General features: G+C 59.1%; 46 protein-coding genes, 4 tRNA genes and 1 pseudogene (2 of these 51 only partly in view). 33 read left to right on the top strand and 18 right to left on the bottom strand.

All coding sequences use genetic code 11. From position 1 onward, the window contains the following. The 5 genes from J2Y86_RS10050 to J2Y86_RS10030 form a co-directional block, all read left to right on the top strand. Positions 1-549: the 3' portion of an electron transfer flavoprotein subunit alpha/FixB family protein gene (locus J2Y86_RS10050; RefSeq protein ID WP_253430411.1), read on the top strand. The gene continues 381 nt to the left of window position 1, outside the view; only the last 549 of its 930 coding nucleotides appear in the window; its start codon lies beyond the left edge, outside the window; its stop codon occupies positions 547-549. An 80-nt stretch (positions 550-629) separates the two neighbouring features. After that, a complete protein-coding gene (locus tag J2Y86_RS10045; protein ID WP_253430408.1) occupies positions 630-1463 on the top strand; it encodes a substrate-binding periplasmic protein in 834 nt (277 codons plus the stop codon). Positions 1464-1472: 9 nt separating this feature from the next. Then, complete coding sequence (locus J2Y86_RS10040) at positions 1473-1829, top strand: DUF4398 domain-containing protein (protein ID WP_253430405.1); 357 nt, start codon at positions 1473-1475, stop codon at positions 1827-1829. Beyond that, positions 1826-2638 carry an OmpA family protein gene (locus J2Y86_RS10035; protein WP_253430400.1) on the top strand — a complete coding sequence of 271 codons (813 nt, stop codon included), beginning with the start codon at positions 1826-1828 and terminating at the stop codon, positions 2636-2638. The genes J2Y86_RS10040 and J2Y86_RS10035 overlap by 4 nt, the downstream gene beginning before the upstream one ends. Before the next feature lie 211 nt (positions 2639-2849). Then, positions 2850-4289, top strand: a complete 1440-nt coding sequence (locus J2Y86_RS10030; RefSeq protein ID WP_253430397.1) for a PLP-dependent aminotransferase family protein — start codon at positions 2850-2852, stop codon at positions 4287-4289. Positions 4290-4321: 32 nt separating this feature from the next. On the opposite strand, the gene J2Y86_RS30180 is transcribed toward J2Y86_RS10030, so the two are convergent. Then, positions 4322-4456, bottom strand: a complete 135-nt coding sequence (locus J2Y86_RS30180; RefSeq protein WP_301309042.1) for a hypothetical protein — start codon at positions 4454-4456, stop codon at positions 4322-4324. On the opposite strand from J2Y86_RS30180, the gene J2Y86_RS10025 reads away from it, so the two are divergent. From J2Y86_RS10025 to J2Y86_RS10010, 4 genes are all read left to right on the top strand, one after another. Continuing rightward, entirely contained in the window at positions 4431-4859 is a 429-nt protein-coding gene (locus tag J2Y86_RS10025) for a translation initiation factor 2 (protein ID WP_253440201.1), read from the top strand. The two genes, J2Y86_RS30180 and J2Y86_RS10025, sit on opposite strands and share 26 nt — an antisense overlap. 165 nt (positions 4860-5024) lie before the next feature. Beyond that, positions 5025-5279, top strand: a complete 255-nt coding sequence (locus J2Y86_RS10020; RefSeq protein WP_253430394.1) for a YkgJ family cysteine cluster protein — start codon at positions 5025-5027, stop codon at positions 5277-5279. 41 nt (positions 5280-5320) lie between these two features. Further along, complete coding sequence (locus tag J2Y86_RS10015; protein ID WP_253430391.1) at positions 5321-5926, top strand: START domain-containing protein; 606 nt, start codon at positions 5321-5323, stop codon at positions 5924-5926. A gap of 1042 nt (positions 5927-6968) precedes the next feature. Continuing rightward, complete coding sequence (locus J2Y86_RS10010) at positions 6969-9062, top strand: LTA synthase family protein (protein ID WP_253430389.1); 2094 nt, start codon at positions 6969-6971, stop codon at positions 9060-9062. Positions 9063-9122: 60 nt separating this feature from the next. Here J2Y86_RS10010 and J2Y86_RS10005 read toward each other — a convergent pair whose 3' ends face one another. Then, positions 9123-9281, bottom strand: coding sequence for a DUF3309 family protein (locus J2Y86_RS10005; protein ID WP_174602692.1), 159 nt, complete (start codon positions 9279-9281; stop codon positions 9123-9125). A 278-nt stretch (positions 9282-9559) separates the two neighbouring features. Between J2Y86_RS10005 and J2Y86_RS10000 the strand changes: the two genes are divergently transcribed. From J2Y86_RS10000 to csrA, 3 genes are all read left to right on the top strand, one after another. Further along, positions 9560-10375: an SDR family oxidoreductase gene (locus J2Y86_RS10000; protein WP_253430386.1), complete on the top strand. Its 816-nt coding sequence runs from the start codon at positions 9560-9562 to the stop codon at positions 10373-10375. Positions 10376-10440: 65 nt separating this feature from the next. Continuing rightward, complete coding sequence (locus J2Y86_RS09995) at positions 10441-10773, top strand: YnfA family protein (protein ID WP_253430383.1); 333 nt, start codon at positions 10441-10443, stop codon at positions 10771-10773. A gap of 144 nt (positions 10774-10917) precedes the next feature. After that, entirely contained in the window at positions 10918-11103 is a 186-nt protein-coding gene (gene csrA, locus J2Y86_RS09990; protein ID WP_253430381.1) for a carbon storage regulator CsrA, read from the top strand. Positions 11104-11108: 5 nt separating this feature from the next. On the opposite strand, the gene J2Y86_RS09985 is transcribed toward csrA, so the two are convergent. The 4 genes and pseudogenes from J2Y86_RS09985 to J2Y86_RS09970 form a co-directional block, all read right to left on the bottom strand. Then, complete coding sequence (locus tag J2Y86_RS09985; RefSeq protein ID WP_003199186.1) at positions 11109-11336, bottom strand: YheU family protein; 228 nt, start codon at positions 11334-11336, stop codon at positions 11109-11111. A 195-nt stretch (positions 11337-11531) separates the two neighbouring features. After that, positions 11532-12729: pseudogene (locus tag J2Y86_RS09980) on the bottom strand (osmoprotectant NAGGN system M42 family peptidase); the annotation flags it as partial. Positions 12730-12857: 128 nt separating this feature from the next. Beyond that, entirely contained in the window at positions 12858-14606 is a 1749-nt protein-coding gene (gene ngg / locus J2Y86_RS09975; RefSeq protein ID WP_253430375.1) for an N-acetylglutaminylglutamine synthetase, read from the bottom strand. 3 nt (positions 14607-14609) lie between these two features. Continuing rightward, positions 14610-16382, bottom strand: coding sequence for an N-acetylglutaminylglutamine amidotransferase (locus J2Y86_RS09970; protein WP_253430372.1), 1773 nt, complete (start codon positions 16380-16382; stop codon positions 14610-14612). Positions 16383-16677: 295 nt separating this feature from the next. On the opposite strand from J2Y86_RS09970, the gene J2Y86_RS09965 reads away from it, so the two are divergent. Then, positions 16678-21504: an NEL-type E3 ubiquitin ligase domain-containing protein gene (locus tag J2Y86_RS09965; RefSeq protein WP_253430369.1), complete on the top strand. Its 4827-nt coding sequence runs from the start codon at positions 16678-16680 to the stop codon at positions 21502-21504. A gap of 5 nt (positions 21505-21509) precedes the next feature. On the opposite strand, the gene mnmC is transcribed toward J2Y86_RS09965, so the two are convergent. Continuing rightward, complete coding sequence (gene mnmC / locus J2Y86_RS09960; protein ID WP_253430366.1) at positions 21510-23492, bottom strand: bifunctional tRNA (5-methylaminomethyl-2-thiouridine)(34)-methyltransferase MnmD/FAD-dependent 5-carboxymethylaminomethyl-2-thiouridine(34) oxidoreductase MnmC; 1983 nt, start codon at positions 23490-23492, stop codon at positions 21510-21512. A gap of 369 nt (positions 23493-23861) precedes the next feature. Between mnmC and pap the strand changes: the two genes are divergently transcribed. Both pap and J2Y86_RS09950 read left to right on the top strand, forming a co-directional pair. Continuing rightward, on the top strand, positions 23862-25385 hold the full coding sequence (gene pap / locus J2Y86_RS09955; RefSeq protein WP_253430363.1) for a polyphosphate:AMP phosphotransferase: 1524 nt from the start codon (positions 23862-23864) through the stop codon (positions 25383-25385). A gap of 102 nt (positions 25386-25487) precedes the next feature. Beyond that, complete coding sequence (locus J2Y86_RS09950; RefSeq protein WP_253430360.1) at positions 25488-26672, top strand: thiolase family protein; 1185 nt, start codon at positions 25488-25490, stop codon at positions 26670-26672. Positions 26673-26801: 129 nt separating this feature from the next. On the opposite strand, the gene J2Y86_RS09945 is transcribed toward J2Y86_RS09950, so the two are convergent. Further along, positions 26802-26996, bottom strand: coding sequence for a DUF6316 family protein (locus J2Y86_RS09945; RefSeq protein WP_145314937.1), 195 nt, complete (start codon positions 26994-26996; stop codon positions 26802-26804). Positions 26997-27197: 201 nt separating this feature from the next. Here J2Y86_RS09945 and J2Y86_RS09940 point away from each other — a divergent pair, with 201 nt between their 5' ends. Further along, positions 27198-28157 carry a DMT family transporter gene (locus J2Y86_RS09940; RefSeq protein ID WP_253430357.1) on the top strand — a complete coding sequence of 320 codons (960 nt, stop codon included), beginning with the start codon at positions 27198-27200 and terminating at the stop codon, positions 28155-28157. A 130-nt stretch (positions 28158-28287) separates the two neighbouring features. Here J2Y86_RS09940 and J2Y86_RS09935 read toward each other — a convergent pair whose 3' ends face one another. Next, positions 28288-29682 carry a class II fumarate hydratase gene (locus J2Y86_RS09935; protein ID WP_253440198.1) on the bottom strand — a complete coding sequence of 465 codons (1395 nt, stop codon included), beginning with the start codon at positions 29680-29682 and terminating at the stop codon, positions 28288-28290. Positions 29683-29874: 192 nt separating this feature from the next. On the opposite strand from J2Y86_RS09935, the gene J2Y86_RS09930 reads away from it, so the two are divergent. The 5 genes from J2Y86_RS09930 (at position 29875) to J2Y86_RS09910 (ending at position 34309) form a co-directional block, all read left to right on the top strand. Beyond that, complete coding sequence (locus J2Y86_RS09930) at positions 29875-30405, top strand: DUF2059 domain-containing protein (protein WP_219095362.1); 531 nt, start codon at positions 29875-29877, stop codon at positions 30403-30405. Positions 30406-30417: 12 nt separating this feature from the next. Continuing rightward, positions 30418-30717: a BolA family protein gene (locus J2Y86_RS09925; RefSeq protein ID WP_017340055.1), complete on the top strand. Its 300-nt coding sequence runs from the start codon at positions 30418-30420 to the stop codon at positions 30715-30717. Positions 30718-30915: 198 nt separating this feature from the next. Further along, positions 30916-31857: an oxygen-dependent tRNA uridine(34) hydroxylase TrhO gene (gene trhO / locus J2Y86_RS09920; RefSeq protein WP_214377599.1), complete on the top strand. Its 942-nt coding sequence runs from the start codon at positions 30916-30918 to the stop codon at positions 31855-31857. A gap of 39 nt (positions 31858-31896) precedes the next feature. Continuing rightward, complete coding sequence (locus tag J2Y86_RS09915) at positions 31897-32499, top strand: DsbA family protein (RefSeq protein ID WP_253440196.1); 603 nt, start codon at positions 31897-31899, stop codon at positions 32497-32499. Continuing rightward, the gene (locus J2Y86_RS09910; protein WP_253430354.1) at positions 32492-34309 is read left to right on the top strand and encodes an ABC transporter ATP-binding protein; all 1818 of its coding nucleotides are present in this window, start codon (positions 32492-32494) and stop codon (positions 34307-34309) included. The genes J2Y86_RS09915 and J2Y86_RS09910 overlap by 8 nt, the downstream gene beginning before the upstream one ends. Before the next feature lie 14 nt (positions 34310-34323). Here J2Y86_RS09910 and J2Y86_RS09905 read toward each other — a convergent pair whose 3' ends face one another. Continuing rightward, positions 34324-38955 carry a deaminase domain-containing protein gene (locus J2Y86_RS09905; RefSeq protein ID WP_253430351.1) on the bottom strand — a complete coding sequence of 1544 codons (4632 nt, stop codon included), beginning with the start codon at positions 38953-38955 and terminating at the stop codon, positions 34324-34326. Between the two features lie 293 nt (positions 38956-39248). Between J2Y86_RS09905 and J2Y86_RS09900 the strand changes: the two genes are divergently transcribed. Together J2Y86_RS09900 and J2Y86_RS09895 are read left to right on the top strand one after the other, a co-directional pair. Next, complete coding sequence (locus tag J2Y86_RS09900; protein ID WP_253430348.1) at positions 39249-41708, top strand: EAL domain-containing protein; 2460 nt, start codon at positions 39249-39251, stop codon at positions 41706-41708. A 45-nt stretch (positions 41709-41753) separates the two neighbouring features. Next, positions 41754-42551, top strand: a complete 798-nt coding sequence (locus J2Y86_RS09895; RefSeq protein WP_253430344.1) for a TenA family transcriptional regulator — start codon at positions 41754-41756, stop codon at positions 42549-42551. 79 nt (positions 42552-42630) lie between these two features. Here J2Y86_RS09895 and sugE read toward each other — a convergent pair whose 3' ends face one another. The 3 genes from sugE to rdgC form a co-directional block, all read right to left on the bottom strand. Further along, the gene (sugE, locus tag J2Y86_RS09890; protein ID WP_010456757.1) at positions 42631-42945 is read right to left on the bottom strand and encodes a quaternary ammonium compound efflux SMR transporter SugE; all 315 of its coding nucleotides are present in this window, start codon (positions 42943-42945) and stop codon (positions 42631-42633) included. Positions 42946-43064: 119 nt separating this feature from the next. Next, complete coding sequence (locus tag J2Y86_RS09885) at positions 43065-44030, bottom strand: bile acid:sodium symporter family protein (protein WP_253430341.1); 966 nt, start codon at positions 44028-44030, stop codon at positions 43065-43067. A 155-nt stretch (positions 44031-44185) separates the two neighbouring features. Then, on the bottom strand, positions 44186-45106 hold the full coding sequence (rdgC, locus tag J2Y86_RS09880) for a recombination-associated protein RdgC (RefSeq protein WP_253430338.1): 921 nt from the start codon (positions 45104-45106) through the stop codon (positions 44186-44188). A gap of 160 nt (positions 45107-45266) precedes the next feature. Here rdgC and J2Y86_RS09875 point away from each other — a divergent pair. The 4 genes from J2Y86_RS09875 (at position 45267) to J2Y86_RS09860 (ending at position 45798) form a co-directional block, all read left to right on the top strand. Beyond that, positions 45267-45342: transfer RNA gene (locus tag J2Y86_RS09875), tRNA-Val, on the top strand. Positions 45343-45361: 19 nt separating this feature from the next. Then, a tRNA-Asp gene (locus J2Y86_RS09870) sits at positions 45362-45438 on the top strand. Positions 45439-45626: 188 nt separating this feature from the next. Then, positions 45627-45702: transfer RNA gene (locus J2Y86_RS09865), tRNA-Val, on the top strand. A gap of 19 nt (positions 45703-45721) precedes the next feature. Continuing rightward, positions 45722-45798, top strand: a tRNA-Asp gene (locus J2Y86_RS09860). 136 nt (positions 45799-45934) lie between these two features. Here J2Y86_RS09860 and J2Y86_RS09855 read toward each other — a convergent pair. Together J2Y86_RS09855 and J2Y86_RS09850 are read right to left on the bottom strand one after the other, a co-directional pair. Further along, positions 45935-47071 (bottom strand): catalase family protein, encoded by a 1137-nt coding sequence (locus tag J2Y86_RS09855; RefSeq protein ID WP_253440193.1) that lies wholly within the window; start codon positions 47069-47071, stop codon positions 45935-45937. A 29-nt stretch (positions 47072-47100) separates the two neighbouring features. Next, a complete protein-coding gene (locus J2Y86_RS09850; protein ID WP_253430335.1) occupies positions 47101-48909 on the bottom strand; it encodes a di-heme-cytochrome C peroxidase in 1809 nt (602 codons plus the stop codon). A gap of 269 nt (positions 48910-49178) precedes the next feature. Between J2Y86_RS09850 and J2Y86_RS09845 the strand changes: the two genes are divergently transcribed. The 5 genes from J2Y86_RS09845 (at position 49179) to J2Y86_RS09825 (ending at position 51872) form a co-directional block, all read left to right on the top strand. After that, on the top strand, positions 49179-49895 hold the full coding sequence (locus tag J2Y86_RS09845; RefSeq protein WP_214377591.1) for an FKBP-type peptidyl-prolyl cis-trans isomerase: 717 nt from the start codon (positions 49179-49181) through the stop codon (positions 49893-49895). A 293-nt stretch (positions 49896-50188) separates the two neighbouring features. Continuing rightward, complete coding sequence (locus tag J2Y86_RS09840; protein WP_253430333.1) at positions 50189-50644, top strand: YkvA family protein; 456 nt, start codon at positions 50189-50191, stop codon at positions 50642-50644. A 113-nt stretch (positions 50645-50757) separates the two neighbouring features. After that, a complete protein-coding gene (locus J2Y86_RS09835; RefSeq protein ID WP_253430330.1) occupies positions 50758-51099 on the top strand; it encodes a helix-turn-helix domain-containing protein in 342 nt (113 codons plus the stop codon). Continuing rightward, positions 51096-51467: a hypothetical protein gene (locus tag J2Y86_RS09830; protein ID WP_003223109.1), complete on the top strand. Its 372-nt coding sequence runs from the start codon at positions 51096-51098 to the stop codon at positions 51465-51467. Before J2Y86_RS09835 ends, J2Y86_RS09830 begins: the two co-directional genes overlap by 4 nt. Further along, positions 51468-51872 (top strand): sel1 repeat family protein, encoded by a 405-nt coding sequence (locus tag J2Y86_RS09825; protein ID WP_253430327.1) that lies wholly within the window; start codon positions 51468-51470, stop codon positions 51870-51872. A 120-nt stretch (positions 51873-51992) separates the two neighbouring features. Here J2Y86_RS09825 and J2Y86_RS09820 read toward each other — a convergent pair whose 3' ends face one another. Continuing rightward, positions 51993-53783 carry a bifunctional diguanylate cyclase/phosphodiesterase gene (locus J2Y86_RS09820; RefSeq protein WP_253430325.1) on the bottom strand — a complete coding sequence of 597 codons (1791 nt, stop codon included), beginning with the start codon at positions 53781-53783 and terminating at the stop codon, positions 51993-51995. Between the two features lie 134 nt (positions 53784-53917). Beyond that, complete coding sequence (locus tag J2Y86_RS09815; RefSeq protein WP_253440190.1) at positions 53918-55999, bottom strand: carboxy terminal-processing peptidase; 2082 nt, start codon at positions 55997-55999, stop codon at positions 53918-53920. Between the two features lie 183 nt (positions 56000-56182). Between J2Y86_RS09815 and J2Y86_RS09810 the strand changes: the two genes are divergently transcribed. After that, the gene (locus J2Y86_RS09810) at positions 56183-57157 is read left to right on the top strand and encodes a zinc-binding dehydrogenase (protein WP_253430321.1); all 975 of its coding nucleotides are present in this window, start codon (positions 56183-56185) and stop codon (positions 57155-57157) included. A 109-nt stretch (positions 57158-57266) separates the two neighbouring features. On the opposite strand, the gene J2Y86_RS09805 is transcribed toward J2Y86_RS09810, so the two are convergent. Continuing rightward, on the bottom strand, positions 57267-57671 hold the 3' portion of the coding sequence (locus tag J2Y86_RS09805; protein WP_253430319.1) for an HAD family hydrolase. Its footprint extends 249 nt past the window's final position; 405 of the gene's 654 nt are visible here — the last part of the coding sequence; its start codon lies beyond the right edge, outside the window — the gene reads right to left on this strand; the stop codon is at positions 57267-57269.

Here is a 57671-nt window from a genome sequence, read left to right as displayed (position 1 = left end):
TACGCCGGTAACGCCATCGCTACCGTTCAATCGAACGCTGCGATCAAGGTGATCACCGTGCGTGCCACCGGTTTCGACCCGGTGGCTGCTGAAGGTGGTTCGGCTGCCGTTGAAGCGGTTGCTGCTGCGCACAACGCTGGCACCTCGAGCTTCGTTGGCGAAGAACTGGCCAAGTCCGATCGTCCGGAACTGACCGCTGCCAAGATCGTCGTTTCCGGCGGTCGCGGCATGCAGAACGGCGACAACTTCAAACACCTGTACGCCCTGGCCGACAAGTTGGGCGCTGCCGTCGGTGCTTCCCGCGCCGCGGTCGACGCAGGTTTCGTACCCAACGACATGCAGGTCGGTCAGACCGGCAAGATCGTTGCTCCACAGCTGTACATCGCCGTCGGTATCTCCGGCGCGATCCAGCACCTGGCCGGCATGAAAGACTCCAAAGTGATCGTTGCGATCAACAAGGACGAAGAAGCGCCGATCTTCCAGGTGGCCGATTACGGCCTGGTGGCGGACCTGTTCGAAGCCATCCCTGAGTTCGAGAAGCTGGTCTAAACCAGCGGCTTGACCTATAAAGAGCCCGACCTTTTGGTCGGGCTTTTTTTTGTTCTGGATTTGAGTGGGGGAGTGTCGCCATGGATTTGCGCCGAGTGTTCGGTTGGTCATTGCTGCTGGGCCTGACGGTGTTGCCAACACTGTCCGTTGCCGCGGGCAAGTGCGAACGCCTGGTGGTCACCGGCAGCCCCGATGCGCCGCCGTACCTGTGGCAAGACCCGCAAAACCCCAAGCACCTGATCGGCGCCAGTGCCGATTTGTTGCAGCACGTGGCGGGGGAGTTGGGCATCAAGGTCGAGTTGCTGTACGCCGGCAAGCGCTCCCAGGCCCTCGATGAAGTGCGCAGCGGGCGCATGGACATGCTGGCGGATGCGCCGTTGACGGTCAGCGAACTGGAAACCCTGGATTACATTCATCCGCCGTTGCTGGAAAACGATTACCTCGTCTGGACCCGAAAAGATTCGTCTCTGGTCTACAACGACGCCCAGGACCTCCACGGTCATCCCGGCGCAGTGTCGGAAAAGTCTCGGATGACCACGGCATTTGGTACGTTCGCCGAGCAGCAATTGACCCTCACCCGTACGCCAAACCTCACCCAGGCCTTTCAGAAATTGCTGTTGGGCGAGGTGGAATTTGTTCTCGCGGGACGCTATTCCGGCATGGCGGCCGCGCAGGCACTGAGCATGGCCAACGATCTGGTGGCGCGTCCACAACCGGTCGACAAACCCGGCCTGTTCCTCGCGGTTTCCCATAACTCCGCGTGCAACGATCCGTGGTTGCGCGGACAGCTGGCCAAAAAGATGACAGAATTGCCCGCGTCCGGACTGACGGAAGCTGTGCTGCAACGCAACATCGAGCGTTGGAAAGCGCAGCAACAGCAACAGCAGCAACCCGCCAGTACCCCAAAACAGTAGGGATTTTTAGTGAGTATTCGACCTCTTTTCGCTGCCCTGGCCGTTCTGGCTCTGGCGGGTTGTGCAGCCGATCCGGCGCCGAATGAACAAATACGCTTGACCGAACAGGCATTGATACAAGCCAAAGCCGTGGGCGCCACTGCCGACGAAGTGCCGGAACTGAAACTGGCCGAAGACAAGTTCAGTCGTGCCCAGGGCGACATGGCCGATCAGTCCTACAAGCATGCGCGGATGCGCGCTGAACAGGCCGAGCTCGATGCGCGCCTGGCCGAAGCCAAGGTCCTGACCCTTAAAAGCGAGGAGCAGCTGAACGTGCTCAATACCCGCATCACCCGTCTGCGCAAGCAAGTGGGAGATGCCAAATGAGCCTCAAGTCCAGCTCCATCGGCGGATTGATCCTGGCGGGTTGCGCCAGCCTGTATGGCTGCGCCGGCCAGCACAGCGAAACCGCGTTGCAAAACGCCGGTGCCGACTTCCAGAAGGTCAAGGAAGATTCCAACGTGCTGCGTATCGCGCCCAAAGACGTGATTCGCGCCGGTGAGTCCCTGGCCCGTGCCGATCGCCTTTCCAGCTACTGGGGCAGCGGTTCGGACGTGGTGCATTACGCCTACCTGAGCCAGCGCTACAGCGAAATTGCCCGGGAGCACACCAATCAGGTGCTCAACGAAGAGCGCGCGGCGAAGCTCGAACTCGAGCGTCAGCGCCTGCAACTGGCCTTGCGCGAATCCAAGTTGCTCAGCGTGCAGCAGCAGGGCAAGTGGCTCGAAGAACAGATTGTCGCGCTCGCAACCACCCAGACCGACCGTGGCCTGGTGATGACCCTGGGCGACGTGTTGTTTGATACCGGCGAAGCGGAATTGAAAAACTCGGCGAACCGCGTGGTGTTGAAGATCGTGCAGTTCCTGCAGCTCAACCCCAAGCGCGTCGTACGCATCGAAGGCTACGCCGACAGTACCGGTGGCAAGCAGGAAAACCTCAAGTTGTCCCGTGACCGTGCGCAATCGGTGGCCGATGTGCTGATGGACCTGGGCATCGACGATAAACGCATCCAGGTCGAAGGGTATGGCGACGAATACCCGGTGGACGCGAACGCTTCCGAACGGGGGCGTGCGCAGAATCGGCGGGTGGAAATTGTGTTCTCCGACGAAAAAGGCCAGCTGGGTGCTGCCCGCTAAGGGCTGCGTCACTGGAAAACCCGGCCTGCCCGTCAGCGCCGGGTTTTTTTTGCCTGCCGATTGCCGCACGCTTTCAGTAAAAAACAGTACAGTTTTTGCTGACACTGCACTGTACGGTCGACTATTGTGTCAACTGTCCCCGTACACTTCTAAACTGTTCCGGTATTGTTTCACACAAGAATAAAATGCCCGTGAAATCGAGTGCTGCGTCATGACCAATCTCCTGCTCTACCAACGTATTGCTCAACAACTGGCCGAAGACATCCGTCGTGGTGTCTATCAACCGGGGGAGCGCGTGCCTTCGGTGCGCAAGATGAGCTCGCAGCTCAACGTCAGTCATGCCACGGTGTTGCAGGCTTACGCCAACCTCGAGGATCAGGGGCTGATCCGTGCCCGTCCGCAGTCGGGTTATTACGTGCACCAGACGCCTGCGCTGACGGCACCGACGCCGGACATCGCCCGGGTCGAGCGCCCTGGTCTGGTCACCCGCAGCAGCATCATTCAGCAAGTATTAGTCGAGTCCCGCCGCGAGGGCGTGTTCCCCTTGGGCGCGGCGGTGCCGAGCGTCGATTACCTGCCGGTACGTGCGCTGCATCAGCAATTGGCCAAGGTCACCCGATTCCATAGCCCGCGCGCCTTCAGCTACATGTTCAGCCCCGGTTTCGAGCCGCTGCGCCGCCAGGTGGCCATTCGTATGCGCGACGCCGGCGTAGTGGTCGATCCGTCCGAAGTGGTGATCACTCACGGCTGTGTCGATGCCTTGCAGATGTCCCTGCGCGTGCTGACCCGGCCGGGCGATCTGATCGCCGCCGAGTCGCCGACCTATTACGGTTTGTTGCAACTGGCCGACCTGCTGGGCCTCAAAGTCATCGAGATCCCCAGCGATCCGGCCACCGGCATGAGCCTTGAAGCCCTGCAACTGGCGGCCAACCAATGGTCGATCAAGGCTCTGGTGCTGACCACGCGCCTGAGCAATCCGCTGGGGGGCACCATGCCCGAAGAGCGGCAGAAACAACTGCTGCGCCTGGCCTCGGATTTCGATATTCAAGTGGTCGAGGACGATATCTACGGCGAACTGATGTTCGAGCAGGGCCGCACCAAATCGCTCAAGGCCTACGACCGGCTGGATCGGGTGATCTATTGCTCAAGCTTCTCCAAGACCCTGTCACCGGGCGTGCGGATCGGCTGGATGATCGCGGGCAAATACCAGCAGGAAATCCAGCGCCTGCAGACCTTCAGCACGCATTCCGCCTGCAGTGTCACGCAGATGGGCATTGCGGCGTATCTGGAAAATGGCGGTTACGACCGGCATCTGCGCTACATCCGTCAGGAGTACCGCAAGAACCTCAGCGCTTTCCAGCTCGCGGTTCAGCAGTATTTCCCGGAAGGCACGCAAATGACGCGGCCGACCGGCGGTTTCATTCTGTGGGTGAGCCTGCCTGGCCGGGTCAACACGCAAGAACTGCACGTACGGGCGTTGCAGCAAGGCATCAGCATTGCGCCGGGGCTGATTTTCAGTAACACCGAGCAGTTCAATCACTGCATCCGGCTCAACTGCGGTACGCCCTGGAACCGCGAAGCCGAGCGTGCGCTGATGACCCTGGGAATGCTCGCCACGCAACTTTGCCAGGAGATGGCCGGCGGCTTTTGAGGGGGCGGGCGGGTAATTCCTGCCCGAGCTTGTCATGTCGCGTCCAACAAGCGAGCATATGCCACCGCCGATAGTGCCGTTAGCTCCGTTGGGTCCATGAAACCGATTTTTTCCGCCTTCTGGCTGTCGATCTGCCTGTTGATGACCTTCCCAGCGGAAAGCGTCATGGCGGCTTCCGTTCCGGAAAAACCCGCGACGAGCACGGCTTCGAAAAAAGCCGCACCGGTCAAGAAAGCCGCACCGGCCAAAAAGAACGTGGCCAAGGCGAAAAAGCGTCCGCCCATTGCCTCCAAGTCAAAACCTGCCAGCGAGGTCGTGAAAACCCAACTGCCTCCGGTGGACCTGGATTTGAGTCTGCCCGAGGAGATGGCCGAAGAGTTAAAGCCGGTCGGCACAGTTCCCTTGCCCCGGCACGATGCCGTGTTGCCGCAAATGTTCGGCGAAAAGGCCGGCAGCTCTCCCTTTCAGCTCAACGGGCGACTGATCAGCAACGAAATGAAGTTGCAATTGCGCAACGAAGAGCGCCGTGACGTTGAAGGCGCCGCGCTGGAATTTGAGTTCAAGCGATAATTTCTTCCCCTCTGTGACCCGTTCGCCAGACGCTTTGTCGGAGACTGGTCAGTCACGTTCGTTTGAGCGTAAAAACCCGGTCTTCGGTAATTTAAAACAACTGTTTTAGCGGTTACTCTGTGCCCCGTCCTTTAACACATCGCCCTTCGCGAGGAGCTCGTCGTCATGAAATGCCGTGAAGGCTGTGGCGCCTGTTGCATTGCCCCTTCCATCAGTTCACCGATTCCCGGCATGCCCAATGGCAAAGCCGCCGGAGAACGTTGCGTACAACTCTCTGTCGAAAACCTGTGCAATATTTTCGGCCAACCGGAACGTCCTGCCGTGTGTTCGGCGTTCGAAGCTGACGTCGAAGTCTGCGGAAGCAGCAGTGACGAAGCGATCAGGCTGCTGGGCTGGTGGGAGCAAATGACGGCTGCGTGATGTGTTCTACGAACGGAACTTCAACAACAAGGAATAAGACTATGGGTTCGCTGCATCGTATGGCTGTGTTGTGTGGTTTGACGGTGGTGTTGGCGACTTCCGCCGCACAGGCCGAAGACTGGAAGGTGGCCAAGAATGAAGACGGCATCAAGGTGTCCTTGAGTGAGGTGGCCGGTTCTGACTACAAGGCTTATCAGGGCGTTACCCTGATGAAAACCACCATGGCCAAACTGCGCGCACTCCAGGAAGACGTGGCGGGCGCCTGCACCTGGATTCATGAGTGCAAAATGCAGAAGCTGCTCAAGCATGAAGGCGACCAGAGCTGGACTTACACTCAGTTCAATACGCCATGGCCGGTGACTGCGCGTGATTCGGTGCTGCATATCACCACCACTGAAGGTGCCGATGGCAGTCTGACCCGTAAGCTCGAAGGTGTGCCGAAGTACATTCCCGAAGAGAAAGGGTTCGTGCGGGTTACCAAGGTTGAGGGGTTCTGGAAGTTGGTGCCCAAGGGTGACCAGATTGAAGTGACTTATCAGGTTCACACTGAGCCGGGTGGGAGCATTCCTTCGATGGTGGCCAACAAGTTTGTGGTTGATGCGCCGTTTAATACTTTGAAGGCGTTGAAGGAGCGGGCTGAGAAGTAATTGTTTCGTTGGGGTTGGTGGGCATATCCGTTTTTTTGGTGATGGCTGATGTTGGTTCCGCTCTTACAGCGGGTCACTTGGAAAAGCGCCAAGTAACCAAGCGCCCAGCGCCCCTGACGTACGGTGGCTCGCCTGGGCTCGCCATTCCCTCGCTCCGGTCCTGCTCCGTGGGCCCGCCGCCATCGGCCATCCATGGCCGGGGGCGGCTAACCCGGCATCCATGCCGGGTTGCCCACTGCGCAGAACCTGCGCTCGGCCTTCCGACGGGGCAGATCAAGATCAAAAACCAAGGCGAGGCGGCCTGATAGCCGGCCTGAAGTTCGTCAGGATCATCGGCGGTGAACACCCATGTCATGACCACCACAATCCCTGTGGGAGCTGGCTTGCCAGCGATGAACGCCCAGACACCGCGTTCATTCAGACTGCACGCGTCATCGTTAACGTCCATCGCTGGCAAGCCAGCTCCCACAGGGGAATGCGTACCATCAAAGAGCCAGGCCGGCCGGTAGGCCGCCTCGGTTGCATTGGCGGTAGTCGCCCCCTCGAGAGGCCGAGTGGAGGTTCTGCGCAGTGGGCAACCCGGCATGGATGCCGGGTTAGCCGCCCCCGGCCATGGATGGCCGATGGCGGCGGGCCCACGGAGCAGGACCGGAAGGAGGGCATGCCGAGCCTTAGCGAGGCACCGAACGAAAGGGGCAAAAGCGCTTGGTTACTTGGCGCTTTTCCAAGTAACCCGCCGTAAGGGCGGAACCAATATCAGCCATCACTAAAAAACGGATATGCCCACGATAGAAAACATCTCCAAATACAGCTACTCGCTGATCTTTTTTATGTTTCCGAATATGCGTTGCACGAAATTTTCACAAAGCCTCCAAGACAATTCGCCCGCGCCAGCCGTGCAGGTCAGTAATCAATGGCAATGCCGCGATTGATCGTGCAACATTTGCGCACCGCGCAAACCCCGGGGCCGAGAACTGGCCAACAGAGGGCAGGGCGCAGCTGTATTTTTGAAACTTCAACTTCCAATGGGTCCTAAAACGACATGGCAATCCCGGACGCCCTGAGTCAGCAGCGATCTTCCAGTCGCCTGCTGCAACCGACCGTCAAATCGCATCTGGCCTACACGCTACTGTGTGCCCTGGTCATGATGGTCATGTTCAGCCTGCTGCGCGTGGCGCTGCTGGTCTACAACCGCGAGATGATCCTCGACACCCCGGCGTCGACCTTTTTCGAAGCGTTCGCCAACGGTCTGCGTTTCGACCTGCGCCTGGTGGTCTACCTCAGCATTCCGCTGTTGTTGGCCCTATTCAGCGCCCGTGCCATGGCTGCTCGCGGGTTCTTCCGTTTCTGGCTGACCATCGCTTCGAGCATCGCGTTGTTCCTCGGCCTGATGGAGATGGACTTCTACCGCGAATTCCACCAACGCCTCAACGGCCTGGTCTTCCAGTATGTGAAAGAAGACCCGAAAACCGTGATGAGCATGCTCTGGTACGGTTTCCCGGTGGTTCGCTACCTGCTGGCCTGGGCCGTGGGCACCTTGATCCTGACCCTGGCGTTCAAGGGCGCCGATCGTGCAACCCGTCCTCGCGGTCCGTTCAGCGGCGGCAGCATCGGCACTCGCCAGATCGCCCCGTGGTACGCGCGCATCGCCGTGTTCGTGGTGTGTTTGCTGGTCTGCGTAGTCGCGGCTCGCGGCACCCTGCGCCAAGGTCCGCCACTGCGTTGGGGTGATGTCTACACCACCGACTCGAACTTCGCCAACCAGTTGGGCCTCAACGGTACCCTGTCGCTGATCGCGGCAGCCAAGAGCCGGATGTCCGAAGAACGCGACAACATCTGGAAAGCCACACTGGAACAGCCCCTGGCCCAGCAGACCGTGCGTGACATGTTGCTGACACCCAGCGACAAACTGGTCGACCCTGAAACGGCCGCCGTTCGCCGCAACTACACCCCGAATGCCGACAAAACCCTGCCGATCAAGAACGTCGTCGTGATCCTGATGGAAAGCTTCGCCGGTCACTCGGTGGGCGCGCTGGGGCGTCCGGGCAACGTCACGCCATACTTCGACAAGCTGTCGAAAGAAGGCCTGTTGTTCGACCGCTTCTTCTCCAACGGCACGCATACCCATCAGGGCATGTTCGCCACCATGGCTTGCTTCCCGAACCTGCCGGGTTTCGAATACCTGATGCAAACGCCGGAAGGCAGCCACAAGCTGTCTGGCCTGCCGCAATTGCTCAGCGCCCGTGACTACGACGATGTGTATGTCTACAACGGCGACTTCGCCTGGGACAACCAGTCGGGCTTCTTCAGTAACCAGGGCATGACCAATTTCATCGGGCGTAACGACTTCGTTAACCCGGTGTTCTCCGACCCGACCTGGGGCGTGTCCGACCAGGACATGTTCAACCGTGGCCTGGAAGAGTTGAAGGCCCGCGACGGCAAGGACAAAAAACCGTTCTATGCCTTGCTGCAAACCCTGTCCAACCACACGCCATACGCTTTGCCGACACCGTTGCCGGTCGAGCGCGTGACCGACCGTGGCAGCCTCAACGAACATTTGACCGCCATGCGTTACTCCGACTGGGCACTGGGTCAGTTCTTCGAGAAGGCGCGCAAGGAGCCTTACTTCAAGGAAACCCTGTTCGTGGTCGTCGGTGACCACGGTTTCGGCAATGAACAGCAGATCACGGAAATGGACCTAGGCCGTTTCAACGTACCGATGTTGCTGATCGGGCCGGGCGTGCAGGACAAGTTCGGCCAGGTCGACCACACCGTGGGCACCCAGATCGACATCGTGCCGACCATCATGGGCCGTATCGGTGGCGACGTGATCCACCAGTGCTGGGGCCGTGACTTGCTGAACCTGCCGGAAGGCGACAAGGGTTTCGGCGTGATCAAACCGTCGGGTAGTGATCAGACCGTAGCGTTGCTGACCGCAGACCGCGTGTTGGTACTGCCCAAAGAGATGCCGCCGAAGCTGTATCAATACGAACTGGGCGCTACCCCGAAAGGTGAAGTGATCCCGGCATCGGCTGACGAAGCGGCGCTCAAGCAGAAACTCGAGTCGTTCATCCAGACGGCGACCAAAAGCCTGATCGACAACACCGCCGGTGTGGTTGACGGCAAGCCGGACTAAGTTTTCGGCGCAATAAAAAAGAGGCCCTTGAAGGGCCTCTTTTTTTTGCCTGTTAACTCTTTATATCTTGCCGAGTAACAGCAGGATCAACAGCACCACCAACACCACGCCGATGATACCCGACGGGCCATAACCCCAACTTCTGGAGTGTGGAAAGACCGGCAGGCCGCCTACCAGCAGGAGGATCAGGATAATGATTAAAATTGTGCCCATGTCTATTTCCTTGTTGGAAGTGTTCTGGAATTACCTGGCGTTTAACGTTCAGCTGGACTGCAAAAAACCAAGCTGCTTACAAAGTCCGACTCTCGCGATTGAAAGAAAATTCCAAGTTTTTTTAATGTTTTTCGAAGACAGGCTTATTTCTTTTTAGAGGGTTTAGTTGATCCGCCCGCTGGCGCGGTTTGCTCAGGCCATTCAGCAATCTGATGGAGCGTGGGTTGGGCGGTGTCCTTCGCTACACTCGACGCATCTTCCCCGGAACAACAAGGCTGTTTGCTATGCAAAATCGCATGATGATCACTGGCGCGGGCTCGGGCCTGGGTCGCGAAATCGCGCTGCGCTGGGCGCGTGAAGGCTGGCAACTGGCCTTGTCGGATGTCAGCGAGCCTGGTCTGCAGGAAACCCTGAAGCTGGTTCGCGAGGCCGGCGGCGACGGTTTTATCCAGCGCTGCGACGTGCGTGATTACAGTCAGCTCACCGCTTTCGCCCAGGCCTGTGAAGTGAAACTCGGTGGCATCGATGTCATCGTCAACAACGCCGGCGTCGCCTCGGGCGGGTTCTTCAGCGAACTGTCCCTGGAAGACTGGGACTGGCAGATCGCGATTAACCTGATGGGCGTGGTCAAAGGCTGCAAGGCGTTCCTGCCGCTGCTGGAAAAAAGCAAAGGCAAGATCATCAACATCGCGTCGATGGCCGCGTTGATGCAAGGCCCGGCCATGAGCAACTACAACGTGGCCAAGGCCGGCGTGGTGGCATTGTCGGAAAGCCTGCTGATCGAACTCGCGCAGCAGGAAATCGGCGTGCACGTGGTGTGCCCTTCGTTCTTCCAGACCAACCTGCTGGACTCCTTCCGCGGCCCGACGCCGGCCATGAAAGCCCAGGTCGGCAAACTGTTGGAAAGCTCGCCGATCACCGCGACCGACATTGCCGACTACATCTATCAGCACGTGGTCGCCGGTGAATTCATGATCCTGCCCCACGAACAGGGCCGCATGGCGTGGGCGCTCAAGCAGAAGAATCCGCAACTGCTCTACGATGAAATGACGGTCATGGCCGATAAAATGCGCGCCAAGGCCAAACAGACCGCAGGCTGAACTTGCCCGCTGGCAACGTGATCGCTAGGGTGGCCGCCATCGGTCATCCTCGCGAGACACTTTGCATGCTCAATTACCTGTGGTTTTTTCTCGCCGCCCTGTTTGAAATCGCCGGCTGCTTCGCCTTCTGGATGTGGTTGCGCCAGGGAAAAAGCGTCTGGTGGGTCGTGCCGGCGTTGCTCAGCCTGACCTTGTTCGCACTGCTGTTGACCCGTGTCGAGGCGAACTACGCCGGGCGCGCCTATGCCGCCTACGGTGGCATCTACATCATTGCGTCGATTGGGTGGCTGGCGGTGGTCGAACGAATTCGTCCGCTGGGTTCGGACTGGATTGGCGTGGCGCTGTGCGTGATCGGTGCGAGCGTCATCCTGTTCGGTCCGCGTTTTTCGGCTTCCTGACGCGTGTTTCCACGGTTTGTCGGACGTTTCCTAAAGAGGTGTTCGCATAGGGTTGTAGGGCAGGACTGTTTTGCTCGCGCTGCATTGAAGGCCCGCCGTGCACCGGGCATCTTCAGGGTTCGATAACCCTGAAGGACGAATGCCATGCTTGTACTCAGCCGCGTTGTGGGTGAAATGATTTCCATCGGTGACACCATTTCCGTGCGCATTGTTGCCGTCAACGGGAATAGCGTGCGCTTCGGTGTCGAGGCACCGCAGAACGTCAACGTGCACCGGGCCGAGGTCTACGAACGCATCCAGGTCAAACTGGCAAAAACCAAGGCACGTTGAAGGCGTCAGTCAAACAGGTGCTTGGGCACGTCGTGTTTGAGCATCAACTGGCACTGCTCGCTTTCCGGATCGAAGACAATCAGCGCCTGGCCCTTGGTCAACGCCTGGCGAACCCGTAATACGCGGGTTTCCAGCGGCGTGTCATCGCCGTTGTCGGTGCCGTCACGGGTCACGAAATCCTCGATCAGGCGGGTCAGGGTGTCGACTTCAAGTTGGTCGTGGGGAATCAGCATAGGCACCTCGGCTAAACAATGGGCGCGATGCTACGGCGAATGGGAGGTTGCGGCTAGCTTCAGGCTAATGTGTTGTCCGGTCCGGCGCCTTCGCGAGCAAGCCCGCTCCCACATTCGATCGCATTTCTGATGGAAGAACCCGGTCAAATGTGGGAGCGGGCTTGCCCGCGAAGGCGCCAGGTCAGACGACGACAATCCAGGATCAGCTCTCGGACCGCTGTCCAACGAGGCTGTCCACCGACGGCACCCGCGTATCGCTTTCCATCTGCGTCTCATGTTCGATCTGATGACTGAACCGGTCCAGCGAACCCTTCGCAGGCTGTGCATCGCTGGCGAACACCGGCGGGCTGAGAATGTAGGCGCCGAGCAGACGACTGAGGGCGGCGAGGCTGTCGATGTGCGTGCGTTCGTAGCCGTGAGTGGCGTCGCAGCCAAAGGCGAGCAGGGCGGTGCGGATGTCATGGCCGGCGGTGACCGCCGAATGCGCATCGCTGAAGTAATAGCGGAACAGGTCGCGGCGCGCCGGCAGCTCGTTGTCGCTGGCCAGCCGCAACAGGTGCCGGGACAAGTGATAGTCATACGGCCCACCGGAATCCTGCATCGCCACGCTGACGGCGTGTTCGCTGGAATGCTGGCCGGGCGCAACCGGCGCAATGTCGATGCCGACGAATTCGCTGACGTCCCAAGGGAGCGCCGCCGCCGCACCGCTGCCGGTTTCCTCGGTGATGGTGAACAGCGGATGGCAGTCGATCAGCAGTTCTTCGCCGCTGTCGACGATGGCTTTCAACGCCGCCAGCAAGGCGGCAACGCCGGCCTTGTCGTCGAGGTGACGGGCACTGATGTGGCCGCTTTCGGTGAACTCCGGCAACGGGTCGAACGCCACGAAATCGCCAACGCTGATCCCCAGGGAATCGCAATCGGCGCGGGTGGCGCAATAGGCGTCGAGGCGCAGTTCGATGTGATCCCAACTGATCGGCATTTCATCCACCGCGGTGTTGAACGCGTGCCCGGAGGCCATCAGCGGCAACACACTGCCGCGGATGACGCCGTTGTCGGTGAACAGGCTGACGCGGCTGCCTTCGGCGAAACGGCTTGACCAGCAGCCGACCGGCGCCAGGGTCAGGCGGCCATTGTCTTTGACGGCGCGAACGGCGGCGCCAATGGTGTCGAGGTGAGCGGAAACGGCGCGGTCCGGGCTGTTTTTCTTGCCCTTGAGCGTGGCGCGGATCGTGCCGCGGCGGGTCATCTCGAAGGGAATGCCCAATTCTTCAAGGCGTTCGGCGACATAACGCACGATGGTATCGGTGAATCCGGTGGGGCTGGGAATGGCGAGCATTTCCAGCAGGACTTTTTGCAGGTAGTTGAGATCCGGTTCGGGGATTTTGCTGGTCATGGAAACTCCTGAATGAGTTTGTGGTGCCCGGTCTGACGTCATCGCGGGCAAGCCCGCTCCCACAGGGATCGCGCATAACCTGTGGGAGCGGGCTTGCCCGCGAAAGCGTCAGCCCAGACAACACATGATTAGGGAATGGCCGGCTGACTGTGCGCAAACAACAAATCCACAAACCGCTCGGCCGTCGGCTGCGGTTCATGGTTGGCCAACCCGGCGCGCTCATTGGCTTCGATAAACACGTACTCCGGTTGATCCGCCGCCGGCACCATCAGGTCGAGTCCGACCATCGGAATGTCCAGCGCCCGCGCCGCGCGCACCGCGGCATCCATCAGCGTCGGATGCAGGATCGCCGTGACATCCTCAAGAATGCCGCCGGTATGAAGATTCGCCGTTCGCCGTACGAACAGATGCTCGCCCGCCGGCAGAATACTGCTGTAGTCGTACCCGGCCGCCTTCAACGTTCGCTCGGTTTCAGCGTCCAGCGGGATCTTGCTTTCACCGCTGGTGGCCGCCTGCCGTCGCCGACTCTGGGCTTCGATCAACGCGCCGATGGAATGCTGCCCATCGCCCACCACTTCCGCCGGCCGGCGAATCGCCGCAGCGACCACTTCAAAACCGATTACCAGAATCCGCAGGTCAAGGCCTTCGTGGAAACTTTCCAGCAACACGCGGCTGTCGAACTGGCGGGCGGATTCGATGGCTTGCTGCACCTCTTCGATCGTCCGCAAATCCACCGCCACCCCTTCGCCCTGTTCGCCATCCAAGGGCTTGACCACCACCCGTTGGTGCTCGTCGAGAAAGGCCAGATTGTCGTCGGCATTGCCCGCCAGTTGTTGCGCCGGCAGGTTCAGGCCGGCATTTTTCAGGACCTTGTGGGTCAGGCTCTTGTCCTGGCACAACGTCATGCTGATGGCACTGGTCAGGTCGCTCAGCGACTCACGGCAACGGACCCTCCGACTGCCATGGATCAGGGTGAACAAGCCCGCTTCGGCGTCATCGACCTGTACTTCGATGCCGCGCCGATGGGCCTCATCGACGATGATCCGCGCATACGGATTGAATTCGGCTTCGGGACCTGGGCCAAGAAACAACGGCTGATTGATCCCGTTCTTGCGCTTGATCGCAAAGGTCGACAGGTTGCGAAAGCCGAGCTTGGCGTAAAGACTTTTCGCCTGGCGGTTGTCATGCAGCACTGACAGATCGAGGTAACTCAGCCCACGGCTCATGAAGTGCTCGATCAAATGCCGTACCAGCACTTCGCCGACGCCGGGCCGCGAACAGTGCGGGTCGACGGCCAGGCACCAGAGGCTGCTGCCGTTTTCCGGATCGTTGAACGCCTTGTGGTGATTGAGGCCCATGACGCTGCCGATGATCGCGCCGCTGTCCTCGTCTTCGGCGAGCCAATACACCGGACCGCCCAGATGACGCGGAGTCAGCAGATTGGCGTCGATCGGCAACATGCCGCGCGCCTGATACAGCTGATTGATCGCCTGCCAGTCCGCATCGCTTTGCGCGCGTCGAATGCGAAAACCGCGGAACACGCGGGTCGCCTGTCGGTAATCGCTGAACCACAAGCGCAACGTGTCGGACGGGTCGAGAAACAGCTGCGCGGGCTCCAGCCCCAACACTTGCTGGGGCGCGGCGACGTATAGGGCGATGTCACGCTCACCCGGCTGCTCATTGAGCAACTCCTGGGCGAGGCTCGCCGGATCGGGAAACGTGTGGCCGATCAGCAACCGGCCCCAGCCGCAATGCACGGCAATCGGTGCGGCGCCCAGTTCGCTGCCGTCTTCGGCCAGGCGCGCCTGCAAGCGTTCGTAAGAGGGCGTCTGACCGCGCAACAGGCGTTGGCTATACGCCGTGGCATGAGGTTTCATCGATCAGATTCCTTGTTCACTGAGCCACAGGTTCAGCGCCGCCAATTGCCACAGCTTGGAGCCGCGCAACGGAGTCAGCTGGCCTTGTGGATCGGTCAGCAGACGGTCGAGCATCGCCGGATTGAACAGGCCGCGATCCTGGCTGGGATCCAGCAGCAGTTCGCGCACCCAGTCCAGCGTATCGCCCTGCAGATGCTTGAGGCCCGGCACCGGGAAGTAACCTTTCTTGCGGTCGATGACTTCGCTCGGAATCACCAGGCGTGCCGCCTCTTTCAACACTTGCTTGCCGCCGTCCGGCAGTTTGAATTTGCCCGGCACCCGGGCCGACAACTCCACCAGGCGATAGTCGAGAAACGGTGTGCGCGCTTCCAGGCCCCAGGCCATGGTCATGTTGTCGACGCGTTTCACCGGGTCGTCCACCAGCATCACGGTGCTGTCCAGGCGCAAGGCCTTGTCCACCGCCGCATCGGCGCCGGGCTGTGCGAAATGTTCCTTCACGAAGTCGCCCGCGGCGTCATTGGCGGTCAGCCATTTCGGCTGCACGGTGGCGGCGTAGTCCTCGTAGCTGCGATCGAAGAACGCATCGCGATAAGCCGCGTAGGGATCGGCCGCGCCATCGACCTGCGGATACCAGTGATAACCGGCGAACAGCTCGTCCGCGCCCTGGCCGCTTTGCACCACTTTGCAATGCTTGGCCACTTCGCGGGACAACAGATAGAACGCAATACAGTCGTGGCTGACCATCGGCTCGCTCATGGCGCGGAACGCCGCCGGCAGTTGCTCGATGATCTCTTTTTCGTCGATGCGCAGTTGATGGTGCTGCGTGTTGTAGTGCTTGGCGATCAGGTCCGAATACTGGAACTCGTCGCCGCGCTCGCCGCCGGCATCCTGGAAACCGATGGAAAAGGTCGAGAGGTTTTCCACGCCGACTTCACGCAACAGACCGACCAGCATGCTCGAGTCGACGCCGCCCGATAGCAGTACGCCGACATCCACCGCCGCCCGTTGACGAATCGCCACGGCATCGCGGGTGCTGTCGAGCACACGATCGCGCCAGTCTTCGAGTGTCAGGTTCATCTCGTCGGCGTGGGGGCCGTAGGGCAGGGTCCACCAGGTTTTCTGCTCGGTGCTGCCGTCCGCTTCGATGCGCATCCAGGTCGCGGGCGGCAGCTTTTCGATGCCGGCCAGCAAGGTGCGCGGTGCAGGGACCACGGCGTGAAAATTCAAATAATGATTGAGCGCCACCGGATCGAGGATCGGGTTGATGTCACCGCCCTTGAGCAGCGCCGGCAGAGCAGAAGCAAAGCGCAGGCGCTGGCCGGTGCGCGACAGGTACAGCGGCTTTACGCCGAGACGGTCGCGGGCGATGAACAGGCGTTTGGCGTCGCGTTCCCAGATAGCGAAGGCGAACATGCCGTTGAGTTTTGGCAGCAGCGCCTCGCCCCAGGCGTGATAACCCTTGAGCAGCACTTCGGTGTCGCCACCGGAATAGAAGGCGTAACCGAGGGCTTCCAGTTCGGCGCGCAGTTCCGGAAAGTTATAGATCGCGCCATTGAACGCCAGGGACAAGCCCAGTTGGTTGTCGACCATTGGCTGCGCCGAGCCGTCCGACAAGTCCATGATTTTCAGGCGACGATGGCCAAGGGCAATCGGCCCCTGACTGAAAAAGCCCCACGCGTCAGGTCCGCGAGGTGCCAGGTGATGGGTGATTCGTTCAACGGCTGCAAGGTCCGCAGGTTGATGATCAAAGCGTAACTCGCCAGCTAATCCGCACATAAAGTCCTTACCGGTTTTTCCGTTGGGGAGGGTCAATCGATACCCGGCCAAAACGGCGGGTACTCAGAAACTGACCCGTCACGGTAGTGGGAGTTTTAGACCGATAAGTAATAAGGAGACGGAGCCGGGTGAACAGCGACCCAGCAGAAACGCGCATGGCTGTGGCGGTAATTATTGCTGTGATGCATAGGAGTAGCTGTTGGAATGGGCCCCCGTTCGATCCGCTATTCGAATTATTAAATGCCGGTGGAGCTTCATAAACTGAGGGCCTCTCAAAGCAATAAGGATATTGCTCATGCTGACCACAACCTCCAAGGCTGCCCCCGCGGCGGTGCCAATGACACCCGCGCAACGTCTCGAAGCGTTGCTGGAACATACAGGCGATCTGGACAAGGCCGAAGTGCTGCAAGCGTCCATCCCGCCATGGTTGGCGACGGCGGATCTGACCGTGGTGCAGGCCCTGAAAACCGCGTTCGAGCAGTCTTTCCTGACTCAAGCCAAGGTCAAAACGGCGCTCGAAAAGCTCAAGCCGCTGGACGAGTTCTGCAAAGAGCAACTGACCAGCTTCCTCAAGGGTAAATGGACGATCGGTTTCGACGTCGAGCGGGACACGCTGGACATCACCAAAAAAACCTACACATCAACCGGCGTGCTCCCGGTCTTCGGCTCCCCGTATGAGGAAAGCACCACATCACGCAGCCTGCTCCACGCCGCGATGGAAAACTTTACGCTGGGAGAAGCGAAGAGTGACGGTCTCCCGGCTGACTCAGTGATACGCGTAGATGCAAAGGCCCAATCAGGCACCCAAGTAACCCCCGAACAATTCGCGACGTTCTGTCGTGAGCTCGACCTGGGAGCCCGCTATCAGCGTCATATCGACGAGGCATTGGCGTTGCCTGCCAAACCGGCCGAAGGTGCGCCTGTCGATGATCGAGCTTCCGCCGCTGACGTCCGCAAGTTGAAGGTGCTGGACCTGCAAGTCGCGGCCCACATGGCCTACCTGAAAAAGGACATCACCCACGCCGCTTATACGATGCTGCTGAGTGTGATCGAACAGGATGTCCCGGCGGCTCAAACCAGGGACGCACTGTTTGATGGCGGGCCGGTGCTTTGGCAGGGCCTGATGATTCATGACACCTGTGTCTGTGGGGCGCTGATATTTACCAAGGTTTCCATCGACACCGACTCGAAGGCCCGTTGCGTGGTTTATATGCCGAACGAACCCCGACGACCGCTGTATGAATACCCCTCGCTGGATGATTTCAAGGTTTACCTCACCCTCAAATTGCAGACTAAAAGCTATAGAAAATCGTTCGCCGGGCAGTACCTGCATGGCCACGATAAAACCGGGTTTTTTACCTCGTTCGACAAGGGCAAGACCTTGGGCACGCTTGCTGCCGCTCCCGCCGACACCTGTCTTGGCGATTTTTTCTTCAGTGCGTTTGTCAGCAAGACTCAAAAAGACGCGCGAATCCTTGCCGTCCCGACCGGAGATGTCGATGAGCAACAACGGGAAAAAACCATTCAGGCATTGCTCGATGGCGGTCTTGTACTGTTGAACGCCGCCGCATTTTTCGTACCGGTGATTGGCCAATTGATGCTCGCGGCAGCTGTCGTCGACATCGTCAGCGAGGTGTACGAAGGTGTGGTTGACTGGACGCATGGCGAGCGGACAAAGGCGTTGTCCCATTTGCTGAACGTGGTGGAAAACGTCGCGCAGCTGGCAGCGTTTGCCGCGGGCGGCAAAATCATCACGGCAGCTGTCAGTAAAGGCGTGAAAGAGCGGGCGGCATTCTTCGACGGCTTCGAGGCCGTCACTCGAGCGGATGGCAAGGCAAGATTGTGGAAACCCGACCTCGAGCCCTATAAACAGACCACGACGTTGCCAGCCGACGTGCAACCGGATTCGCAAGGGCTTTATCAACATGCCGGACTGACGTCGATCGTCATGGAGGGCGCACCCTATCGCGTCACCCGTAACGCGGCGGACTCGGCCTGGACCCTCAATCATCGTGTCCGCACTGACGCCTTTCAGCCTGCGGTCGAGCGAAACGTGGAAGGTGGCTGGCGGCATGTCTATGAACACGCGCATGAGTGGCGCGATGGTGCCTATGCGTTGGGCCGCACGGATCAGCGCTTGTACGATCTGGGCAGTGACCTGGAAGCGATTGCCGACATTACCGGCATGACGCCTGACACGTTGCATCAACTCCATGAAAGCAACCTCACATTGCCGCAGCGGCTGAATGACTGTGTCGAGCGCTTCAGGATCGACCGGCGTATCTCCGCGATGGTCGACGCGATGGAGAAGGGCGAAACGTCGAATACCGATGTTGTTCAGGCGCAACTTCATACATTGCCGAGGTTGTCCGGCTGGCCGAAGGAGCGCTTCATTGAGGTGCGGGATGAAGAGAATCTGGCCGTGTCCCGCTTCCCCGAAACAGCGCCCCACGATGACGACGCCAACAGCGTGCACGTTTCTCAGTCGGATCTGGATTCGGGGCAAGTGCTCGATACCGTCATCGGTGGCCTCTATCCGAAAGAAGTCGAAGCGATGCTCGGTGTTTCGACGACCGAATCGAAATCGCTGCTGTTGACCAGGAAAATCGCCCGCCATCTCAAGAGCAATCGCCAGCCGCTGTTTGAGTGGCTCTATAAAACCTGGGACGGCACCGCCAGCGGTGACGTTGCGACGCTGGGCGAACACGCCGCAGACCTTCCCGTTCGCGTGCGTCAGGAATTGCTGGAAAACGCCTCTGGCAGGGATCGCAGCTTTTTGCGCGACCGCAATATTCCCGGCATGGAACTCGCCCGGCAGATCAGTGAGGCGCAGGCCGTGATCAGGCAGGATCGTGCCCTCACGGGGTTGCATCTCCCGCAACTGGCCAATGCCGACACCGACACACTGGCGCTAGGGTTGATGGATCGGGTGCAAGGCTGGGATGACGGTTGTCGACTCGAAGTCCGACAGGGATCGGCAACCGGGCCTTTGCTGGACAGCGTGGGCGAAGCGGACGCGAAGGTTCTGAGGGTGATCGTCAAGACGTCCACCGGCTATCAGGTCACCCAAACCAATGACAATGTGTCTTCTACGCTGACGAGCGAAACGCTGCTTCAATCGATACTGGATGCGTTGCCTGCTGCTCAACGCGCCCGCATGGTTTTCAGTGGCAGCGACCCGCTGGACGTGCCGTCGCTTCGGTCACGCCTGTCGAGGGCAGCCGCTGGCGATCCGGTGCGTACCGGGCGGGTGTTGCGGGGGGAGCGCAGTGAAACGCCGAAACACCTGTCTGCCTGTGTCCAGGCGGATCCTCCCGCTGCAGGTTCTTATGCAAGGGGCATGATTCGCAAAGTCAGAAAACTCTATCCGCTGTTCACTGATGCTCAGGTGTCGGCGTTTCTCGACGACGCCGGCAGTACCCAGATGCAGCGGGTTGCTCGCGTCAAGGCGCTGGAGCAGCAACTGAAGAAACTGCGTGGGGTGCTGCACACCTGGCGTCACGATGAAGTGCAAATGAAGAAGCTGCCGGGGCAGCTCAACGATATCCGGGTCAGCCGTCGTCAGGTGGCCAATGCCATCGAAAACTGCTGGCGCCGGGTAGCGCATCCGCGGTGGCCGCGAAATCAGCCTGTGACAACGCTCACGCTGGAGCGCAATCCAGTAGGCGCATTGCCGACGCTGAGCGAGCAGGATGTCGCCCATGTGCGTAACCTTTCCATCAAGGACATGCAGGCAGGTGACGAGCTGGCGTATTTCCTCACACCGTTCAAAGGGCTGGTCAGTCTGGAACTGGACCGCAATCAACTGACACGATTGCCTGAGGCGTTGTCGCACATGCCCGACCTTGAGCACTTGAGCCTGAACGGCAATCAGATACAGCTGACCGAATACACGTTGCGCAAACTGGCCGACATGCGCAAGTTGCGTACGTTGGGGCTGAGCGACAATCGCTTGGGGGCCACGATTGATGTCAGCAAGATGCTTGATCTGCAATCCCTGTTCCTGAGCGATACCCACGCCACGGAACTGCCCGTGGGGCTTTCCCGCCTGCCCTATCTGAACATGGTGGACTTGCGAGGTAACCAGATTCGCGAGTTGCCAGAATGGCTGTTCCTGGTCCCGCAGCGATTCGCTCAAGCGATCAACCTGCGTGCCAACCCCATCTCTGCGGCGAGCCGTACGAAGCTGGAAACCTACCGTGACAACACGGGGGTCGGAATGGGCCTCCTGGACAATAAAACCACGGTGCTCAATGAACAAAGGGCTCGAGACCTGTGGATGTCAAAACCGGATGAAGAAACCTATGCCAATCGTAATCGTGCGTGGCTGGCATTGAAAAACGAGCCCGATTCGAATGGATTCTTTGAATTACTGGCAGAAGTCGGAAGCTCGGCGGACAGCCGTTTTGTGCACGAAGACATGACCCTGCGAGTCTGGAATGTCATTGAGGCGGCTCAGACTGACTCGGCGTTACGCGCTCAATTGTTGTCCATGGCGGTGAAAGCCCATTGCGCTGATGGCGCTGCGACGATCTTCAGTAATCTTGAGGTGGCAGTCGAGATCGACACGGTGGTTCGGCAGGCCGCTAATACCCATGACCAGGCCTCTCGGCTGCTGAGCCTTGGGCGACGGCTTTTCCGACTGGATTATCTCGCCAGCATCGCTCGGGAACGTGCCAGTGCCGATCCTGCGCTCGATGCTGTGGAAGTAGAGCTGGCTTATCGTACCGGCCTGGCTGACAGGCTTGAGCTTCTCGGTCAGCCGCGGCATATGCGTTATGCATCGCTAAGCGGCGTCGAACAGAAGGACCTGGATATTGCCTACAATAAAGTCATCGCCGCACAGCTCTCGCCTGAACTGTCGACCTACGTGAGTGGCCGCACGTTCTGGGTCGACTTTTTGCGACAGCATCAAGGCAAACAGTTCACCGACCTGACTGCGCCTTTTCATGTGCGGATGGCGGCGGCCTTTGAAGACGAGGCGAAACTTGGCGCCGGCTATCGCCCAAAGGTCGACGGCATTGCCGAAGAATTGAAGACAGCCGAAACCGCCTTGTTGAAACGTCTGACCGAAGCGGCGATGCAGGCTGACGAGTCAAGGACTTGCTTTGCGCTGGATTGAACGCCTCAGGCCTTGCCTCGAATCAAGCGGCGCAACGCGAAGCGGTTCGGATGACACGCCTCGGCCACGGCCCTGGGCAATGGCAGCGGTTCGTTATCCAGCCACGCAGCGAGCAATTCACCTGACAACGGCGCGGTGATCAGGCCGCGCGAGCCGTGGCCGCTGTTGACGTACAAGCCATCCAGCCAGGGGCAACGGATGTCCGGCGTTTGCCGGGCATCCTTGCTCAGGGCACTGTAGGCCTCGGCGAATGCCTGACTGTCGGCCAAGGGCCCGACAATCGGCAGGTAATCCGGGCTGGTGCAGCGAAATGCGGCGCGACCTTCGAGGGTTTCGGGCTGCAAGGTGTCCGCGCCGAGCCGGGTGAGCAGGTCGGCGGAGATTTCTTCGAGCATCTGCAGATTACCGGCATGCTCGGCGGCGGTCGGTGTCAGGTCGTCGTTGCTGAAATCGAAACTGGCGCCCAGCGTGTGTTCACCCAAGCGTGCCGGGGCGATATAACCTTCGGCGCAGACCACGGTGCTCAGGCTTTGGCTCTCTCGTGTCTGGGGCAGACGAGTGATCTGCCCGCGAATGCGTTTGAGCGGCAACTCGCTGCTGTAAGGGAAACGCTTGATCTCGGCTGCACCGGCCAATATCACCACCGGCGCATCGGCCAGCAACGTGTCGCCATCCCAGGCTTGCCAGTGGCCTTGTGATCGACGTAATTGCACAACATCGTGATGCGTCAGAATCCGGATGTCGGGGTGCTTCGCTTGCCATTGGCACAATGCCGGCGGATGCACCCATCCACCTTCGGGGTAATACAACCCGCCCCATTGCAGACCGATGCCCGCACGCGCCTCGGCCTGACCTCTATCGAGCGTGTGCAGCAAGTCGGGAGGAAACGCCTGCGCCAGTTGCGCCTGACGCTCGGCTTCCTTGGCGTTGAAGGCCAGTTGCAGCACGCCGCAACCGTCCCAGTCGACACCGCGCTGCAACTGTTCAAGCACGCGTCGGGTGTAACCGAAGCCACTGACGATCAATTGCGACAACGCCGTGCCATGGGCCGAAAGCTTGAGGTAAAGCACACCCTGCGGATTGCCCGAGGCTTCCTGCGCCAGCGCATCGTGACGCTCCAGCAGGCTGACGTGCCAACCCCGCGCCGCGAGGCTGGCAGCCGTCGCGCAACCGGCAAGGCCAGCGCCGATCACCAGTGCCCGACGTTCGCCGGTCAGCGGCGTCGGGCGCGCAAACCATGGTTTGGTCGCAGCGGGTGCCGGGGCTTCTTCCGGCCAGCCAAGGAACGTGCCCCGCAGGATTTCCCATTTGTGACCGATGCCGGGCGTGCGCTTCATCTTGAAGCCCGCCGCATTCAGCAGACGACGTACCCAACCGGTGCTGGTGAAGGTGCTGATGGTCGAACCGGGCGCTGCCAGCCGGGCAAGCTCGGCAAACAGTTCGGCGGTCCACATGTCCGGATTTTTCGCCGGAGCGAAACCGTCGAGAAACCAGGCATCGATCTGCGCATCCAGCTGCGGCAACTGCTCGAGTGCATCGCTGATCAACAGGGTCAACGTCACGCGACCGTTATCCAGTACCAGCCGCTGGAAGCCTTGATGGATCGCCACGTACTGCGCGAGCAACTGATCGGCAAACACCTTGAGCTCGGGCCATAACGCCAGCGCCCGTCGCAGGTCAGGCGCACTCAGCGGGTACTTTTCGACACTGACAAAGTGCAAGCGCGCACCGGCTACTGCGTGTTGTTCGAACAATTGCCAGGCGCACAGGAAGTTCAGCCCGGTGCCGAAACCGGTCTCGCCAATCACCAGTCGCCCTTCCGCCGGCAATGCGGCAAAGCGTTCACCCAAGGCGTTCTGTTCGAGGAAAACGTAGCGGGTTTCGTCCAGCCCGGACAGGTCGGAAAAATACACATCATCGAACACCCGCGAACGCGGGAGCCCTTGGTCATCCCAGTCGAGCTGGGCGTGGGGCAATACAGGTTTCATGGCAGGCTCGGCAACGGCAAGGCGGCCATTCTAGCCGATCGCCGCCGAGGTGCTTGATCCATGGCAACGCACGATCATCCGGATCAGCGAAACTTCCAGGCCGGGAGGGTAATGCTGTTCACCTGAGAAACTTTTCTGACAGACAAGAAATCTGTGGCGGGGGGATTTAGCGAAACGTCGCACCGCCCCGTTCGACTGCGAAGCTGTCGCCAATCCCGATAATTCAATCTGTTTTGCTGGACGCGGGGCCGCTTCGCGACCCAACGGGGATAAATCCCCTCGCCACAGGTCATCTCAGCCAAGATGGATTTCTCCCGCGCAGGAGAGGTCAATCCGCTAGTCTTGTTCAATCCTGGAAGGAGCCGTCTTATGTTCGAATCTGCTGAAATCGGTCACGTCATCGACAAAGAAACCTATGAAGCCGAAGTCCCGGCGTTGCGTGAAGCGCTGCTTGAGGCGCAGTTCGAACTTCAGCAGCAGAAGCGTTTTCCGGTGATCATTCTGATCAACGGCATCGAAGGTGCCGGCAAGGGCGAGACGGTGAAACTGCTCAACGAGTGGATGGACCCGCGCCTGATCGAGGTCCGCACCTTCGATCAGCAAACCGACGAAGAACTGGCGCGGCCACCGGCCTGGCGGTACTGGCGAATGCTCCCGGCCAAGGGCCGCATGGGGATTTTCTTCGGTAACTGGTACAGCCAGATGTTGCAGGCCCGGGTGCATGGTGTGTTCAAGGACCCGCGGCTCGATCAAAGCATCAATGGGGCCGAACGCCTGGAGAAGATGTTGTGCGACGAAGGCGCGCTGATCTTCAAGTTCTGGTTTCACCTGTCCAAGAAACAGATGAAGGCGCGCCTCAAGGCCCTGGCCGATGATCCGCTGCACAGCTGGCGCATCAGCCCGCTGGACTGGCAGCAATCGCAGACTTACGACAAGTTCGTGAAATACGGCGAACGCATTTTGCGCCGCACCAGTCGCGACTATGCACCGTGGCATGTGATCGCTGGAATGGACCCGCGTTATCGCAGCCTGGCGGTCGGCAAGATTCTGCTCGAAGGCCTGCAAGGTGCCTTGAAACGACCGAAGATTCACCCGGACAAAGTCAGCGCCGCACCCTTGGCGAGCAGCGTCGATCACGTCAACCTGCTCGACAGCCTCGACCTGACCCTGAGTCTGGACAAGGACGATTACGAAGAGCAACTGATCACCGAGCAGGCGCGGTTATCGGGATTGATGCGTGACAAACGCATGCGTCGCCACGCCTTGATTGCGGTGTTCGAAGGCAACGACGCGGCAGGCAAGGGCGGGGCGATCCGGCGGGTTGCGGCGGCACTTGACCCGCGCCAGTACAGCATCGTGCCGATTGCGGCGCCTACCGAGGAGGAGCGGGCACACCCGTACCTGTGGCGTTTCTGGCGACATATTCCGGCGCGGGGGAAATTCACGGTGTTTGACCGCTCCTGGTATGGCCGGGTGCTGGTGGAACGCATCGAAGGCTTTTGCAGCCCGGCGGACTGGCTGCGTGCCTACAGCGAGATCAACGACTTCGAAGAGCAGATCGCCGATGCCGGGGTGATCGTGGTCAAGTTCTGGCTGGCCATCGATAAGGAAACGCAAATGGAGCGCTTTGAGGAGCGCGAGCAGATCCCCTTCAAGCGCTTCAAGATCACCGAAGATGACTGGCGCAATCGCGAAAAGTGGGATGCCTACCGGGCTGCGGTGGGTGACATGGTTGACCGCACCAGCACCGAAATTTCGCCCTGGACACTGGTGGAAGCCAATGACAAGCGCTGGGCACGGGTCAAAGTCTTGCGCACGCTCAACCAGGCGCTGGAAGAGGCGTTCGAAAAGTCCGACAAGCATGAGAAAAAGCTGAAGAAGCTGAAGGTGTGAGCCGATGGCTACGCATACGCGGGGTGAATGATTGTCGCGACGGGTAACGGGTGGACTTATGCTCGGTCCACTCTCAACCGATAACAACAAATGAGGTATGCCATGCGTGAAGTGGTGATCGTCGACAGCGTACGGACCGGCCTGGCCAAGTCCTTTCGCGGCAAGTTCAACCAGACCCGTCCGGACGACATGGCGGCTCACTGCGTCAACGCACTGCTGACGCGCTCGGGTATCGACCCGGCCAGTGTCGAGGATTGCATCGTCGGCGCCGGCTCCAACGAAGGCGCGCAAGGCTACAACATCGGTCGCAACGTTGCGGTGCTGTCACGCCTGGGCACCGGCACCGCCGGCATGACTCTCAACCGGTTCTGCTCGTCGGGCTTGCAGGCGATTGCCATCGCTGCCAACCAGATCGCCTCCGGTTGCAGCGACATCATCGTCGCCGGTGGCGTCGAGTCCATCAGCCTGACGATGAAAAGCGTCAACACCGACAACCTGATCAACCCGTTGCTGAAAGAGCAGGTGCCGGGCATCTACTTTCCCATGGGCCAGACCGCCGAAGTCGTCGCCCGTCGTTACAACGTCAGCCGCGAAGAACAGGACCTGTACGCCCTGCAAAGCCAGCAGCGTACTGCTCACGCGCAGGCCGCCGGTTTGTTCGACGACGAAATCGTGCCGATGGCGGTGAAGTATCGCGTTGAAGACAAGGCCACCGGTCAGGTGCAGATCCTTGACGGTGTCGTCGATCGCGACGATTGCAATCGTCCAGACACTACGCTGGAGAGTCTGGCGGGATTGAAACCGGTGTTTGCCGAAGACGGTTCGGTCACGGCGGGCAACTCGTCGCAGCTGTCCGATGGCGCGTCAATGACGCTGGTGATGAGCCTGGAAAAAGCGCTGGAACTGGGGTTGAAGCCGAAGGCGTTCTTCCGTGGCTTCACCGTGGCAGGTTGCGAACCGGATGAAATGGGCATCGGCCCGGTGTTCTCGGTGCCGAAGTTGCTCAAGGCCAAGGGTTTGCAGGTGTCTGACATTGACCTGTGGGAGCTCAACGAAGCGTTCGCTTCGCAATGCCTGTACAGCCGCAACCGGCTGGGGATCGATAACGAGAAGTACAACGTCAATGGCGGCTCGATTTCCATCGGTCACCCGTTTGGCATGACGGGGTCGCGTCAGGTCGGGCATCTTGTGCGGGAGTTGCAGCGGCGTGATTTGCGTTATGGCATCGTCACTATGTGCGTGGGTGGCGGGATGGGGGCGACCGGGTTGTTTGAAGCGGTGCGTTAAGCCTTAAGGGCTTGTGGTGATTGTTATATCGCCTTCGCGAGCAAGCCCGCTCCCACATTCGACCGAGTTCTCCCATAGGAATACGGTCGAATGTGAGAGCGGGCTTGCTCGCGAAGGCAGCGCCTCGGTCTATCGACTAGCGCTCAAAAGCTGCATCCGCGCGATATAAGCCTCAATCTCCCGCGCGGCCGCCTCCGGGTTTTCAAACGGCCCCTCCAGCGTGTTTTCCCGGGTGCTGAAATACAACTCCCCGTTTACCCGACACATCCGGTCACTGCGAAAGTGTGTGGCGGGGGCGTTGTCCTGGGCGCGCATGCCATACATGGCGATCTCCTGAAGGTGGGTGGATCCAATGAGCTTATGCATGAACCGCTTACAGCGCCCGACCAACCGATCGACGGCATACCGCCAATTTATTGCTGCGACCCGCACAGTTTCATTCGCGCCCGCTTGCCAACTGTCCCTGTGTGCCAGGCGCCGCTGCGCCTAGAATGACGATTCTTGCCATCTGGCTTTGGGGTACGCATGCACATTTCATCCGGTCGCTGGGTTTACGGCCTGTTCCTGGCCTTGTTGACCGCGTTGTTGTGGGGAATCCTGCCGATCAAACTCAAACAAGTGCTGCTGGTGATGGACCCGGTCACGGTGACCTGGTTTCGCTTGATGGTGTCCGGCAGCTGCCTGTTTATTTATCTCGCGGCCACCCGACGCCTGCCGAGCCGCAAGGTGCTCGGGCCGCGTGGTGGCTGGCTGGTGTTGATGGCAGTGCTCGGCCTGGTGGGCAATTACGTGCTGTATTTGATGGGCCTGAACCTGCTCAGTCCCGGCACCGCGCAACTGGTGGTGCAGATGGGCCCGATCATGTTGCTGATCGCCAGCCTGTTTGTGTTCAAGGAACGCTTCAGCGTGGGGCAGGGCATTGGCCTGCTGGTGTTGCTGATAGGTTTCGGGCTGTTTTTCAACCAGCGCCTGGCCGAGTTGCTCACGTCACTGACTGACTACACGGCGGGCGTGCTGCTGGTGTTGTTGGCATCCACGGTCTGGACGTTCTACGCCCTGGGGCAGAAGCAATTGCTGACGGTGTGGAATTCGTTGCAGGTGATGATGGTGATCTATCTGTTCTGCGGGCTGTTGCTGACGCCGTGGGTGCATCCGCTGGAAGCGCTGCAACTGACGCCCCTGCAGGGCTGGCTGTTGCTGGCGTGCTGCATGAACACGCTGATTGCCTATGGGGCGTTTGCCGAAGCACTGGCGCATTGGGAAGCCTCGCGGGTGAGTGCGACGCTGGCGATCACGCCGTTGGTGACGTTTGCAGCGGTGGCGATGGCGGCGTGGTTATGGCCGGAATATGTGCATGCCGAGACGATCAATGGCCTGGGGTATGGCGGGGCGGTGTTGGTGGTGTTGGGGTCGGCGCTGGTGGCGTTGGGGCCTTCGTTGATTGCGGGGCTCAAGGCCAGGCGGGTTCGGATTGCAGCAGGGTAATCCGCGTCATCGTTCATCGCGGGCAAGCCACCCTCCCACAGGTTTTGTGTCGATCACTATATCTGTGAACGGCATAAAACCTGTGGGAGCGGGCTTGCCCGCGATGACGGAGTGTCAGGCACTACAAAACTCAGCCCTTGGCCCCAGCCTCAAGCATATTCTCCGGCCTCACCCACGCATCAAACTGTTCATCCGTCAGATACCCCAACTGCAACGCCGCCTCCCGCAAGGTCAGCCCTTCGGCGTAGGCCTTCTTGGCAATCTCCGCCGACTTGTCATACCCGATATGCGGGTTCAGCGCCGTCACCAGCATCAAGCCTCGCTCCAGATGTTCAGCCATTTTCTCGGCATCCGGCTCCAGGCCGGCGATGCAATGCTGCTGGAAGTTGCTGCAGCCGTCGCCCAGCAGGCGGATCGATTGCAGCAGGTTGTGGATGATCACCGGTTTGAACACGTTCAGTTGCAAGTGCCCCTGACTGGCGGCGAAACCGATGGCAACGTCGTTGCCCAGCACCTGACACGCCAGCATCGACAGGGCTTCGCACTGGGTCGGGTTGACCTTGCCGGGCATGATCGAGCTGCCGGGTTCGTTGGCCGGCAATTTCACTTCGGCAAAACCGGCACGCGGCCCGGAGCCCAGCAGGCGCAGGTCGTTGGCGATTTTCATCAGGGTCACGGCCAGGGTTTTCAGCGCGCCGGACAGCGTGGTCAGCGGCTCATGGCCCGCCAGAGCGGCGAACTTGTTGGGGGCGGTCACGAACGGCAGACCGGAGAGCGCGGCCAGCTCGGAGGCGATGGCTTCGCCAAAACCGTGTGGTGAATTCAGCCCGGTGCCGACGGCGGTGCCGCCCTGGGCCAGTTCACACACGGCGGGCAGGGCGCTGCGGATCGCGCGTTCGGCGTAGTCCAGTTGTGCGATGAACGCCGAGAGCTCCTGACCGAAGGTGATCGGCGTGGCGTCCATCATGTGCGTCCGACCGGTCTTGACCAGCTTCATGTGCCGTGCGGACAACTCCGCCAACCCGCCGGACAGTTCGCTGATCGCCGGCAGCAAATGGTGCTGCACCGCCTGTGCTGCGGCGATGTGCATCGCGGTGGGGAAGCAGTCGTTGGAGCTCTGCGAGCGGTTGACGTGGTCGTTGGGGTGCACCGGCGACTTGCCGCCGCGCGGGTTGCCGGCCAGTTCGTTGGCACGCCCGGCGATCACTTCGTTGACGTTCATGTTGCTCTGGGTGCCGCTGCCGGTCTGCCAGACCACCAGCGGGAACTGGTCGTCATGGTTGCCGTCGAGCACTTCGTCGGCGGCCTGTTCGATCAGCCGGGCGATGTCGGCGGGCAGGTCGCCGTTGCGGTCATTGACCCGCGCCGCGGCTTTCTTGATCAACGCCAGCGCATGCAGCACCGCCAGCGGCATGCGCTCGTTGCCGATGGCGAAGTTAATCAGCGAGCGTTGCGTCTGAGCGCCCCAGTAGGCCTCATCCGGCACGTCCACCTGGCCAAGGCTGTCGGTTTCGATACGGCTCATCATGCACACTCCTGTCAGTCTGATAGCGCAGTTTAGGCCGTGATCACCGGCCGTGGTTCCATCAGTCTGGAATTTGACCGTTCGCCCCCTCTAATTCAAGCCCGACAAGGCTTGGGGTTGAGTGACACAGTTTTTTAGGCGCAGAATGGTCGCCCTTGGGGTTTTACCTCGCCTGCTAGAAAAGGAAACTCGATGACTCGTCTTCGTGCCATCTGTACCGCGGTTGCACTGGTTTGCGCCAGCGGCCCTGTTTTTGCCGATACCGCCAGCCATAACGCCAGTGCCGAGGCTTTCCTGACCCTGGCGCACGCTGACAAATTGGGCACTCCGGTGTACATGCAAGTGCAGCAAATGTTCGCTCAGCGCTTTGAACAGACCAAAGCCCCTGAATCGAAAAAAGCCTTGCTGGAAACCTACCAGGCCAAAGCCAACGCCGCTCTGGACCAAGCCATTGGCTGGAACAAGCTGAAGCCGGACATGGTCAAGCTGTACACCACCAACTTCAGCGAGTCCGAGCTGAAAGACCTGGTCGCGTTCTACCAGTCGCCACTGGGCAAGAAAGTCCTGGAAAAAATGCCGCAGCTGACCCAGCAATCGGCCCAGATGACCCAAGCCAAGCTGGAAAGCGCGGTGCCTGTGGTCAACAAATTGCTGGCTGACATGACCAACGAGCTGGATCCTAAAGCCGGCGCTGCTGCTCCTGCTGCCAAGAAAAAGCCTTAAGCGGAGCCCGGTATGACCATGCAACAACGCATCGAATCGACGCTGGGGCTGTTACAGCCCGAGCACCTGCAAGTGCTGGATGAAAGCCATATGCACAGTCGTGGGTTGCAAACCCATTACAAGGCCGTGGTGGTCAGCCAGCAGTTCGAGGGGCTCAACCGCGTCAAGCGTCACCAGAAAGTCTACGGCACGCTCGGCGAGCTGATGGGCGAGTTCCATGCGTTGGCGCTGCATACCTACACGCCTGAGGAATGGGCACAGATCGACGCGGCCCCGGCCTCGCCGACCTGTGCTGGCGGCAGCAAGCATTGATGTGATTGGTTGATGGGCTGAAGTGCTGTTGTGGCGAGGGGGCAAGCCCCCTCACCACAGTGGTTTGTGCCAAGCCTTTAGATCGCAGTCCTAAAACCACACCATTTTTGCTAGAATCCGCAACGCGCCGCTCACCCGGCGCGTTTTTTTTTGAATCCGGTTCACCCCTTACGAGGGTAGCCACCTGGAGAATCACCCATGACACAACAGATTGTCGTGGCGGCACTGTATAAGTTCGTCACCCTGGAAAACTACGTCGACCTGCGCGAGCCACTGCTGCAGGCGATGGTCGACAACGGCATCAAAGGCACCTTGCTGATCGCCGAAGAAGGCATCAACGGCACCGTGTCCGGCAGCCGCGAAGGCATCGACGGTCTGATGGCGTGGCTCAAGAACGACCCGCGCATGGACGACATCGACCACAAAGAGTCGTACTGCGACGAGCAGCCGTTCTACCGCACCAAAGTCAAACTCAAGAAAGAAATCGTCACCCTCGGCGTCGAAGGCGTGGACCCGAACAAAAAGGTCGGCACCTACGTTGATCCAGAGAACTGGAACGCGCTGATCAGCGATCCGGAAGTACTGCTGATCGACACGCGCAACGACTACGAAGTCTCGATCGGCACCTTCGAAGGCGCCATCGATCCGAAGACCACCAGTTTTCGTGAATTCCCCGATTACATCAAAGCCCATTTCGACCCGGCCGTGCACAAGAAAGTCGCGATGTTCTGCACCGGTGGCATTCGTTGCGAAAAGGCCTCGAGCTACATGCTCAGCCAGGGCTTCGACGAGGTCTATCACCTCAAGGGCGGCATTCTGAAGTACCTCGAAGAGGTGCCGCAGGAAGAAACCAAATGGCAGGGCGACTGCTTCGTGTTCGATAACCGCGTGACCGTTCGTCATGACCTCAGTGAAGGCGACTACGATCAGTGCCACGCCTGCCGTACGCCGGTGAGTGTCGAAGACCGCGCGTCCGAGCACTATGTGGCCGGCATCAGCTGCCCGCATTGCTGGGATAAGCTGAGCGAGAAGACCCGTCGCAGTGCCATCGATCGGCAGAAGCAGATCGAACTGGCCAAGGCACGCAACATGCCTCACCCGATCGGCTACAACTACAAGCAAACCCCTTCCGAGGCTTGAACCATGTCTGCTCGCCGCCTGCTCTATGTGATGGACCCGATGTGTTCCTGGTGCTGGGGCTTTGCGCCGGTGGCCAATGCGCTGGTCGAACAGGCGCAGGCGGCGGGGGTGGAAGTGCATCTGGTAGTGGGCGGCTTGCGCACCGGCAGTGGTTCGGCGCTGGAGCCAACCACCCGGCGCTACATTCTTGAACATTGGCAGGCGGTCACCGAGGCCACGGGCCAGCCGTTCAAGACCGAAGGCGCGCTGCCCGATGGCTTTGTCTACGACACCGAACCCGCTTGCCGGGCGTTGGTGACGGCGCGCAGCCTGGCGCCGGATTGCGCGTGGAAGTTGCTTGGTCTGATCCAGCATGCGTTTTACGCAGAAGGTCGCGATGTCACCCACGCCAGTGTGCTGGTGGAACTGGCGGAGCAGGCCGGTTTGCCGCGCATCGAGTTCGCGGCGGCGTTCGACCGCGCCGATCAACATGCCGCGACAGCGGCCGATTTCACGTGGGTGCAGGACCTCGGCATCGCCGGTTTCCCCACCTTGCTGGCGGAGCGTGATGGTCAATTGGCGTTGTTGACCAATGGCTATCAGCCCCTGAGCGTCCTGTCACCCCTGCTCGGCCGCTGGCTGGAGCGCGCTGCCTGTGCATGACCAGCCTGACGACGCCGCAACCGCTACACGTGTCGACCGTCTGAGCTGGGCGGAAATCCGTCGCCTGGCCTTGCATCACAAGAAAGCCCTGTGGATCGCCAACGGCGTGGCCGTGCTGGCAACGTTGTGCAGCGTGCCGATTCCCTTGCTCTTGCCGTTGCTGGTGGACGAAGTGCTGCTGGGGCATGGCGACTCTGCGCTGAAGATCATGAACCACGCGCTGCCCGAAAGTTGGCAGAAAGCGGCGGGCTATATCGGCCTGATGCTGCTGGTGACCTTGTTGCTTCGCTGTGGCGCCTTGCTGTTCAACGTGGTGCAGGCAAAGTTGTTTGCGGCCCTGGCCAAAGACATTGTGTATCGCATTCGCACGCGCCTGATCGAACGCCTCAAGCGCATCTCGCTGGGCGAATACGAAAGCCTGGGCAGCGGCACGGTGACCACGCACCTGGTCACTGACCTGGATACCGTGGACAAATTCGTCGGCGAAACCCTCAGCCGTTTCCTCGTGGCCATGCTGACGCTGGTCGGTACGGCGAGCATTCTGATCTGGATGCACTGGAAGCTGGCGCTGCTGATCATGCTGTTCAACCCGCTGGTGATCTACGCCACGGTGCTGCTGGGCAAGCGGGTCAAGCACCTGAAGAAACTCGAGAACGACAGCACCTCACGCTTCACTCAAGCGTTAACCGAAACCCTCGACTCCATTCAGGAAGTACGCGCCGGTAACCGACAAGGGTTTTTCCTCGGTCGCCTCGGGCAACGCGCCCGGGAAGTACGCGATTACGCGGTGAATTCCCAATGGAAAACCGATGCCTCGAACCGTGCCAGCGGCTTGCTGTTCCAGTTCGGCATCGATATTTTCCGCGCCGCCGCCATGCTCACCGTGCTGTTCTCCGACCTGTCCATCGGCCAGATGCTCGCGGTGTTCAGCTACCTGTGGTTCATGATCGGTCCGGTGGAGCAACTGCTGAACCTGCAATACGCCTATTACGCCGCCGGTGGCGCGCTGTCGCGGATCAACGAGTTGCTGGCGAGGGCCGATGAGCCGGAATATCCGGGCGGCGTCGATCCGTTCAACGGTCGCGAAACCGTGGGCATTGAAGTTCAGGGATTGAGTTTCGGTTACGGCGACGAGCTGGTGTTGAATCAGATGAACCTGTCGATCGCTCCCGGTGAAAAGGTTGCGATTGTCGGTGCCAGCGGCGGTGGCAAAAGTACCTTGGTGCAATTGCTGCTGGGCCTGTACACACCCCTGGCAGGGACGATCCGCTTCGGCGGGTCGACCCAGCAGGAAATCGGTCTGGAAACGGTTCGTGAAAATGTCGCCGTGGTTCTGCAACATCCGGCGCTGTTCAACGACACCATCCGTGCCAACCTGACGATGGGCCGTGAGCGCAGCGACGAAGCCTGCTGGCAAGCGCTGGAAATTGCCCAGCTGCACCAGACCGTTCGAGAACTGCCCAACGGCCTGGACAGTATCGTCGGGCGCTCCGGCGTGCGGCTATCCGGTGGTCAGCGCCAACGCCTGGCGATTGCGCGGATGGTGCTGGCCGAACCGAAAGTGGTGATCCTCGACGAGGCCACCTCGGCACTGGATGCCGCCACCGAATACAACCTGCACCAGGCGTTGGCGCGGTTTTTGAGCCACCGCACCACGCTGATCATTGCGCATCGGTTGTCGGCGGTGAAGCAGGCCGACCGGGTGCTGGTGTTCGATGGCGGGCAGATTGCCGAGGATGGCGACCATCAGCAACTGATTGCCGAGGGTGGTCTGTACGCCAAGCTGTACGGGCATTTGCAGCAGCACTGATCAATGCCGCGTTGCTACTTCCAGATCACGTCCAGGGCCTCAGGCCCACCGTCATAACCAAACTGCTTCATGACAATTGCACACGAGTCGCACGGTGCCATGGTGGTGGCAATCGTGATCGATTCAAGATCGGTCGGGTCCGGGTACTTGCTGCGTATGACGCCGATCAATTTGCTTTCGGTGTCCAACGAAGTAGGGCGCGCGGTCAACACCGGCGTGTAGGTTTCTATATTGTCGATCGTGTGGGGAATTGCCCGTAGTTTGCCGGAGTGGGAGACGCTCAGTGAGGTTTCCGGAAACGGGACGCCATGATCGATGTTGAAGTAACTCGTATCGCCGACTTTCACCTCGCCGGTCGGTCTGTCTCTGGAAAATAACGGCAGATAATCGGTGTCACCCTGCCTGCCGGAAACACTGACATACACCTCACGCACTCCTTTGTTCGTCTTGATCTCGGCGAACGCGATATTTCTGGGCGTGTGTAACGGTTTTCTCAGGATGTTGCTGATGCGTTCCTGCAAGTCCTGCATCGCGCGATCGATTCTTAACGCCTTGGGCCCACCCTGTACCGATGATTCCAGGGTGACGACAGTTCTGCGAAACAAGGTATTGAGGACATCAGCTGTCGTCTCGCGAACACTTTGTGGTGCGGTCCTGGACGATGACCAGGTCGCCGCACCGTCGGCGGAATGCCTGACGATCATTCGGGTGGAGTGATCAAACAGAACCGCTTCGCCGGGGCTGGTATCCACCTTCAACAGTTTGAGCGTTGCGGGAGGATTGGCATGGCCGCCGATGGGGACGGCAATTTTCTCCATGGCCTGCAAGGCACGCTCGACGCGGCTGACGCCATGAATCCTGGCCATGTTGTTGGCATTCAGGGACCCGGTGTACACCGTCATCAATTCGGATTTCAGATCGGGGGGGAGTGTGTCGGCTTTCTTGAACGTCAGGAGGTCGTGAACGCTCTGTCCTTTCAGGCGTTCGGCCACGTAAAAGTCCCCGGCATTCAGCCGCATGAAAATGTAATGTTTTGAGCCATCGATCGCTTCGCTGAGGGTGGCGCCTACGCGAAAGGTATCGACAAACTCTTGTCCTGGTACATCGATGCTGACCAGGACTCGGCCATAAATGCCTTTTTGAAATTCCATCGTGGCCGGGAGTGTCGAGTGTGCGGCGACCGAAGTTACCAGCATCGGCGTCCTGTTAGTTGCTGGGGTGTAAATGCTGTCTCCGAACCAGGGGGCCCAGCCTTTGCTGTCGTCGTAACTACCGATGTCTGGGGTGGGAGCGGGGGCGCGAAGGACATAGCTTGTTTGACACCGCGCTGGGCCGGGCGCGCGACGTACACGGCAAGGGATTGCCTTGAATACGTCATCAACTTCTATCAAGTCCGCGCGGCATAGTCTGTCGTTCTTCAATCGATAAGGAACATCGTCGACAAACAGCGTTGTCCGGCCATCGACTTCAAGTACTTCGCGCACGCGAGCGTTTTCAGCGAGCTCGACAGTGACGTGGTGGGTGTTTTTTTCCAGCGTGCTGTAATGAGACCGTCCTAATGAAAGACCACTTGATTGAGCATGTACTGAGGGGCCATAGGGTTTGGACGATAGCGGGTCAAGCAGGCGGAAATCGGATGTACCAGTGGTCGACAGGTTGCGTACCGGTACGTCGTCAACACCCTTGACGCTGGCTAACTGATCGCCGGCCACCCATGGTTTCCAGCGACCCGCATCGCCAAGCTGAGGCAGGCTGCGCACGTACTCGAAGTAACGGACGTTGCTCAATTGTTTTGCGAGTCTAAACGTCGTTCCTATCCCCTTCAGGATGTGTCCCAACCCTTTAAGCAGGGAATACACGGCATCGATCGGGTTAAGGGCTTGAAGCGTCGAGATCACAAGGTTTTTCGTAAGTGATGCCAACGACTGTTGAGTTGCGCGCAGAGTCAGTCGACCGGAAACGCTGACAAGTCTTGCCGAGCCCGCGGCAAACTTGCCCATCGGGAGTCCGAATGCAAGCACATCGAAAAACAGACCGATGACTCCCATTTGTATTCGGCTTCTGTCGCCTGACGTTACGTCCTCGATGCTGTTCCAGAACGGCACGAAAATTTTTGCGATCCTGAATATTTTTTTACGTTTAGCTTCTTCAAGCTCAAACCGGGTTTGTCCGTAGCCGATGCTACGCAGATCTTCCGGAGCCACGAACAGCAGTTGAGTTGCAATGTGATTGCTGATCTTCGCTGAGCGGCAGGACGTTAATGTCTTGGGGACGCTTTGCGCAGTCACTGTGTCATCGCAAATGCCACTCAGAACAGGCCCCAGCTGTTCGACGATCGCAGAGCAGCGAGCATTGTTTTTTGGCGCGCCGCCGTTTGAATGAGCCTCCCAGTCAAAGGGCAAATTCTTTTCGCCCCACATATGCACATCAGTACCGTCAAGAAGGGTGCCTTTGGGAATAACCCTGCCTCCTAACAGTTCAGCATCGAATGTGTCGAGACGGCGAATCATGCCCGCCCTGGGCAGTAGCTCGTGAAAGACGGTTTCAGTGTTATGTGTCGTTTGCAGGATCAAGCCATTGCGGGCTCTCAGCGCCAGAATTGATGCAGGGGTCTCTTCCTGTGCGGGTGTGTAGGGGGCACTCTTTCTCAGGCTGTAGACCCTGACTTCGCCGAACTCCAGGGCTTGACGCTCGGAAAATGGAAGTGAGGCCAGCAGGGATCTGATCAAGGTTTCATAGGCTGACGTGATTGTTTTCAGGTAGCGATTGAAGTCGTTGTTGAACAGCGCTTCGACATCGGGCAACTTTTTGAACGGTGATAAAACCAGCGGAATACTGTCAGGCATCGGTTTTGGTAAAGGCCAGGCCCCTTCGGTCTTTATCGTTCTATTTTCATCTATTCGAATCCATCGCTTGCTGATGGATTCACCGTCGTCTTGAGTCACCAGCCATTTTTTCTGATCATCGAACTTGCCCGATGCCAGTACATCGACGAACGAGTAATACTTGAACTCCTTACCCTTGAGCACCGGTGTGTCACGAAAACCGATCGATCCCAGTTCATCAAACCTGGCCAGCTTTCGACCGTCGGAAAGGAAGGCGTCCTTTCCAAAGAGCTTTTTCATTTCCGCTTCGGCAATGGACAGCCGCTTGGGCGGCGCTTCATTGATGCGCTTCATTGCCTCATTCAGGTCAGTCGTGTGTTTATCCAGTTCGGATAACGCCAGATCAATGTCTTCAACGGTGTAATCTTTATTGTTTTTCTGGGGAATGATCCCCTGGGTGACAGCCCAGTCCAGAGTCGGAAGCAACCTCGCCAATCCGATGAGTTTCAACTCATCTGGCGTTGCCCCGGTAGCTCGCAGCATTGGTAAATTGAGCAACTGCTCAAAGGTCAATCTGTCCAGCGAGACGGGATCACTCGCCTTGATGATATTCACGCCATTCAGGAAATTGACCCAGACAATCGAGCTTCGGTAGGCAAGATCGACCGGGATATCGGCGACACGGAACTCGGTCGGAAATCGAGGCAGAAACAACCGTGCAATGACTATTGCTTCTTTTTCCGAGGACGCCCGTTTTGAAGTCAGCAGATGGGCTTCAAACTCAGTCCGAATCGCCGCATAACTCTTCCCCCAGTTTGAACGGGCCTGCAAGTTGTAACCTGCAATGAAGGCTGGGTTATCATTGGTTATCGCCGATAGCCAATACTGCAGCGCATTGGCGATCAACTTTGTCTGGATGTAAGGCGAAGTCTCCTCACCGGTTTTACCTCCATACCAGTCCATCGTTGTCAGCAGGGTGTTTCCCAACTTCGCCGCAGCAGCACTGTGCAGGATTCTTTCAAGATAAACGGTCGGCGTAGCGCGAACTTGTTCAGTCGTCGCCGTTGAAAGAATGTCCTTGGCGAGATAAGTCAGGGGTGATGTGCCGTTCTCAGGCACTAACTGATTGACCACTTCGATTATTTCGGCGCGGACCTGGTCGGTATGCAGTTGCTGCGAGTCGAGTTGTGTATCGGGGAAGGTCGTTGCCACTTCTTTTTCTGTAAGGTTTCTTCTCAGATCGAGGGCTTCAAAATCTTCCTCTAGCTTCAAGCGGTGACTGGCGATTTTTTCTTGCAGGACGTTAATTGCGTCATTTTCTTTCTGCGCGTTCCTGGGCCACGACGCAATGCCGTAAAACCAGCACATCCCGTCAAAGCTGATTTGACGGTTGGAGTTCAGCTTTCCTCCCAATAAGTTAGCTGTGCGTTCGATTCGGGGTATTAGTGCTTCCCATTTTGCGTGTCCTGTCAGTTCCACATTGGCTCTGTAACCTGTGGTGGTCCAGGTGTTGTAGACATACTTCCCGTCTTTAAGCGCGACGTACAATTCTCCCTGTACCCATTGATGCTTTGTGCACATGTCGATGTAGTCCCTGTCGCGTAGCACCTGCCATAGCGCTTTGTACCCGTCTTCGCTCACCCTTGTGAGTGGTGAAGAAGGTCGCAGCGGTAATTCTGGCCAAACGAAATTGTCAGGTGTGTCACGAACAGTGGATAGCAGTAGTTCATAGTCTTCGAGCTGGCCTGTATGTAACTCAGCCTCGAAAGAGGGCGCGGGTGTTGATGCGCTCACGGTTTCGGTTGAAGTCATGGTTTGCATGAGATTTTTCTCTTGGTTGTCGGTTTATCTACGCATCGCTCAAAGAGCGATGGAGGCGTGAACCGATTTCAAGCGAAAAACAGAGAGCGAGGGCGGTACATTTATATTGCGCAGAGCGTTTTTCGCAGGGCGGTTTGTTGCTCTGGCCACTGGCTGCGCACGGAAAAACCGCCCTTTTTGCAGACTTGTTCGCACGAAAGGCCTTCTTGCTTGCCGGGAGCCTGAACGCACCCTAGTCTAGCTGTAGCGATCACGTTGGATGCTGATCTGGCAGTGCTATAACAAGGGACCTCATGAATCAGACGCGGACTCTCGGAACGCCACGGTTGTTGGGCATTGTCTGGCCATTTATCGCCGTCGTGCTGTTTCAGGCCTTGCTGGGCGGCGTCAGCCTTTATGTACTTTCAGCGGTGCGCGGCTATGTTGCCGGTGAAAGCCTCTGGTCCAAGGGCCAGAAAGACGCCATCTATTACCTCAATCTTTACGCCGACAGTCACGACGAGACGATATTCAACAAATACCTGAACGCGATTGCCGTGCCTCAAGGGGGCCATGAGTTGCGTGTGGCGCTGGACCATCAGCCGCCGAATATCGAAGCCGCGCGCGTGGCGATCCTCAAGGGCGGCAACCACCCGGATGACATCACCAGTGTGATCTGGCTGTACCTGAATTTCCGGCACTTCAGTTACCACGAGAAAGCCATCGATCTCTGGAGGGTGGGCGATGCGTATCTGGTGGAACTCGATGGCATTGCGCGGGAGATGCATCAGCGCATCACCACCGGCCAGGCCACCGATGCCGATATCAAGCGCTGGAAGGATCAGATATTCGTCATCAACGAAAGTGTGACACCGGCGGCGAAGGCCTTCAGCGATGCCTTGGGCGAGGGCTCGCGGATGATCCTGCGGCTGTTGCTGGTGATCAACCTCGCCACGGCCCTGGGTTTGATCATCCTGGCCCTGATGCGCACGCACAAACTGCTCAAGCAGCGCCATGCGTTCGCGGACGCGCTGCAGTTGGAAAAAGAACGCGCGCAAATCACCCTGCAATCGATTGGCGATGGTGTGATCACCACCCATGTCGATGGCACGATTGCCTACATGAACCCGGCCGCCGAGGCGTTGACGCACTGGAAGGCCGAGCAGGCGACAGGTTTGCCCCTGGCCGCGCTGTTCAATCTGCTGGACGAGAACGCCCAGGCCGATGGCTTCACGCTGATCGAACACATCCTCAGCGGTCAGCTCAGCGGCGGTAGCGAACATTCCAAACTGATCCAGCGGCTGGATGGCAGCACGGTTTCAGTCACACTGGTCGGCGCGCCGATCCACAATGCCGGCAAGGTCAGCGGCACCGTGCTGGTGCTGCACGACATGACACAGGAGCGGCAATACATTGCCAATCTGTCCTGGCAGGCGACCCATGATGCCTTGACCGGGCTCGCCAATCGCCGGGAGTTCGAGTATCGCCTCGAGCAGGCGCTACACAACCTGACACGACAGCCGGCGCGCCATGCGTTGATGTTCCTCGATCTGGATCAATTCAAACTGGTCAACGATACCTGCGGCCACGCAGCGGGTGACGAGTTGTTGCGGCATATCTGTGCGTTGTTGCAATCGGGTTTGCGCGAAGGCGATACGCTGGCGCGGCTGGGCGGCGACGAATTTGGCATCCTGCTGGAGAACTGTGCCCCGGAAGCCGCGGAGAAAATCGCCGAGGGGCTGCGCCAGACCGTACAGAACCTGCATTTTGTCTGGAAAGGTCGCCCGTTCGTGACCACCGTGAGTATCGGGCTGGTTCATGTCGCGCAGACCCCGACCACGCTCGAAGCGTCGCTGCGCGCGGCCGACATGGCTTGCTACATGGCGAAGGAAAAGGGCCGCAACCGGGTTCAGGTCTATCACGCCGATGATTCGGAACTGTCTCTGCGTTTCGGCGAAATGGCCTGGGTACAGCGTTTGCACATGGCGCTGGAAGAAGACCGCTTCTGTTTGTACGCGCAGGAAATCGCGGCCCTGGGTCATGTCGAGCAGGGTGGCGGACATATCGAAATTCTATTGCGCCTGCATGACGAAGCCGGCCGGATGATATTGCCTGACAGTTTTATTCCGGCCGCCGAACGTTATGGCCTGATGACTTCTCTTGATCGCTGGGTTGTAGAGAATGTATTCAAAGTTATTGCCCAGTGCATGGCCGAACAGCGCAAAGGACCATTGGCGATGTGTGCGATTAATCTGTCAGGCACAACTATCGGAGATGAGGCGTTTCTGGACTTTCTGCGTGAACAGTTCGTTACATACTCCATACCGCCTGAAATGATTTGTTTTGAAATCACTGAAACCAGCGCCATTTCCAATCTTGGAAGTGCAATTCGATTTATTAATGAACTCAAAGGCTTAGGTTGTCACTTCTCACTTGATGATTTTTGCGCCGGTATGTCCTCATTCGCTTACTTGAAACATTTGCCTGTAGACTTCCTGAAGATCGACGGGAGTTTCGTAAAGGATATGCTGGACGACCCGATTAACCGCGCCATGGTCGAAGTGATCAATCACATCGGTCATGTCATGGGTAAACGCACGATTGCCGAGTTTGTCGAGTCACCCCAGATCGAGCAGGCATTGCTGGAGATCGGGGTGGATTACGCTCAAGGGTATGTCATTGAACGCCCGCATTTGTTTACCTGCGATAGTTTGCAAAGTCGTCCTGCCAGGCCTCAGCCCTTGTTGTTCAAGGCACCTGGCACGTTCCGTTGAAATCTCCTGCTGATCCTTACAATCACAATCAAAAGGAATCCGACAGTGATCGAGACATTCAACCGAACCGGCCCTCTCATGGACGCTGCAAGTTATCCCGTCTGGGCTCAGCAACTAATCCTGGACTGCAGCAAGAGTAAACGCCGGGTTGTCGAACACGAATTGTATAAGCGCATGCGTGATAACAAACTCAGCGCAAGGACCATGCGTCACTACCTTATCGGTGGCTGGCCGGTGGTCGAACAGTTCGCGTTGTACATGGCACAAAACCTGACCAAGACCCGTTTTGCCCGCCATCCCGGCGAGGACATGGCGCGACGCTGGTTGATGCGCAACATTCGTGTGGAATTGAACCATGCCGATTACTGGGTGCACTGGAGCCGTGCTCACGGTGTCAGCCTGGAGGATCTGCAGGCGCAACAGGTGGCCCCTGAGCTTCACGCCTTGAGCCATTGGTGCTGGCACACCAGTTCGGCGGATTCGTTGATCGTTGCCATTGCCGCCACCAATTACGCCATTGAAGGCGCGACCGGCGAATGGTCGGCGCTGGTCTGTTCCAGTGGTGTCTACGCGGCAGCGTTCCCCGAGGAAGACCGCAAACGGGCCATGAAGTGGCTGAAGATGCATGCCCAGTACGACGACGCCCATCCATGGGAAGCGCTGGAAATCATCTGCACGCTGGCGGGGATGAACCCGAGCAAGGCCCTGCAAGCGGAATTGCGTCAAGCCGTCTGCAAGAGCTACGACTACATGTTCCTGTTCCTGGAACGCTGCATGCAGCTTGAATATGTGGAGAAAGCTCCGGTGGTGGCGCGTGAGCGCATGGCGCTGGCTGAAAGCTGATCCGTTGTTCATGCCATGAAAAAGCCCGCTCCCCCGGTATCGCCAAGGGAGCGGGCTTTTTTGTAGGGGCGGATAATGATCAGGCGCTGACTTTCAGTCCAATCAACCCGGCAATGATCAAAGCCACACTGGCGAGCCTGAACAGCGCCATGGATTCACCAAACAGGATGATCCCGGCGATGACCGTGCCGACGGCGCCCACACCTGTCCAGATCGCATAGGCGGTGCCCAGCGGCAGCTCCTTCATGGCGAGGCCGAGCAGACCAAGGCTGATGGCCATGGCGGCGACGGTCAGTGCGGTGGGGAGAGGGCGGCTGAAACCATCGGTGTATTTCAGGCCGACAGCCCAGCCTACTTCGAACAGGCCGGCGAAAAACAGAATGATCCAGGACATGAAAGACCTCCATCGATTGACGGGGTCGTCCCCAGATTAATGACTCGATCGAGCCGCGAGGTCGTCCTCGCGTTGCGCAGTATAGTGCCCATCATTAAACCGGGGATCAAGTTTGCCCCTTACTCAGTCGCTTGCCGAGCCGCTGTTTCCCGATCTTCTTTCTCGCTCATGCGGCGGAAATACGTCGACAGCAACGCCCCGGAAATGTTGTGCCATACACTGAACAACGCGCTCGGCACCGCCGCCAGCGGTGAGAAGTGTGCACTGGCCAGCGCAGCACCCAGACCGGAGTTCTGCATGCCGACCTCCAGCGCCAGGGATTTACGCTGGGCCAGTGGCAGCTTGAACAGGCGTCCGGTGAAGTACCCCAGTAGATAGCCGAAGCTATTGTGCAGCATCACCACGGCCATGATCAGCAGGCCGGACTCGGCGATTTTCGCCTGGCTGGCGGCAACCACAGCCGTGACGATGATCACGATGCTGACAACCGAAACCAGCGGTAATACTTCCACTGCGTGGCGAACCCGATCACCGAGCACACGTTGGGCGACCACGCCGAGCACGATGGGCAGCAGCACCACTTGCAGGATCGACCAGAACAGCTCCATGAACGACACCGGCAACCAGGCCGACGCCAGCAACCAGATCAACGCCGGAGTCAGCAGCGGAGCGAGGAGGGTGGTCACGGCCGCGATGGCCACTGAGAGCGCCAGATCTCCGCGAGCGAGCCAGGTCATCACGTTCGACGAGGTGCCGCTCGGGCAGCAACCGACCAGGATGACACCGACGGCGATTTCCGGCGGCAGATGGAATACCTGGCAGAGCAACCACGCCACGCCGGGCATGATCACGAAATGGGCGACTACGCCCAGTGCCACGCGCCATGGATGGCGAGCGACTTCGGCGAAGTCTTCGAGTTTTAGGGTCAGGCCCATGCCGAACATGACCAGCCCCAGCAACGGCACGATGGCGCCTTTCAGGCCAATGAACCACGCCGGTTGCAGGAAAGCCACGACGGCGAAAATCAGTACCCAGTAAGCGAAGGTGTTGCCGACAAAACGACTCAATGCAGCCAGTGCGCGCATGGCCTGATCCTTATTGTAAGAAAGCGTTAGGGAGCTAAGCATACGCTGCTCGCAAAAAAAGATCGCAGCCTGCGGCAGCTCCTACAGGGAAACGCATTCCAATGTAGGAGCTGCCGCAGGCTGCGATCTTTTACAGGCGCCGCCGATTTGGATAATCAGATCCCTTGCGGCATCTCTTCACCACCCAACGCTTCAACCATCGCTGGCAGGAAGTCGCCGAAGGTCAGCATCATCAGGGTAAAGCTCGCGTCCAGCTGGCCGAGGGCCTCTTCGCCACCGTCCTGTTCCGCCTGGTCCTGCAGCAGATCCTCGAACTTCAGGCGCTTGACCACCATTTTGTCGTCGAGGACGAAAGACAGTTTGTCCTGCCACGCCAGCGACAGCTGAGTGACCACTTTGCCAGTGCTCAGGTGCAGCTGGATTTCTTCGCTGGTCAGGTCCTGACGCTTGCAGCGCACGATACCGCCGTCTTCGTGGGTGTCGCGCAGTTCGCACTCGTCCAGCACGAAAAAATCGTCCGCGGCTTTCTGGGTCGTGACCCATTCAGTCATGGTGGCGGTCGGCGACATCTTCACGGTCAGCGGACGTACCGGCAGCGTGCCGATCACTTCACGCAGGGTAGAGAGCAGGTCTTCGGCGCGTTTCGGGCTGGCCGAGTTGACCAGGATCAGGCCCTGTTTCGGCGCGATCGCTGCGAAGGTCGACGAGCGGCGGATAAAGGCACGAGGCAGGAAGGCCTGGATGATTTCATCCTTGATCTGGTCGCGTTCCTTTTTGTAGACCTTGCGCATTTGTTCGGCTTCGATCTCTTCGACCTTTTCCTTCACGGCGTCGCGCACGACGCTGCCCGGCAGGATGCGTTCTTCTTTGCGCGCGCTAATCAGCAGGAAGTCGCCGCTGACGTGCACCAGGGGGGCATCCTCACCCTTGCCGAAGGGCGCAACGAAACCGTAGGTGGTCAACTCCTGGCTTGCACAGGGACGCGCCAGTTTGGTGGCCAGTGCAGTTTCCAACGCCTCGGCATCAAAAGGCAGATCTTGGGTCAGGCGATAGATAAGCAGGTTTTTGAACCACATGGGGCGAGTCTCTCCTTTATACAAAGTGGGGCATTATTCTCTTCGTGGCGCCATAGGCCAACCCTTCTCTAAGCCTTTGGAAGGCCTGAAAAAATTATTTAAAAAAGTGCTTGCCAGAGGTGAGGTCGCTCCGTAGAATGCGCGCCACACCGAAAGTGAAGGGTGATTAGCTCAGCTGGGAGAGCGTCTGCCTTACAAGCAGAATGTCGGCGGTTCGATCCCGTCATCACCCACCATTCGCTTCAAGTGTTACGCGCAGCGGTAGTTCAGTCGGTTAGAATACCGGCCTGTCACGCCGGGGGTCGCGGGTTCGAGTCCCGTCCGCTGCGCCATATTCGGTAACCTGGAACGCTGAACGCCAGGTCACCACGGAAAAGCCCGCTAACGCGGGTTTTTTTCTGCCTGAAGTTCCTGCAGGATGCGTCGTTTCACTGGTTTTCAGATTTTTTTGAATTATTTATCAATTAAATCAACATGTTATGAAAATCTGTGGCACAATGCGCCCCGCAACGAAGGTAAAGGGTGATTAGCTCAGCTGGGAGAGCGTCTGCCTTACAAGCAGAATGTCGGCGGTTCGATCCCGTCATCACCCACCACTTACTTTCAACGCTACGCGCAGCGGTAGTTCAGTCGGTTAGAATACCGGCCTGTCACGCCGGGGGTCGCGGGTTCGAGTCCCGTCCGCTGCGCCATATTCGGTAACCTGGAACGCTGAACGCCAGGTCACCACGGAAAGCCCGCTAAATGCGGGCTTTTTGCTGTCCGGGGTTCGGCTCAGGCTGGCTTCCATTGAAAAAGCGACCCTCGGGTCGCTTTTTTCGTTTCTGCTTACTGCTCGGCGTTGCGAGCATGCCGGTAGTCGCTGACCGCTTCGTACACGGCCTTGCGCAGCCGGTTGATACCGCCAATGGGCCGATGAGCCTCCAGACCGAACCACGGGTTGAACGACAGGTTGTCGCATTGCAGATTCTGCGCCGGGGTGTCGAAGTCCTGAGGGGGCAGGGTGATCCGGGCTACGGTTTCGAACGGTGCATCCTGCTCGCGCCACTCGATGCTGGTGTCCTCGATCGGCATGAACCTGTTCGCATCCTGGCGCTGGATCTGCAAGACAAAACACGCCGGCACCCGATCCGTGGACAGCTGTTGAGTCAGGGCGTTACGCAGGAAGTTCGGCAGGTCCTGGTTCTGCTTGGGCAAGGTGTAGGCGGGGCAGTTTTCCGCATCAGGCATCACCCGGAACTTGGCATTGGCCTCGCCGAACTTGTAGGGCGATACCGAAAAATAAGTGGTGCGTGTCGGGCTTTCCGGCGGCGGCGACAGTGTCGCCAGGGCGATAAACAAATGGCGGATCTGCCAGGTGCGCGGGTCCCAGCCAGGAAAAAACGCCATGACCTTTTTTCCGTCAGCCTGAGCCGCGACATTCTGACGGTACTCGGCGACATCGCTGACAAAGAAGTTCGGATGGCTGAACATCACAAAGTCCTGCTCGTGTTGCCCTTGTCGGTTGCCGAGCAGTTGCTTGCCTGGCACATCCAGCAGTTTGATCGCCATGCCCCGGGCATCCCGCATGCTGTCGAACTGCGGATAAGCGTTGCCGTTGGACAGGCGCATGGTCGCCTGCCAACGCTTGCCCGGTTCGCTGAAGACGCCGCGACGCAGGTCCTGCGCCAGTTCCGGCAGTACCTGCACCTCGGCCTTCACGCAGCCATGGGCCTTGGCATGGGCGTCGCGCAGGTAGCGGGTGCTTTCACGGTGTTGATCGACAATGCGCACGGCGGTCTGAATCACATCCCGGGTCATGGCCGCTTCGCCATCCGGGATCTGCTCCAGCGCCGAGACCGGGCCGCGGTGCTGCCAGGCATACCATGCGGTCACCAGCGCCCAGCCAAGCAGGCCGATGCACAGCAGAATCAGCAGGGTTTTGCCGAGCAGACGCCCCAGCCACAACCAGAACCGGGCGAGCATCGGTAAATCTTTTTTGAAGGTGGTCATGATCATGGCAATTGCGCCTCCAGCGGGCCGCCCAACACTTTCAGGTACTCCAGCAGCGCCCAGCGCTCCCCGGGTTGCAGCAACCGGCCAATGACCCCGTTGCCGCGCTCACCGGCGCGGAATTCATGGCCACTGTTGTGATTGCCGGTAATGCGCGTATCGAACAGGAAACCGTTGGTGAAGGCTTCGGTGCGATAGCCCAGATGACGCGGGTCGTAGTCGAACGTGCCTTTGTAGAAGGTGGTCGCGCGTTCATCCTGGGGTGAGAGCAATTGATAGATGCTCGGCACCGAACCGTTGTGCAGAAACGGCGCCGTCGCCCATACGCCCGCCAGAGGACGGGCCTTGTAGGCGATTTTTTCACGAACGCCGATCGGCAGGCCGAAGCCGTCGAGCCGTGGCTTTTCTGCCGCTGTGATCCCGGCCTCGCGGTAAGCCCGGTTCTCGACGAATGCGGTGACGTAGGCCAGGCCCTTGGCCACCGACAGCTGGCTCAAGTCCAGTTGTTCCTTGGGTTCGGGGTGCAACTTCACGTCCATCTGCGCAAGCTCTGCGGGGTCCCATTGAAGGGCCGTCAGATCGAAACGGTGGTTGGCGATGTTGTTCGCGGCAGTCGGATCGGTGCCGATGACGTCGACGGGCAGCATGTGCAAATGCTGGACCCAGCGCTCGCCTTCCCGGGTCGTCCGCGGGACGTGACAACCGGCGCAGTTTTCCGCAAACAGCGCACGGCCCTTGGCCGCCAGCGGTTTGTCGATAGCACCCAGCAGGTCTTCCGGCCAGGCCGGCGGTTTGAGTCGCTGCAGGGTTTCTTCGATCTGGTGCAGATCGCGCACTCGGACGCTGGACGGGTAACGGTCGTCCGCCCTAAGAGGCTGCCCGTTGCTGTCGAAGAAGTTCAGCGTGGCGCCTACCCCCAGGGCCTCACCGATATTGCGCGCCATCGGCTGCTGTGCCGAGCCGTTCCACTGCACCCAGTCGAAGGTCCACATGTCCCACAGTTGCGGGTAATCGACCGGAGCGTTGGCCACCCGGTAGTTGGCCGGGGAAATCGCGTCACCGAAACTGGCGTTGGCTATGCGCCCGAACGCGTCGGTGCGGCCAGGGCCTTCCTCGGTCGGGTAAAGGCCTCGATGGGTATCGTTCCAGGCAACTTTGAGGAAGGTGTCGAGCGAAGTCTTGAAGTCTTTACGCAGTTGTTGATGCCGATCGTCGTAGTCCTGGCCCAGCACGTTGCGGGCGAACCGTTCGAATTTCCATGGGTTGTAGTAAGTCGAAGCCAGACTGGCGACCAGCGCCTGTCCGAAACTGCCACCTCGCAGTGTAGGAACGCTGGACGGCAAGACATGCTGCGCCGATCCGCCATCGATGCGGATGGCTTGGCCGTTGAAGCGCAGCTCGCCGGTGTGGCAGGCGGCGCAGGTGATGTCCAGAAACTGATCCTGGCTGCCAGGATTTTGATGGCGGGCAAAACCCACGGGCAGGTTGCCGGGGTTGCCGGGCGTGGTTTTTTGCCCGGGATCGACCAGAAAACCAAAGCGTGCGAGGTACTCCGGAGCGGCAAATCGTTGTTGCGAGAAAGGCAGTTCGAGCGCGCTGAACCAGTCGTAGCGTAAGCCTTTGACTTGAGTGCCCTGGGGCGTGAAGTAGTAGGTCTGGCGGTCGGTCGCGCTCCACTGTTCCAGGTAATGCACCTGCTGCGCAGGCGTCCAGGTCGGCAGTTTGGGATTGGCGACGTAATACAGAATCACGGCCAGGAGCACGCCCAGCAGCGCAACGATCAGAACCAGCAAGCGATAAAAGAGGCGCAAGATAAACATCCTTGTCGATTTGTCGCTCTCTTATGCCTTAGCTACAGACGTGCGGCAAGTGGCCATTACGCCAGATGTTGTGGGACAGCTCAGATGTGTCTGTGAGGCGAAGATGACAGAAGCTTCATCATCTGATTCCGGAAATGCGTTAAAACACCTGAACTTATCAGAAGTTTCCTGCTCTCATGCCGGTAGCCATTGGTCGTGGCCGCCTGATAAGCTCGCGGCTTTACTCGATTGCCCTTTAGGCGCATGAACAAGGAAATAGCATGAAACAGCATCGGTTGGCGGCGGCGGTGGCCCTGGTTAGCCTGGTACTTGCGGGATGTGATTCGCAGACCAGCGTAGAGCTGAAAACCCCGGCGCAGAAAGCTTCCTACGGGATTGGCCTGAACATGGGCAAGAGCCTGGCTCAGGAAGGCATGGATGACCTGGACTCCAAAGCCGTAGCCCAAGGCATCGAAGATGCCGTCGGCAAGAAAGAACAGAAGCTGAAGGACGAAGAACTGGTCGAAGCCTTCGCTGCGCTGCAAAAGCGTGCTGAAGAGCGCATGGCCAAAATGAGTGAAGAGTCGGCAGCCGCCGGCAAGAAATTCCTCGAAGACAACGCCAAGAAAGCCGGTGTCACCACCACAGCTTCGGGCCTGCAATACGAAGTGGTCAAGAAAGCCGATGGCGCACAGCCTAAGCCGACCGACGTAGTGACTGTCCACTACACCGGCACCCTGACCAACGGCACCGTCTTCGACAGCTCCGTCGAGCGCGGCAGCCCGATCGATCTGCCGGTCAGCGGTGTGATCCCGGGTTGGGTCGAAGGCCTGCAACTGATGCACGTTGGCGAGAAGTACAAACTGTACATCCCTAGCGAACTGGCTTACGGCGCACAAAGCCCAAGCCCGGCGATTCCAGCCAACTCGGTGCTGGTATTCGACCTGGAACTGCTGGCGATCAAGGATCCAGCCAAGCAAGACGACGCCGCGAAGTAATCAGCGTCTGCTCTGACAACAACGCCTCGCTTATGCGGGGCGTTGTTGCATCTGGCGGTTGGTGAGGGTAAACAAAGCGAACGGACGCAGTACGCTGGAGTCATAGCCATTGAGGACGCCTGTGCTAACCGCGCCAGAGCGCCAAGTCAATGAAATCTTGGGTTTTTTTATGTGAGTAAAAAACGCCCGATCTGAGCAAAGCCCTTATGAAACGGGGCTTTCAGCCGTGAAATGCAGGTCTGTTCACAAGGTTATCCACAATTTGTGTGGATAACATTTCAGCGGGAGGAATGATGAAAGCACCCTGGAATTTCGCTCGTTTCCTGCCATTGGCCGGACGCCTGCTCGCCCGTGGAAGATTGCCGACGCTGCTGTTCGCGGTAGCCAGCAAAGGCGCCAGCCAGGGCAACCGATTGGGCAAGCTCAAAGACGACCTGCGTCTGTTGCAGGCGCTGTGCCTGGCGTACTGGCGTGGCGAATACCGCGCCATCAGCCCGAAAGCGCTGATCTCGGTGGTGGCAGGCCTGATGTACTTCCTGAGCCCGGTGGATGCGATCCCGGATTTCATCCCGATGTTCGGCATGCTCGATGACATTGCCGTGCTTGCCTGGCTGATGAAAGTCCTCGATGACGAACTCAATGCTTTCCGCGCATGGCGCAAACGCCAGTTGCCAGAGAAGCTCGCCGTGGTCGAACGACTGCCCGATACCCCGGAGCAACTTCAGCTTCAGGGCCCGAAAAAAACCTGAGTCGATTCAGGATCATCCCTATATTCATACCCCCGCGACCTTGGCCGCTGTTAGGATTACACTTCTAGGGAAAAGCGCCGACTCGCTAAGTGTCGTTGTCCTACGGGGAAGTCATGGATATTCAGATAATCACACGCGAAGGCGAGCCCGAATATGCGGTTTTGCCGTGGGCTCAGTATCAGGCTCTACTGAAAGCAGCAGGCATCAATGAGCGACCGTCGCCGGACGCGCCAGTGCGTCACGCGGCCACTCCAGACCAGATTCTTCCGGGTCTGGATCAACTACGCAGTTTGCGCGAAGGGAAGGGCATCGCCATCGAGGCGCTCGCCCGCACGGTAGGCATCAGCCCGTCTTATCTGGCCTTGATCGAAAGTGGCGAGCGTCAACCCGACGCTGCGATTCGCCGCAGCCTGGCCTGGGAATTGACGGTGCCAGGGTGGAGGGACGAATCGTGAGCGTACGCATCAGTCGTCAACATTGGGACGGTTTGCTGGGCGAACTGGATCAGGCGCGCCGCCAGCGACATCTGCTGACTTATCGCGCGTTGCTGGAGCGTTTGCAGCTTCCGACACCCGCCATGCAAACCTTGACGGCAGCCCTTGAACATCTGGCGGCGCTGGATGCCAAGGCGGAGCAGCCATTGCGCAGTTCACTGGTGATCAGCCAGGGCGCCAGCCGCCTGCCGCGCACCGGTTTCTTTGAATGTGTCGAGAGACTGGGGCGTTTCTCCGGGCCGTCGGATGGTGTCGCTGCCGCGTCCTGGCATGCCTCGGAAGTGGTGCGGGTTTTCGAGTACGAATACCCCGAATCGGCTGAGGCCTGAGTGTTTTTGCGAATCAAGGCGCGGGCCGGCTACTGGCTGGCCCGACGGCTTTTTCACTGGTCGTGGTTCGTCCGCCAACCCCGCGGCTGGAGCTGGCTCGAAGGCCAGTTCGCGCGCATGGCCAACCTGGGTGACGTCGGCGCTCAAAGCTTCTATGGCCACATTCTGGCCTTTCGCGGCGTTGGTCTGGGGGCTCGTGAGGAAGGTGTCCGATTGCTGCGCCTGGCGGCGTTGGCGGGCGATGGCAAGGCGGCGTATCAGGTGGGTGTGATCAGCCTGGCCGGGACGGCGAGCAAGGCGCCGGATCCAGTTGAGGCGGCGCGGTTTTGGGGGATGGCCGCGAAGGCCGGGCATCCGTTGGCTGAGATCAAACTGAAAGAGTTGGCGTCTCGCGGTTCAGAGTGAACCTTTTGATTTGAGTCGACTGGTCTGACGCCTTCGCGAGCAAGCTCGCTCCCACAGGGGATCTATGTACACTGAAGATCCACTGTGGGAGCGAGCTTGCTCGCGAAGGCGTCAGAACAATCACCGCTGCCCCATGAGCACTTCATCCTCTCGCCCGGGCACCGCCAAGCTATCAATCACATGCACGCTATACCCCGGCACATTCTTCGCGTGGTGCTTGGCCTGCGACGCCATCTCCGCCAACTGGCTCGCATCGAGTTGTCCACAGGCCTGTGGATGTAAATGCACCACGCCGATCGACAATGACAGCAGCGGAAACTCCTGTCGCACACCCTGGCGATTCGGGGCGATGAAGCAGCCGGCTTCCAGGTGTTCGCTACGGTAGAAGCGCCGGCACTGGCTCTGGAAATCGTCGAGCAACTGGTTCAACCGTTTGCGCCAGTCTTCCGGCCCGAGCACCAGCAGGAAATCGTCGCCGCCGATATGGCCGACAAAGTCGCGGGAAGGGTCAACGCGATCATTCAGACATTGCGCCAGGCACAGCAGGACTTCATCCCCACGGCCGTAGCCGTAGATGTCGTTGAAGGGTTTGAAGCTGTCGATGTCCACGTAGCAGATCACCGACTCCCGTTGCTGTTGCAGCAGGCGTGTCAGGCACTGCTGGATCGGCACGTTGCCCGGCAGCAGGGTCAGCGGGTTGGCGTAGCGGGCCTGCTGGATCTTCAGTTCGGTAATCAGCTTCAGTACGTCGATTACCCGGCCCAACCCCAGGTAACCGCCATTCAGGGTAATGATGAAATCTTCTTCGATGCGTTGTCGGGCGCGGCTGGTGATCAGGCGGCTGACCTGTTGCAGCGACTGACTCATTTCGACGGCAAGGAAGTCGTCATTCATCAGCCGGCTGATCGGCTTGCGGGCGAACAGGTCGGTGGCGAAGGGCTTGAGCAGGGCGTCCGAGAGTGAGTGCCGATGAACGATGCCGCAGGGATGGCCGTATTCGTCGAGCACCGCCAGTGAGTTCAGGTTGGCCTGGCGGCGGAAGGCTTCCAGTACCGTCGCTGTCGGCGTATCCCGCGCGACTGCTGGCTGATCGTTCAAAAGGGCGCTGAGGTCGCTGCCTTCATCGTTCAGCGCCACGGCGGAGCTGTCTTGCTTGGGCATCAGGCTTCTGGCATCCCTTGGCGGATGTTCCTGAGGCCGACAGAGCAAATAACCCTGGACCAGGTCGACGCCCATATCGGTCAACACGGCCAGTTCCTCCGGCAGCTCGATACCTTCAGCAATCACTTGAGCCCGAGAGGCCTTGGCGATTTGCATGATTGATCCGACAAATTCCCGTTTGAGGGCATCTTGATGAATGCCGTCGATGAAGTGCCGGTCGATCTTCACATAGTCGGGCCGCAGCTCGGACCACAGGCGCAAGCTCGAATAACCCGCTCCCAAATCATCCAGCGCAATGGAGAAGCCCATCGCCCGATAGTGATGCAGTGCGTTTTGCAACAGCTGGAAATCGTCGGTCGGGGTCTGTTCGGTGAGTTCGATGACCACCTGATTGGGCGGTATGCCGAAATCCTGCAGCAGTTGCAGGGTACGACCCGGTTGGTGAGCCGCTTCGAGCAGGGATTCCGGCGATACGTTGAGAAACAGTTTGCCGGGCAGTTGCTGTTCATTGAAGCGCCGGCACGCGCTCTCACGGCATGCAATTTCCAGCTCGTTCAAACGACCGGCCTGACGGGCGACGGCGAACAGGGCGATAGGCGAGTGCAGCGGGCTGTTGGAGGGGCCGCGGCTGAGGGCTTCGTAGCCGATAATTCGTCGCTCGGAGAGCGAAATGATTGGCTGGAACAGGCTGTGCAAACCGCTTTGAGTCAGTATTGAACTCAACGCACTCAGCTGTTCGGTAGTGGTCATGGCGATCTCTGGCGATAAAAAAAGGACTGGGAGCGCAGAGGCTCCCAGTCCTTTATTTCACGACAGAATGATGACTGTTTGATGACGCTACGGGGGCGTCAGCATTAAATTGCCATCATCTTGCCTGTCACCACTCAGTGCTTGGCGACCGCGGTGTTGAGTTTCAGGTAGTCCAACAGAATCCGGCCGGTCTCGCTCAGGTAGGCATCGTCTTCCGGTTTGGTCTTGTCCGGCTCGGCCGCGAGGGCGTCTTCGTCTTCTTTCTTCAGCTCTTTGAGCGGCTCTTCGCCTTTGGCCTTGCGACGGATGTTCTCCATGGCAAGTTGCTTGGCTTCGATATCGGCGTGTTGTGCACGACGATCGGCTTCATTGAGGCTGACGGTTTTTTCCGCCATCAGTTTCTGCGCCAGGGCCAGTTTGTCGCGAATGAACACGAACTCCGCGTCTTTGGCCGAGCGTACGTCATGCTCGGATTTGAGCTGCGAAATGTACGGCTTGAACGGGTCGACCGCAGGCTTGATGGCCGCACGGATGGTGTCCCACGGCATGGCTTCCGGCAGGGCGCTTTCACCGATTTCCTTGGTGTCGATGATCGACGGGTAATCGATATCCGGCAGAACGCCTTGATGCTGCGTGCTCTGACCGGAAACCCGATAGAACTTGGCCAGGGTCAGTTTCAGTTCGCCATGGTTCAGCGGCTGAATGGTCTGCACGGTGCCTTTGCCGAAGGTCTGGCCACCAATGATCAGCGCGCGGTGGTAGTCCTGCATGGCACCGGCAAAAATCTCCGAAGCCGAGGCGGACAAGCGGTTGACCAGCAACGCCATCGGGCCTTTGTAGAACGCACCCGGGTTTTCATCTTCCAGCACATCGACCCGGCCATCGGCGTTACGCACGAGAACGGTCGGGCCTTTGTCGATGAACAGACTGGTCAGCTCGGTGGCTTCCTGCAGGGAACCACCGCCGTTGTTGCGCAGGTCGATGACCACGCCGTCGACCTTGTCCTTCTGCAGCTCGGTCAGCAGTTTCTTGACGTCGCGGGTGGTGCTCTTGTAGTCCGGATCACCGGCACGGAAGGCCTTGAAATCCAGGTAGAAGGCGGGGATCTCGATGACGCCGAGCTTGTAGTCCTTGCCGTCCTGTTTCAGGTTGAGGACCGACTTCTTCACCGCCTGGTCTTCAAGCTTCACGGCTTCGCGGGTGATCGGCACGATCTTGGTGGTCTGGTCGTTCGGCGCATTGCTGGCCGGGATGACTTCCAGGCGCACCACGGTGCCCTTCGGACCACGGATCAGCTTGACCACTTCGTCCAGACGCCAGCCGACCACGTCGACCATCTCTTTGTTGCCCTGGGCAACGCCGATGATCTTGTCGGCCGGCGCGACCTGCTTGGTTTTGTCGGCCGGGCCGGCAGGCACCAGGCGCACGACTTTCACCTGATCGTTGTCGCTCTGCAACACGGCGCCGATGCCCTCGAGGGACAGGCTCATGTTGATGTCGAAGTTCTCCGCGTTATCCGGCGACAGATAATTGGTATGCGGGTCGTAGGACATCGCGAAGGTGTTGATGTACGCCTGGAAGATGTCTTCCGGACGGGTCTGGTCCAGACGCGCCAGCTGATTCTTGTAGCGCTTGGTCAGGGTTTCCTGGATCTGCTTGGAATCCTTGCCGGCAATTTTCATCCGCAGCACTTCGTCCTTGACGCGTTTGCGCCACAGGTCGTCGAGCTCTGCGGTGGACTTGAGCCAAGGGGCGTCCTTGCGGTCGATCAGCAAGGTTTCCTTGGCGGTGAAGTCGATCTTGTCGACGCCCTTGTTCAGCTCCGCAAGGGCGAAGTCCAGACGCGCTTTTACGCGGTCCAGGTAGCGCTTGTAGATGGTGAACCCGGCGTTGAGATCGCCGCTTTTGAGGAAGTCGTCGAACTGGGTTTTCCACTTGTCGAATTCGGCAATGTCGCTGGCCATGAAGTAGCTGCGCGACGGGTCCAGCAGCTTGAGGTAGCTGTCGTAGATAATCACGGAGCGCGCGTCATCGAGCGGCGGCTTGCTGTAGTGGTGACGCTTGAGCAGTTCAACCACGTTCAGACTGGCGATCACTTCGTCACGATCAGGCTGAAGCTTGTCCCAGCTATTGGCTGCAAAAGAACTGGTCGACATCGGCAGCAGACCGATGCCAATGAATAGAGCTAGGGCGGTGCTGGGGAAAAAATGCTTCATGCTGATTCGACGCGGGGACAATTGATCACGCATATTAGGCCGTCTTTGAAGTCGCCGGTACCACCAGGTTCTGTACGAAAACTGCCTGTGCGAGCTTTCGTACTGGCCCTGGGCCGGTCGCATAATGCAAGAAAGCCCGACGCTACAGCTACGGGCTCAGTCCAGACTCACTATGGAGGCACTGTGAAAGCATTGCAAGGCGTGGAAGGTCGAGTGGAGTGGCTTGAAGAGCCCAGTCCTACATGTGATGTAGGGCAAGTTCGCATTCGGGTGGCGGCAGCGGGCCTCAATCGCGCCGATTTGTTACAGAAGGCGGGACTTTATCCGCCACCGCCGGGGGCCAGTCAGGTACTGGGGCTGGAGTGTTCCGGGGTGATCAGCGAGGTCGGCCCGGGCTCGTCCTGGCAGGTCGGTGATCGGGTCTGCGCCTTGCTGGCCGGGGGCGGGATGGCCGAAGAGGTGGTTGTCGACGGACGGCATGTGCTGGCGGTGCCGGAAGGATTGTCCCTGGCCGAGGCGGCAGCGCTACCCGAAGTCTATGCGACCGTTTGGTTAAATTTATTTCATCTGGCCGGGCTCAAGCCTGGTGAGAAAGTTCTGCTGCACGCCGGAGCAAGTGGAATCGGTTCAGCCGCCATTCAGTTGTGCAAGGCGTTTGGCAGCCCGTGCTGGGTCAGCGTCGGTTCCGCCGAGCGGCTGGCCTACTGCGAGGCACTGGGTGCTCAGGGGGGCGTTGTGCGTACCGGAGACCTGGAGAGCTTGAGCGACCTTGGGCCGTTCGATGTGATCCTCGACCCGGTCGGCGGCAACTACGCCGCACTGAACCTGAAACTGCTGGCACTCGATGGCCGTTGGGTGTTGATCGGCTTGATGGGCGGCCGTGACGCGAAGCTGGATCTGGCGCAGGTGCTGGCCAAGCGTGTGCAACTGCTGGGTTCGACGTTGCGAAGTCGTGACGATCAGTTCAAGGCGGATCTGTTCACTGATTTGAGCCAGCATGTCTGGCCGCTGTTTGCCGAAGGGCGGTTGAGTCCGCAGTTGGCGAAGACGTTCCCGATCAGGGATGCGGAAGCGGCGTTTGCCGAGTTGGCGACCAATAAGGTGGCGGGGAAGTTGGTGCTGGTGATCGACGAGAGCCTTACTCGATCCCCAGGCTAAACGCAGTCCTTGTGGGAGCGTGGCTTGCCCGCGATTCAGGCGACGCGGTGTGTCAGTCAAACCGCGTCATCGTTCATCGCGGGCAAGCCACGCTCCCACAGGATTTGCATTACTTCCAGGTATGGATCGGCCAGCCGGCTTTTTCGGCGTGTTCGAGCAATACAGGATCAGGGTTTACTACGTGTGGGAATTCTACCTTCAACAACAACGGCAAATCATTGCGTGAATCCGAGTAGAAACTTGCGCCTTCCAGGTTTTCCTCTTCCGCATCCAGCCATTCCAGCAAGCGCGTGATCTTGCCTTCGCGGTAGGTCAGCGTGCCGACGGTGTGGCCGCTATAAACCCCATGCAACACTTCCAGCTCGATGCCGAGAATCTCGTCGATGCCCAAGCGATCGGCAATCGGCCTGACCAGGTGCGTACCCGACGCCGAGATCACCAGAATCCGGTCACCCGCTTTGCGGTGCGCGGCAATGGCCTTGGTGGCGTCGCTGAAGATGATCGGCTCGATGAA

Source organism: Pseudomonas migulae, assembly GCF_024169315.1.
In the GTDB taxonomy this organism is placed as follows: domain Bacteria; phylum Pseudomonadota; class Gammaproteobacteria; order Pseudomonadales; family Pseudomonadaceae; genus Aquipseudomonas; species Aquipseudomonas migulae_B.
Note: the sequence above shows the minus strand (reverse complement) of the source record. Positions and strands in the feature narration are given on the sequence as shown.

What these genes read in the sequence shown, in the direction of transcription:
- J2Y86_RS10045 (WP_253430408.1), top strand. Translation starts at nt 630, where the DNA reads ATGGATTTGCGCCGAGTGTTCGGTTGGTCATTGCTGCTGGGCCTGACG.
- J2Y86_RS10035 (WP_253430400.1), top strand. Translation starts at nt 1,826, where the DNA reads ATGAGCCTCAAGTCCAGCTCCATCGGCGGATTGATCCTGGCGGGTTGC.
- J2Y86_RS10030 (WP_253430397.1), top strand. Translation starts at nt 2,850, where the DNA reads ATGACCAATCTCCTGCTCTACCAACGTATTGCTCAACAACTGGCCGAA.
- J2Y86_RS10025 (WP_253440201.1), top strand. Translation starts at nt 4,431, where the DNA reads ATGACCTTCCCAGCGGAAAGCGTCATGGCGGCTTCCGTTCCGGAAAAA.
- J2Y86_RS30180 (WP_301309042.1), bottom strand. Translation starts at nt 4,456, where the DNA reads ATGACGCTTTCCGCTGGGAAGGTCATCAACAGGCAGATCGACAGCCAG.
- J2Y86_RS10020 (WP_253430394.1), top strand. Translation starts at nt 5,025, where the DNA reads ATGAAATGCCGTGAAGGCTGTGGCGCCTGTTGCATTGCCCCTTCCATC.
- J2Y86_RS10015 (WP_253430391.1), top strand. Translation starts at nt 5,321, where the DNA reads ATGGGTTCGCTGCATCGTATGGCTGTGTTGTGTGGTTTGACGGTGGTG.
- J2Y86_RS10010 (WP_253430389.1), top strand. Translation starts at nt 6,969, where the DNA reads ATGGCAATCCCGGACGCCCTGAGTCAGCAGCGATCTTCCAGTCGCCTG.
- J2Y86_RS10000 (WP_253430386.1), top strand. Translation starts at nt 9,560, where the DNA reads ATGCAAAATCGCATGATGATCACTGGCGCGGGCTCGGGCCTGGGTCGC.
- J2Y86_RS09995 (WP_253430383.1), top strand. Translation starts at nt 10,441, where the DNA reads ATGCTCAATTACCTGTGGTTTTTTCTCGCCGCCCTGTTTGAAATCGCC.
- csrA (WP_253430381.1), top strand. Translation starts at nt 10,918, where the DNA reads ATGCTTGTACTCAGCCGCGTTGTGGGTGAAATGATTTCCATCGGTGAC.
- J2Y86_RS09985 (WP_003199186.1), bottom strand. Translation starts at nt 11,336, where the DNA reads ATGCTGATTCCCCACGACCAACTTGAAGTCGACACCCTGACCCGCCTG.
- ngg (WP_253430375.1), bottom strand. Translation starts at nt 14,606, where the DNA reads ATGAAACCTCATGCCACGGCGTATAGCCAACGCCTGTTGCGCGGTCAG.
- J2Y86_RS09970 (WP_253430372.1), bottom strand. Translation starts at nt 16,382, where the DNA reads ATGTGCGGATTAGCTGGCGAGTTACGCTTTGATCATCAACCTGCGGAC.
- J2Y86_RS09965 (WP_253430369.1), top strand. Translation starts at nt 16,678, where the DNA reads ATGCTGACCACAACCTCCAAGGCTGCCCCCGCGGCGGTGCCAATGACA.
- mnmC (WP_253430366.1), bottom strand. Translation starts at nt 23,492, where the DNA reads ATGAAACCTGTATTGCCCCACGCCCAGCTCGACTGGGATGACCAAGGG.
- pap (WP_253430363.1), top strand. Translation starts at nt 23,862, where the DNA reads ATGTTCGAATCTGCTGAAATCGGTCACGTCATCGACAAAGAAACCTAT.
- J2Y86_RS09950 (WP_253430360.1), top strand. Translation starts at nt 25,488, where the DNA reads ATGCGTGAAGTGGTGATCGTCGACAGCGTACGGACCGGCCTGGCCAAG.
- J2Y86_RS09945 (WP_145314937.1), bottom strand. Translation starts at nt 26,996, where the DNA reads ATGTATGGCATGCGCGCCCAGGACAACGCCCCCGCCACACACTTTCGC.
- J2Y86_RS09940 (WP_253430357.1), top strand. Translation starts at nt 27,198, where the DNA reads ATGCACATTTCATCCGGTCGCTGGGTTTACGGCCTGTTCCTGGCCTTG.
- J2Y86_RS09935 (WP_253440198.1), bottom strand. Translation starts at nt 29,682, where the DNA reads ATGAGCCGTATCGAAACCGACAGCCTTGGCCAGGTGGACGTGCCGGAT.
- J2Y86_RS09930 (WP_219095362.1), top strand. Translation starts at nt 29,875, where the DNA reads ATGACTCGTCTTCGTGCCATCTGTACCGCGGTTGCACTGGTTTGCGCC.
- J2Y86_RS09925 (WP_017340055.1), top strand. Translation starts at nt 30,418, where the DNA reads ATGACCATGCAACAACGCATCGAATCGACGCTGGGGCTGTTACAGCCC.
- trhO (WP_214377599.1), top strand. Translation starts at nt 30,916, where the DNA reads ATGACACAACAGATTGTCGTGGCGGCACTGTATAAGTTCGTCACCCTG.
- J2Y86_RS09915 (WP_253440196.1), top strand. Translation starts at nt 31,897, where the DNA reads ATGTGTTCCTGGTGCTGGGGCTTTGCGCCGGTGGCCAATGCGCTGGTC.
- J2Y86_RS09905 (WP_253430351.1), bottom strand. Translation starts at nt 38,955, where the DNA reads ATGCAAACCATGACTTCAACCGAAACCGTGAGCGCATCAACACCCGCG.
- J2Y86_RS09900 (WP_253430348.1), top strand. Translation starts at nt 39,249, where the DNA reads ATGAATCAGACGCGGACTCTCGGAACGCCACGGTTGTTGGGCATTGTC.
- sugE (WP_010456757.1), bottom strand. Translation starts at nt 42,945, where the DNA reads ATGTCCTGGATCATTCTGTTTTTCGCCGGCCTGTTCGAAGTAGGCTGG.
- J2Y86_RS09885 (WP_253430341.1), bottom strand. Translation starts at nt 44,030, where the DNA reads ATGCGCGCACTGGCTGCATTGAGTCGTTTTGTCGGCAACACCTTCGCT.
- rdgC (WP_253430338.1), bottom strand. Translation starts at nt 45,106, where the DNA reads ATGTGGTTCAAAAACCTGCTTATCTATCGCCTGACCCAAGATCTGCCT.
- J2Y86_RS09855 (WP_253440193.1), bottom strand. Translation starts at nt 47,071, where the DNA reads ATGCTCGCCCGGTTCTGGTTGTGGCTGGGGCGTCTGCTCGGCAAAACC.
- J2Y86_RS09845 (WP_214377591.1), top strand. Translation starts at nt 49,179, where the DNA reads ATGAAACAGCATCGGTTGGCGGCGGCGGTGGCCCTGGTTAGCCTGGTA.
- J2Y86_RS09840 (WP_253430333.1), top strand. Translation starts at nt 50,189, where the DNA reads ATGAAAGCACCCTGGAATTTCGCTCGTTTCCTGCCATTGGCCGGACGC.
- J2Y86_RS09835 (WP_253430330.1), top strand. Translation starts at nt 50,758, where the DNA reads ATGGATATTCAGATAATCACACGCGAAGGCGAGCCCGAATATGCGGTT.
- J2Y86_RS09820 (WP_253430325.1), bottom strand. Translation starts at nt 53,783, where the DNA reads ATGACCACTACCGAACAGCTGAGTGCGTTGAGTTCAATACTGACTCAA.
- J2Y86_RS09815 (WP_253440190.1), bottom strand. Translation starts at nt 55,999, where the DNA reads ATGAAGCATTTTTTCCCCAGCACCGCCCTAGCTCTATTCATTGGCATC.